Here is a 57,671-nt window from a genome sequence, read left to right on the forward strand (position 1 = left end):
CAGGGCGGCCGGGCCGCCGAGCGCGGCGAGCAGGGCGCGGACGCCCTCGCCCTCCCACCGCAGGACGGCCGGGTAGGTGCTCTGCACGTAGCCGACGGTGCGGGACAGGTCGAGGTCGCCGGGGGACACGTCTCGGCTGTGCGCGTAGACGTCCACCCCGTGCACGGGCTCCCCGGTCCAGGCCGCCAGGCCGCCGACCAGGCAGCCGAGGGCGAAGTCGTGCGGGGCGACGCCTGCGGCGGGGAGGCGGTGGAGCACCTGGCCGGTGAGGTCCCGGGGCAGCCGGGAGCGGTGGGTGCGCAGCGTGGGCAGCGGCGCGGCGCCTTCCGTATCGGGCCGGAGCGCGGCGAACTCCCCTGTTCCGGCGGCCCATTCGGCGGCGTCCTGCCGGGCCTGCCGGGAGCGCACCCAGTCCCGCAGCGCGGTGCCGACGGCGCGCGGTCCCGTCGCGGCGGCTTCCGGCCGGCCGCCGCCCAGCAGTAGTTCGAGGTCGTCGACGAGCAGGCCCATCGACACTCCGTCGAGGACGAAGTGGTGGACCGTCAGCAGCAGTCTGGCCCCGTTCTCCGTGCCGTCGACGTACAGCAGCTGAAGGACCCGGCCGTCTGCGAGCGACATTGAGGTCTGCGCCTCGGCCAGCGCCTCCTCCAGCCGGGCGGCGCGCTCGCTGGGCGGGACGGGGGACAGGTCGATGACACGGACGGCCTCCGAGGGGTCGGTCTCCCGCAGCTCGGCCGTGCCGTCCGCGCGGAGCGCCGTGCGCAGCGCGGGGTGGCGTCGTAGGAGGGCACCGGCCACCCGGGCGAGTTGGTGCGCGGACACGCCTGAGTCGGTGGTGAACAGCGCGTTCAGGCAGAAGTGGTCGCGGGCCGGCAGATCGCCGTCGCCCAGCCAGCGGTGCTGGGCGGGCAGCAGGTCGAGCGGGCCGGCGGTCTCCTCCTCGACGGCGTCCGGCGCGCGGCGGCCCTGCGCCCGGGAGACGGCGGCGCGGGCGGTGCGACCGGCGAGCAGGTCGCCGGGGGTCATGGAGATGCCCCGTGCCCGCATCCGCCCGCAGACGCGCAGGGCCATGAGGGAGTCGCCGCCCAGGGCGAGGAAGTCGTCGTCGGGGCCGAGTTCCGGCGCGAGCAGCAGTTCGCGGAGCAGGGCGACCACCGTGTCCAGCGGTGACCGCGTCTCGTCGTCGCGCTCGTGCGTCGCCCCGGCGCCCAGGACCGCCGCCGCTGCCTCGGCCGCCGCGCGGCGGTCGGTCTTGCCGGAGGTGGTGAGGGGTATCCGGTCGAGTACGGCGATGCGGCCCGGCACCAGGTAGGCGGGGACCCGCTCCCGCAGGTGCTCCCGGACGGCCCGGGGGTCGGGGCCGTCCCCGTCACGTGCCACGGCGGCCGCGAGCACGTTCCCACCGGCGCCGTCGTCCAGGGTGAACGAGACGGCGGAGGTGATCCCGGGGGCCGCGAGCAGGTGGCGGTCGACCTCGTCGAGTTCGATGCGGTGGCCGCGTACCTTCACCTGGTTGTCGGCGCGCCCCAGGAATTCGAGGCCGCCGCTCTCCCGCCGCACCACCATGTCGCCGGTGCGGTACATCCGCGCGCCGGGCGCCGCCGCGTACGGATCGGGCAGGAAGCGCTCCCGCGTCCGCGCCGCGTCGTTCAGGTAGCCCAGGGCCAGCGGCTCGCCGCCGATCCACAGTTCGCCCGGTGTGCCGTCGGCGACGGGCCGCCGGTCCTCGTCCAGCACCCGTGCCACCCGGTCGCCGACCGGTGTCCCGATGGGCAGCCCGGCCGTGCCGGGCACCTCGTCGCCGGGGGCGAGCACCAGGGCGGTCGCGGTGACCACGGTCTCTGTGGGGCCGTACCCGTTCACCAGCACGGTGTGCGCGAGGGGGGTACGGCGGTGGGCGTGGGCATCGGCGGTCGTGGCGTTCTCGCCGCCGATGACCACCGTGCGGACCCCGGCGAAGGACGGCTCCCGCTCGCCGTCGAGCTCCGCGCAGAGCATCCGCCAGTAGACGGTGGGGAGTTGCAGGACCGTCACCCCCAGTTCCCCGACGGCCGAGGCGAGCCGCACGGTGTCGGGGACGCCGCCTGTGCCGTGGAAGGCGAGGGTTCCGCCCGCGGCGAGGGTCGGCCAGATCTCCTCCTGGGCGACATCGAATCCGAGGCTCGCGAACTGGAGCACGGTGCTGTGCGGCCCGAGCGCGAACAGGTCCACGGACGCGTCGGCATGGCGCGCCAGCGCCCCGTGCCCGACCAGGACTCCCTTGGGCGCTCCGGTGGACCCGGAGGTGTAGATGACGTAGGCGCCGTGTTCGTCGTCCGCGCTGTGCGGCCGGGCGGCCTCCACCGGGCGGGCGGCCTCCACCGGGTCCCCGGCGGACGGCGGGAGCGCCGTGCTGTCGTCGAGGACCAAGGCGGCGCCGCTGTCGCGGAGCACGTACGCGAGGCGTTCCTCGGGGGTCGCCGTGTCGACGGGTACGAACGCGGCACCGGCGAGCCAGGTCCCGAGCATGGCGACGACCGCGTCCGGACCCGAGGGCAGCCGGACGAGGACGCTGTCGCCACGCCGTACGCCGCGGCCCGCGAGGGCGAGTGCGGCCTGCTCGGCGCGATGCCACAGCTGGGCGTAGGTCACGGTGTCCGTCGGGGTCCGCAGGGCGACGCCGGAGGGGCGGCCGGCCGCGTGGCCGCGGATCAGGTCCACGACGGAGGGGTTCCGGGTCATGCGTTCCCGCCCTCCTGCGTCGTGCCGGGGCCGCCGGGGTCGAGGACGAGCCGTGCGTGGGCCAGCAGCCCGTTGTCGTACATCCGGTGCCGCTGCACGACGATCGTGAGGTCGGCGGTGGCGAGGTCGGCCACCAGGTCCTGTCCGGCGGGCACGGCCCGGCCGCGTGCGGAGAACGTGGTGACGTACGGGTCGTGGAACATCACGTCGGCCCCCGCTCCGAGCAGTTCGAGGGCGAGCGGCTCGGCAGGCGAGTGGCGGATGTCGGCGACGTCCGGCTTGTAGGTGACGCCCAGCAGGAGCACCTTGGCCCCGCGGACGTTGATCCCGTTCGCCGTCAGCAGCTCCTGCGCCCGGGAGGCGACCCAGACGGGAATCGAGTCGTTGATCCGCTGCGCCTGCTCGGCCATCCGGAACGGCACCCCGGCCTGGGTCGCGCGGTGCACGAGGTAGAGCGGGTCGACCGGAATGCAGTGGCCCCCGACACCCGCGCCGGGACGGAACGGGGTGAAGCCGAAGGGCTTGGTCGCGGCGGCCTCGATGGTCTCCCAGACGTCGACACCCAGCCGGTGGCAGATCTGCGCGAACTCGTTGACCAGGGCCAGGTTCACCTGGCGGTAGGTGTTCTCCAGGATCTTGGCGGCCTCGGCCTCACGGCTGGAGCGGGTGACGTGCACCCGCTCGGTCAGCCCCGCGTAGAACGCGGCGGCGCGGGCACCGCACGCCGAGGTCAGCCCGCCGACCACCTTGGGCGTGTTGTGGAAGCCGTACCGGGTGTTGCCCGGGTCCACCCGCTCCGGCGAGAAGGCCAGGTGGAAGTCGCTGCCGGCGGTCAGGCCGGACTCCTCCAGGATGTCGCGGATGACGCCGTCGGTGGTCCCGGGGTAGGTGGTGGACTCGATGATCACCAGCTGTCCGGGACTCAGGTGCTGGCGGACCGTGCGCACCGCGCAGAGCAGGGGCTCCAGGTCCGGCACGCCGTGGGTGTCCACCGGCGTGGGAACGCACAGGGCGACGACGGAGCACTCGCTCAGGAACGCGGGGTCCGTGGTGGCGTCGAGCAGCGGCGCCACGGCGTCCAGTTCGGCCCGGGTCACCGTGTCGACGGGCGGTCGGCCGATGTTGACCTGAGCCACCAGGAAGTCGCTCAGGTCCAGGCCGCGGGTGCGGTGCCCGCCCGCGGCGGCGGCCACGGCGAGCGGCAGGCCCGCGTAGCCGATGCCCACGACGGCGACATCGACGGTGCGGTCGGGGTGTGCGGCCAGGGCGGGGCCGTTCGTGAGGACCGGCTCTGGTGGACCGGGTGGTGCGGCGGCGATGACGTCCATCGGGCTCTCCTGTGCGCGGACTGGGCAAAGTGGGCGGGTGGCGAGGGGCGCCCCTACCACCAGCCGTTGTCGCCCTGGGGCCGGTCCACGACGGTCGTTCCGGCGGCCGGCGCCGCCGCCGAGGCGTGGGCCGTTCCCGCCGCGGTGAGGAGGGAGGTACAGGTGAGGAGGGAGGTACAGACGAAGGCGGTACAGAGGAAGGCGCGGAATCGTGCAGGCATAGCTGTCCCCCGGTGTGTCTGGCGAGTGCGGAATCCGGCGGAGAGAAGGGCGGTCGCAACCGCTCGTCGCCGGCAGAATCCATGCTGCTGCCGCGCCTGTTCACGGGGCAAGACATTGCGTGCGGCGGCCATCAGCCATGGCGACAGGGCGCCACACCCCGCCCCTGTCTCAGAATGTGAGAATCTCCCGTAAGGGGTGTCCCCGCCTTCCGTAGGGGGGTGCGGCGCCGCGGCCGGACTCCGCAGGGGGGTGGCGGCCGACCGCCGGAAGGCCCGCGACTCCGCCCCGTTCTTCTCGGGGGGCCGGTCTCAGTCCAGCAGCCCGAGCTCCGCGACACGCAGGGCCACCTGGAAGCGCGTGTGCACTCCCAGCCGGTTCGTGAGGCCGGTCATGTACCGGCTCAACGTCCGGGAGGAGATGCCCAGATGACGGGCGATCGCCTCGTCCTTGACGCCGTCGGCGAGCATGCGCAGCACGATGAGGTCCTGGGAGTCGAGTTCCTCCCCGAGGGCGGCCGCCGGGGCCGCGGGACGCAGCGGCGTGGAGGTGTGCCAGCAGTAGTCGTACAGCGCGTGCAGGGACCTGGCCAGCGCCTGGCCGTGGATGGCGGAGGCTCCCTCGCCGGGGTCCTGCGGGTTGATCGGGAGCACCGCGAGGTCGTCGTCGAAGAGGATCATCCGCAACGGCAGGTAGTCCGCCGTGCGTGCCTCGCGCCCGATCCGTTCCGCGTCGGTCAGATACGCCGCCATGTAGGGGACCTCGGCCGTCCGTCGCGAGTAGAGCGTCTCCACCCGGATGCCCCGGCTCTCCATCTCCTTGTCCCGCAGCAGCATGGCGTCCACGAGTTCCTCCGGCGGCGGCCCGCCGGGGTGCATCGACCTCATGCGCACGTTGCAGGTGCTGCCCGCGTCCTCCAGGAAGGCGTTCACCAGCTCCGGCGTCGGCAGGGTCTCGATCTCGACGGACTCCCGCCGCTCGTCGTGCAGGCGCGGGTAGCCGCCGATCAGCGAGGCGACCGCGCCCCTGATCCTGGCCAGGTGCTGAAGGTGTGCCTCGGTCTGGCGTTCCTCGGCGGAGAACAGCCGGGTCAGCGCGGCCTCAGGGGTGACGGTCACGTAGCCGCAGGGGGCCGACCACGAGGGCACCAGCAGGCCGACGGCGCAGAGCGCGTCGCAGGCCTGATCCGCCTCGGCGAGGGAGCAGCGGGCCTCGGCCGCCATCTGTTCGAGCGACCAGCCGGGGTTCCGGTGGATCAGCCCGTAGAAGCGCTGGCGTACCCGTTCGGTCAGCTCGTTCACTCGTCCCCCTCGGTTTCGGCTCCGCCCCCCTCCGTCGTGGCGGGACGTCGCGGCCTCCCCGTGGGCCGCCGAGAGGGGACAGAGCTGACCCATAGGTACCACTCACCCCTTCGGGGGGTCGATCCTCCTGGGGGCCGATCCTCGTGCGCGGTGGAGTCGCGGGAATGGATGCCGCCTTGCGGGATGTTCACCATTCAACTAAATTGAACGCAGAACAGTCCCCGGAGGTGGCTCCCATGCCCGCAGTAACCGTCGAAAACCCGCTGACCCTGCCCAAGGTCGCCGCCTCGGCCGATGCCGTGGCCCGTCCCGTGCTCGCCGTGACCACGGCGCCCAGCGGGTTCGAGGGCGAGGGGTTCCCCGTGCGCCGCGCCTTCGCGGGGATCAACTACAAGTACCTCGACCCGTTCATCATGATGGACCAGATGGGTGAGGTGGAGTACGCGGCCGGCGAGCCGAAGGGCACGCCCTGGCACCCGCACCGCGGCTTCGAGACCGTCACCTACCTGATCGACGGCACCTTCGTGCACCAGGACTCCAACGGTGGCGGCGGCACCATCCAGAACGGCGACACCCAGTGGATGACCGCCGGGTCCGGGCTGCTCCACATCGAGGCCCCGCCGGAGTCGCTCGTCACGTCGGGCGGCCTCTTCCACGGCCTCCAGCTCTGGGTGAACCTGCCCAAGGCCGACAAGATGATGGCCCCGCGCTACCAGGACATCCGTGGCGGCCAGGTGCAGCTGCTCGCCTCCCCCGACGGGGGCGCGCTGCTCCGGGTGATCGCGGGCGAGCTCGACGGCCACGAGGGCCCCGGTGCCACGCACACCCCCATCACGATGATCCACGCCACCGTGCGCCCCGGCGCCGAGGTGACCCTGCCGTGGCGCGAGGACTTCAACGGCCTCGCCTACGTCCTGGCCGGCCGAGGCACCGTTGGCCAGGACCGCAGGCCCGTCCACATGGGCCAGACCGCCGTCTTCGGCGCCGGCTCCTCGCTGACCGTCCGCGCGGACGAGCAGCAGGACGGCAACGCCCCGGAGCTGGAGGTCGTCCTGCTCGGCGGGCGTCCCATCCGGGAGCCGATGGCGCACTACGGGCCGTTCGTGATGAACAGCCAGGCCGAACTGAAGCAGGCCTTCGAGGACTTCCAGGCCGGCCGCCTCGGCACCGTGCCCGCCGTCCACGGGATGTGAGCCGCACCGCCGCCGTATGACGGTTCGTCACTCGTACGGCGGCGCGGGCGGGACACCGCACCCGGGGCGTGATCGGGTGGGAGGGTGCAGAACCGGAAGCCCCTCCTGCCCATCGGCGCCCGGCGGCTGGCCGCCTGGTGCGGTGTCGTCCTGCTGGTCACCGGCGTCGCCGCGGTGGCCATCTGGCTGTGCGTCGCGCTCAAGACCGCCGTCACCCCCGTCCTGCTCGCGCTGCTCGGTACGGCGCTGCTCGGCCCCGTCCACCGAAGGCTGACCGCGCACGGGGTGAACCGTTCGGTGGCGGCCGGGATCACCTGCGCCCTGCTCGTCGCGGTGGTCGGCGGCGCCGGGTACATCGTCGTCGCCGCGCTCATCGACACCGGTGACCAGATCGTCCAGTCACTGAAGGACGCCGGCCAGTGGGTCGTCGACCACTTCGGTGTCACCGGCAACACGAATGTGGACGACCTGGCCACCAGCGGCAAGAAGCTCGTCGAGAAGTTCGGCGCGAGCGCCGCGGGCGGGCTGCTGAGCGGCCTCAGCCTGGTCGGTTCGCTCATCGCCACCAGCGTGCTCGCCCTGCTGCTGACCTTCTTCTTCCTGCGCGACTCCGACCGGGCCGCGAACCTCGCGCACTCCATCGCCCCGCGCGGCGCCGGTGACCTGGTCGAGGCGATGGGCCGGCGCGCGTTCGAGGCCGTCGAGGGCTTCATGCGCGGTACGACGCTCATCGCGCTCATCGACGCCGTCTGCATCACGGTCGGCCTGCTGATCCTGCGCGTGCCCGGCGCGGTGGGGCTGGGCGCGCTGGTGCTGGTCGGCGCCTACATCCCGTATCTGGGGGCGTTCATCTCGGGCGCCGTCGCGGTCCTGGTGGCGCTCGCGGACCGGGGCTTCGTGATCGCGCTCTGGGCGCTCGGGGTGGTGCTCGCCGTGCAGGTGCTGGAGGGCCACATCCTGCAGCCGATGATCCAGAGCCGCACGGTCCAGATGCACCCCGCCATGATCATGGTCGCGCTGACGGCGGGCGCGAGCGTGGCGGGCCTGCTGGGGATGCTCCTCGCGGTCCCGGTGTGCGCGGCGGCCTTCGGCATCCTCGGCGAACTGCGCAGGGACCTCGGGCCCCCGGCGGACCCGGACGCCGGCGCGCCGGACACCCCGCCCGGCGTACCGCCCCCCGGCCCGGCCACCGCCTGAGGACGGGCGCCACGCCCCGGCTCAGGGATCCGCCTCCGGCTCCGGCGCGGGCGGCTCCACCAGCGCCACGGGCTCCACCGGTTCCACCAGCTCCGCGGGCTCCGCCGACTCGTAGAGCTCGAACCAGATCGACTTGCCCTCGCCCCGGGGATCGACCCCCCACGCGTCGGCGAGCATCTCCATCAGGACCAGGCCCCGCCCGCTGGACGCCATCTCGCCGGGCCGCCGCTTGTGCGGCAGCTCGTCGCTGCCGTCGGCCACCTCCACGCGCAGCCGCCGCTCCCCGTGCTCGCCGCTGGCCTGCGCGACCATCAGCGCGTCGCCGTCCGTGTGGACCAGCACGTTCGTGGCCATCTCGGAGATCATCAGCACCGCGGAGTCGACCTGCTCCGGATCGGCCCAGTCGTGCAGCATCTCGCGCACCTGCTGCCGGGCCGCCGCGATCCGTTCCGGCTCGGCCTGGGCGATGGTCATCGCGGTCCGCCGGGGCGGGGTCAGCCGGGTCGCCGGGCTCTCGCGGCGCAGCAGCAGTACCGCGACGTCGTCCTCGCGGCGGTCCACGAGCGGGCCCGTCGTGTAGTGCGAGCCCGGCCCGTGCACCGCCTCCACCAGGGCGTCCGCGAGCTTCTCCAGGTCACTGGTGTGCCGCTCCAGGATCGGCCGGAGCCGGACCCAGCCGGTGGCCAGGTCGTGCCCGCCGGTCTCGATCAGCCCGTCCGTGCAGAGCATGATCGTTTCTCCGGGCTCCAGGGTGAACCTGGTCGTCGGGTAGTCCGTGTCCGACTCGATGCCCAGCGGGAGCCCGCCCGCGGTCTGCCGGATGAACGCGGTCCCGTCGGGCGTCATCACCACGGGGTCGGGGTGCCCGGCCCGCGCGATGTCCAGGGTGCCGGTGGCCGGGTCCGCCTCCGCGTACAGGCAGGTCGCGAAGCGCGGTCCAGTGTGCTCCGCGTCCTCGTGGGCGTCGGTGAGCCCGGAGAGGAAGCGCGAGGCCCGCGAGAGCACCGCGTCCGGGCGGTGCCCCTCGGAGGCGTACGCGCGCAGCGCGATCCGCAGCTGGCCCATCAGCCCGGCGGCCCGTACGTCATGGCCCTGGACGTCACCGATGACGAGGGCGACCCGGCCGTTGGGCAGCGGGATCATGTCGTACCAGTCGCCGCCGACCTGGAGCCCGCCCCCGGTCGGCACATAGCGGGCGGCCACCGTCATCCCCGGGATGCTGGGCAGCAGGGAGGGCATCATCGTGCGCTGGAGCCCCTGCGACAGCTCCCGCTCGGTCTCGGCGATCCCGGCGCGGGCCAGCGCCTGCGCGAGCATCCGGGCCACCGTCGTCAGCACCGACCGCTCGTCCGGCGAGAACGACACCGGATGCCGGAACCCCGCCATCCAGGCGCCCATCGTGCGGCCCGCCACGATCAGCGGCAGGAAGGCCCAGGAGCGGCGCCCGAACCGCCGGGCCAGCGGCCAGGTGGCCGGGTAGCGGTGGTAGTAGTCCTCGGGGCTGGGGAGGTAGATCGCCCGCCCCGTCCGTACGACCTCGGCGGCCGGGTAGTCGGTCTCCAGCGGCATGTCGTCGAACGGTCCCTCGTCACCGGCGTGCTGCCCGTGGTGCCCGACGATCGTCAGCCGCTCGCCCTCGACGCCGAAGACGGCCAGCCCCTCGGGCGAGAACCCGGGCATGGAGAGCGAGTAGGCGACCCGCAGCACCTCCGCCGTCGACCGGGCCTCGGCCAGCGCGCGCCCCGCGTCCAGCAGGAACGCCTCCCGCGACCGCCGCCAGTCGCCGGTGATCCGGTTCTGCGCCCCGGCGGCTCCCGGCTCCGGCTCGGCCACCTCCTGGAGGGTGCCGACCAGCACGTAGTCCGCCTCGCTGCCATCGGCGGGCGGCAGCGGCCGCGAACGGCTCCGCACGGTGCGCAGCACCCGCCCGCGCTCGTCCACGACCCGCAGCCGGGCCTCGGCCAGCGTGCCCTCGGTGACGGCCAGGTTGACCACCCCGTAGATCTCGTTCCAGTCGACGGGATGGAAGCGGGAGCGCACCTCCGACTCGCGCAGGAGGCCCGGTTCGGAGGGCAGCTCCAGCAGCCGGGCCGCCTCGGCGTCGAGCCAGACGGTCCCGGCGGCGTTGTCCCAGCGCCAAAGACCGGTCGCGGTCGCGGCCAGGACTTCCTCGGTGCGCATTGCCCCACTTTAAGAAGATGTAGCCCTCAAACGCCACCGGCGGTCCAGGCACCCGCGCCGCTGACGATCCCGGCCGGGGGCCATGGCAATGAAACGGTCCGGTCGCGGGCGGTAGCCTGGGGTGGCTGTATCCGCCCCCAACCGCGAAGACTGGATGAACGACGATGCATCGGTACAGGTCCCACACCTGCGGCGAGCTCCGCGCCTCTGACGTCGGCACCGACGTCCGGCTGAGCGGCTGGCTGCACAATCGCCGAGACCTGGGTGGCATCCTCTTCATCGATCTGCGCGACCACTACGGTCTGGTGCAGCTCGTCGCCCGCCCCGGCACCCCCGGCAACGACGCCCTGGCGAAGCTCACCAAGGAGACCGTCGTCCGGATCGACGGCAAGGTCTCCGCCCGCGGCGCCGACAACGTCAACCCGGAGCTCCCGACCGGCGAGATCGAGATCGAGGTCACCGCGGTGGAGGTGCTGGGCGAGGCCGCCCCGCTGCCCTTCACGATCAACGCCGAGGACGGCGTCAACGAGGAGCGGCGCCTGGAGTACCGCTTCCTCGACCTGCGCCGCGAGCGCATGCACCGCAACATCATGCTGCGCTCCTCCGTGATCGCCTCGATCCGCTCCAAGATGGTGGCCCTCGGCTTCAACGAGATGGCGACGCCGATCCTCACCGCGACCTCCCCCGAGGGCGCGCGTGACTTCGTGGTCCCGTCCCGGCTGAACCCCGGCAAGTTCTACGCGCTGCCGCAGGCCCCGCAGCAGTTCAAGCAGCTGCTGATGATCTCCGGCTTCGACCGCTACTTCCAGATCGCGCCCTGCTTCCGCGACGAGGACGCCCGCGCGGACCGTTCGCCCGGCGAGTTCTACCAGCTCGACGTCGAGATGTCCTTCGTCGAGCAGGAGGACGTCTTCCGCCCGATCGAGAAGCTGATGACCGAGCTCTTCGAGGAGTTCGGCAACGGCCGCCACGTCACCTCGCCGTTCCCGCGCATCCCGTTCCGCGAGTCGATGCTGAAGTACGGCAACGACAAGCCGGACCTGCGCGCCAAGCTGGAGCTCGTCGACATCTCCGACGTCTTCGCGGACTCGGAGTTCAAGGCCTTCGCCGGCAAGCACGTCCGCGCGCTGCCGGTGCCGGACACCGCGGGCCAGTCCCGGAAGTTCTTCGACGGCCTCGGTGACTACGCCGTCGAGCACGGCGCCAAGGGCCTCGCCTGGGTGCGCGTCGGCGAGGACGGCAAGCTGGCGGGCCCGATCGCCAAGTTCCTCACCGAGACGGACGTCAAGACCCTCACCGAGCGGCTCTCCCTCGTCCCCGGCCACGCCGTGTTCTTCGGCGCCGGCGAGTTCGACGAGGTCTCCAAGATCATGTCGGTCGTCCGCGTCGAGGCCGCCAAGCGCGCCGGGCACTTCGAGGACGGCGTCTTCCGGTTCTGCTGGATCGTCGACTTCCCGATGTACGAGAAGGACGAGGACACCGGGAAGATCGACTTCTCGCACAACCCCTTCTCGATGCCCCAGGGCGGTCTGCGGGACCTGGAGGAGAAGGACCCGCTGGACATCCTCGCCTGGCAGTACGACATCGTCTGCAACGGCATCGAGCTGTCCTCCGGCGCCATCCGTAACCACGAGCCCGAGCTGATGATCAAGGCCTTCGAGATCGCCGGCTACGACCGCGAGACCGTGGAGCACGAGTTCGCCGGCATGCTCAAGGCCTTCCGCCTCGGCGCCCCGCCGCACGGTGGCATCGCCCCGGGTGTCGACCGCATCGTGATGCTGCTGGCCGACGAGCCCAACATCCGCGAGACGATCGCCTTCCCGCTGAACGGCAACGCCCAGGACCTGATGATGGGCGCGCCCACGGTGCTGGACGAGACCCGGCTGCGCGAGCTGAACATCCAGCTCCGCAAGCCGGTCGCCTCCGCGAAGGACGCCACAGAGAAGTAGCCCGCCCAGCTGTACCGGGTTTCACGTGAAACAGCCCCTGGCCACCCGGCCGGGGGCTGTTCCGCGTCCCGGCCGCGCCGACGTGCGATCCGATGCGCGCGGGGTCCGCCGGCATGCGTGTGCCACAGCTGCGCGCGTGCGAGTACACGGGCCGAAGGCGTGCGAGGACAAGGGCTGCGCGCATACAAGTACACGAATCACCTGGACGGGTACAGCCGGATGGCCCCGCAGCCGGATTGGCCGGGCCCGGCTGCGGCAAAGACTGCCTGGGCCGACATCGGCACGGCGCACCCCCGCCGCGCCGCACAGCCCCGCGGCTTCGCCACCGACTGCTCAGGAGCCCCTCCGTGCCCGTGCCCCGTTCGAGCGTTCCTCTGCGGCTCCCGTACGTCGTGTGCGCCGTGCTCACCCTCCTGCTGGCCGGGTGCGCCACGGACGGCATCGCCGGCAGGAGCGAGATCGGCACCCTGACGAAGACCACGGGCGCCCCGGGCCCGCCGGGAGCGGCTGCGTCCGTCGCCCCGCCCGTACCGCCGCCGGCCCCGCCGCGCGAGATCCCCGGGCTCGGGCCGCGGACCAGGGCGGCGATCCCCGCCGGTACCCGCCAGGCGTTCGTCGTCACCGGCGAGTCCGCGGACTCCAACCGCTCCACCGCCGTGCTCTACACCCGCGACGGCCCCACCGCGGACTGGCGGGCGGCCATGGCGCCCTGGCCCGCCCACAACGCCCTGAACGGCTGGACGGGCGAGCACTGGGAGGGCGACCTGCGTTCACCCGTCGGCGTCTTCACGCTGACCGCGGCCGGCGGCCGCCTCGACCCCCCGGCCACGGCGTTCCCGTACGACCTGAGCCCCGACTTCAAGGTGGAGGGCGAGGGCTTCCACGGGGAGCCGCTGGAGGGCTCCTTCGACTACGTCGTCGCCATCGACTACAACCGCCTCCCCGGCACCTCCCCCCTGGACCACACCCGCCCGCTCGGCGCGGAGCGCGGCGGCGGCATCTGGATCCACGTCGACCACGGCGGCCCCACCCAGGGCTGCGTCTCGCTCACCGAGGACCGGATGAAGGAACTGCTGGGCCTCCTCGACCCGGCCGAGGAGCCCGTCGTCGTCATGGGGGACGCCGCGTCCCTGAGCAGCTGAAGTCGCTGCGCGCCGGGTTCGCGGACCGTAATCTGGGGACTGCCCGACCGGTTCTTGAGGAGGCAGGCGTGAGCGTGGTCGACGACAGTGTGCTGACCCAGGAGGTCTTCGAGGACCTGGCCCGTCATGCCATACGCGCGGAGGAAGCGCTGCGTCTGGAGTTCGTGAACGGGAAACTGGGTGTCAAGGCTGTGCCGGACGGGGATCACGGGCGGATCATCGCCTGGCTTACGCAGATGTGCATGCAATCGGATCCGCGTAACTGGCTTTTCGCGGAGCAGGGCCTGCGCATCGAGACATACCGGAGGGGCAACGCCCGTCCGGATGGGGCGCTGGCCCGGCTGGACGCCTTCGTCGGCCAAGGTGAATGGGCGGACCCCGCCGCCGTCCTCATGCTCGTCGAGGTCACCTCGTACGACGACGACACCGACCTCCGTGACCGGGTCGAGAAGCCGCGTGCGTACGCGGAGACCGGTGTCCCCGTGTACCTGCTCATCGACCGCGACAGCTACGAGGTCAAGGTGCACTCCCAGCCCGACGGTGTGCGGTACGAGACGGTGGTGACGGTCCCGTTCGGCAAGACTGTCCGGCTGCCCGACCCGGTGGGCATCGAGCTGGACACCGAACCGCTCAAGAACTGGGTCCGCTGACCGGAGCCGGCTACGCGAGGAGGGGCGGGACCGCCGGTGCGGTCCCGCCCCTCCTCGCGTACGTACGAGCCTCTTACTCGGGCTTCTCCTCCAGGCGCGGGAACAGCACCGCACCCTTCGTCACCGTCGCGCCCGGCGCCAGCCGGCCCCAGTCGGCGGCCTCGCCCATGCGCTGGCCGGAGAGCGCGCCCAGGGACTCCTCGGCGCCCAGGGACTCCCACAGCTTCTGCGAGGTGTCCGGCATGACGGGGTTCAGCAGAACCGCGACACCGCGCAGCGCCTCGGCGGCCGTGTAGAGGATCGTCGCGAGGCGGGCCCGGCCCTCCGGCGACTCGTCCTTGGCGACCCTCCACGGCTCCTGCTCCGTGATGTAGCCGTTGACCTGCTTCACGAAGTCGAAGATCGACAGGATGCCGCCCTGGAAGTCCAGCTCCTCGCCGATCTTCCGGTCTGCCTCGGCGACGGCCTTCGTCAGCCCGTCCCGTACCGCCTGCTCGGGCTCGCCCGCCGCCGTGGCCTCGGGGAGCGCGCCGCCGTAGTACTTGCCGACCATCGCCGCCAGGCGCGAGGCCAGGTTGCCGTAGTCGTTGGCGAGCTCGGAGGTGTAGCGGGCGGTGAAGTCCTCCCAGGAGAACGAGCCGTCGCTGCCGAAGGCGATGGCCCGCAGGAAGTACCAGCGGTACGCGTCCACGCCGAAGTGCGAGGTCAGGTCCTGCGGCTTGATGCCCGTCAGGTTCGACTTCGACATCTTCTCGCCGCCGACCATCAGCCAGCCGTTGGCGACGACCTTGCCGGGCAGCGGCAGCCCCTGTGCCATCAGCATCGCGGGCCAGATCACCGCGTGGAAGCGCAGGATGTCCTTGCCGACCAGGTGCACGTTCGCCGGGAACGTGGCGTCGAACTTCTCCTGGTTGGCGCCGTAGCCGACCGCCGTCGCGTAGTTGAGCAGCGCGTCGACCCACACGTAGATGACGTGCTTGTCGTCCCACGGGACCGGGACGCCCCAGTCGAAGGTCGAGCGCGAGATCGACAGGTCCTGGAGACCCTGCTTCACGAAGTTCACGACTTCGTTGCGGGCCGACTCGGGCTGGATGAACCCGGGGTTGGCCGCGTAGAACTCAAGCAGCTTCGGGCCGTACTGGCTCAGCTTGAAGAAGTAGTTCTCCTCCTTGAGGATCTCCACCGGCTTCTTGTGGATCGGGCACAGCTTCGTGCCGTCCTCCGCCTCGATGAGGTCGCCGGGGAGCTTGTACTCCTCGCAGCCCACGCAGTAAGGGCCCTCGTACCCGCCCTTGTAGATCTCGTCCTTGTCGTACAGGTCCTGCACGAACTCCTGCACCCGGTCGGTGTGCCGCTTCTCCGTCGTACGGATGAAGTCGTCGTTCCCGATGCCGAGGTGCTCCCAGAGGGGCTTCCAGGACTCCTCGACGAGCTTGTCGCACCACGCCTGGGGCGTGACGTTGTTCGCGTCGGCCGTGCGCATGATCTTCTGACCGTGCTCGTCCGTGCCGGTGAGGTACCACACCTTCTCGCCGCGCTGGCGGTGCCAGCGGGTGAGCACGTCGCCTGCGACGGTCGTGTAGGCGTGGCCCAGGTGAGGAGCGTCGTTGACGTAGTAAATGGGGGTCGAGACGTAGAAGCTCTTCACGTCCTCGCCCCCCTGCTTCTCTGATCCAGTGGCCGCCATGGTCGAAATCCTAACGGTCCGTGGGAGATCCACTCGCACCGATATATCCGGCGCCGGGCGGGGGCGGCCCCGTGGAGAGCTTTGCGAAACATCGCTTCCCGTAGCAAAGACGCATCCTGGGATGGAGTGGACACGCATGCACGAGGCAGAGGACATCACGATGCGGGTACTGGTCGCCGAGGACGAGGAGATCCTGGCTGAGCTGGTCGCCACCGGGCTGCGCCGGGCGGGGTTCGCCGTCGACACGGTCTACAGCGGTGACGCCGCCCAGGCCTACCTGGGACTGCACGACTACGACGTCGTCGTCCTGGACCGCGACCTGCCCCGGGTGCACGGCGACGACGTGGCCCGCGGACTCGTGGCCTCCGGCTCCCGCACCAGGATCCTGATGCTCACCGCCGCCGGGTCCATGGAGGACCGCGTCTCCGGGCTCGACCTGGGCGCGGACGACTACCTGGGCAAGCCCTTCGAATTCCCCGAGCTGGTGTCCCGGGTACGCGCGCTGCGGCGGCGCAGCGCCCGCCCCGTGCCGCCGCAGCTGGTGCGGTACGGGATCCGGCTCGACACCGTCCGGCGGTCCGCGACCCGGGACGGGCGGGAGCTGGACCTCTCGCCGAAGGAGTTCACCGTGCTCCAGCTGCTCCTGGAGGCGGACGGCGGGACGGTCAGCGCGGAGGAGCTGCTGGAGCGGGCCTGGGACGCCAACGCCGACCCCTTCACCGGGGCCGTCCGCGTCTGCATGAGCAAGCTGCGCGGCAAGCTCGGTGAACCGGCCGTGATCCGCACCGTGCAGGGTGTCGGGTACGCCCTGTGAAGCATCCGGCCCGGGTGCCGCACTCCACGATCAGGACCCGGATCGCACTCGTGTACGGCGGGGTCTTCCTGGTGCTCGGCACCGCCCTGCTCGCCACCGTCAACCTGGCCTCCCGCGCCGGTACGGACTCGCAGGCCCGCTCCATCGCCCGCACGGCCGCCGTCGTCCAGCCCGGCTACGCGGTGAACGGCCCCCTCATCACCCGCCGGCGCCTCGGTCCGCCGACCGTCTACGACCTCACCGACCACGTCAGCGACGCGGCCGGCCACCAGCTGCTCATCTGGTCCGCCGCCTCGCTGCTCGTGATGACGGCCTGCGCGGTGGGCGTCGGGTGGTGGACCGCGGGGCGGGTCCTGCGGCCCGTCCACGCCATGACCGCGAAGGCGCGCCGGCTCTCCGAGCACACGCTGCACGAGCGGATCGCCTCCAGCGGCCCCGACGACGAGCTGAAGGAGCTGGGCGACACCCTCGACGCGCTGCTCGCCCGGCTGGAGAGGGCCTTCGACAGCCAGCGGCGGTTCATCGCCAACGCCTCGCACGAGCTGCGGACCCCACTGGCCACCCAGCGCGCGGCGATCCAGGTCGGCCTGGACGACCCGACGCCGGACGACCTCGTACGGACCCGGCAGACGCTCCTGGACAACAACCGGCGCAGCGAGCGGCTCATCGAGGGACTGCTGGTGCTGGCGCGCAGCGAGCGCGGGCTCGCCGAGGGCGAGCGGGAACACGTGGACCTGGCCGGGGTGGTGGCCGAGGAGGCGGGCCGGCACCCGGGGGTGACCGTGGACGCGGCCCCGTGCGCGGTGCGGGGCAACCGGATGCTGCTGGCCCAGCTGGTGGCGAACCTGCTGGCCAACGCGGTGACGTACAACGTGCCCGGCGGGACGGTGGAGGTGTCGCTGGCCACCGTGGGAGAACGCGGGGTGCTCCGGGTGTGCAACACCGGGCCGGTGGTGGACGAGGCCGACATCCCCGGCCTGTTCGAGCCGTTCCGGCGGGGCGAGGGCAAGGACCGGATGGGGCCCGGCTCAGGGCTCGGGCTCTCCATCGTGCGGTCCATAGCGGTGGCGCACGGCGGTACGGTCACGGCGGTGCCGGGCCCGGAGGGCGGCCTCGCCGTGACCGTACGTCTGCCGGTCGCTCAGGCGCCCGCGGCGACCCACGCGGGCAGTGCGGCGAGCACCTCGCGGTAGAACGCGGCGTCCCCGACCTCGCGCGGGGCGGGGCCCGCGTGGAAGAAGCCGGCGTTCGGGGCATCCAGCTTCCGCAGGAAGTCGAAGCCCTTCGAGTCCTGCTCGCCGAACGCGACGAACTGGAAGAACAGCGGCAGCCGTGCCGCGTCCGCCAGCGCCTGGCGGGCGGCCTGCTTGGCGTCCGGCGGCCCGTCCGTCTGGAAGATCACCAGCGACGGACCGGTGGACCCGGACTTCTCGTAGTGCGCGACGACCTCTTCGACGGCGCGGTGGTAGTTGGTCCGGCCGAGCCGGCCGAGGCCCGCGTTCAGCTCGTCGATCCGGCCCTCGTGGCCGGACAGCTCGACCGTGCCGGTGCCGTCGATGTCCGTCGAGAAGAAGACGACCTGGACGGTGGCGCTCTCGTCCAGGTGCGCGGCGAGGGCGAGGGTGCGGTCGCCCAGGTGCTGGGCGCTGCCGTCCTTGTAGAACGGCCGCATGGAGCCGGAGCGGTCCAGGACCAGGTAGACGGTGGCGCGCAGACCGGTCAGCCCGTGCGCCTTCAGCCCGGCCTGGGCGGCCTTGTACGGGGCGACGAGCTCGGGCGCGCGGGACTTGACCCGGGCGAGCGAGAGCGCGGGCTTGCCGTCGGCGGGGGCGGGAGCGGCCTCCGCGGCGACGGGCTCTGCGGTGACCGGCTCGGGGGCGGGTACGGGGGCCGGCTCGGGGGTGGCCTCTGCGGTGACCGGTGCCGGTGCCGGCACGGCGGCGATTTCCGCTTCCGGTTCCGGGTCCATGTCGATGGTGATCGGCTCGGGCGCGGTCTCGGCGGCGACCGGCTCGGGGGCGGGCGCGGCGACCGGTGCGGGGGTCTCGGCCGGGGCCTCGACGGGCTCCGGGGCCTCGACGGGCTCCGGGGCCACGACAGCCGCCGCCTCCTCGGCCGGCTCGGGCTTCGGCTCCGCCTTCGGTTCCGGCTTCGGTTCCGCTTCGGGCTTTGCCTCCGCGGCCTTCGTCCGGGGCCCGGAGCCCTGCGGCGGAACCGTGGGGGTGGCCTTGGGGGTGGGGGCGGCGGCCTTGTCGAAGGCGGCTGCCACCAGGTCCGTCGCCAGGTCGTCCTTGTCCTTGGCGGACCGGGAGGAGGCGGAGGAGGCCGGGGCCGGGACGGATGCCTTGGCGGCCGGGGCGGGTTCGGGCTCCGACTCGGCCTGCGCGGCCGGTTCGTCCACCGCCACCGGTGCCGGCTCCGTGGACCGGGTGCGCTCGCCCTGGGGCGGGACCGTGGCCGTCGTCGGGCCGTCCTGCTCCGTGGCGTCACGGCCGAACACCTTGCGCAGCATGCTCCGAATGCCCATGGGCGAGGCCTTTCACGTGAGTTGGGTGCGATGAATGTCCGTACTGCGGGAATTGATCCCTGGCCAGGGCGGATACGTAAGGTTAGCGGCCGGATCCGGCCGTTCGGTGGCGCGGCCCGCCTGAGGGACAACCGAGCCGAAACCGATCCCGGACCGAGTCCTGCAACTGTGCGGTGGTGGTCTGATGTACGTCATTCACATGTATTTCTGTAGTGCCGAGTTGCCTGGTTGACGGACATGTCCGGGGCCGTGCGCAACGGGAGGCAATAGAGTCGGAAGCATGGTTTCCGGTGAGGCGCCGCAGGCGGCGGGCAGCGTTCGGGTCGACGTCTGGATCTGGTCGGTCCGGCTGACGAAGACACGGGCGCAGGCAGCCGCCGCCTGTCGCGCGGGTCATGTGAGGGTGGCGGGCGAGCGGGCCAAGCCGGCCCAGGCGTTGCGCGTCGGCGACGAGGTGCGGATGCGGCACGCGGGCCGGGACCGGGTGGTGGTCGTCTCGAAGATCGTGAAGAAGCGGGTCGGGCCGCCGGTGGCCGCTGAGTGCTTCGTCGACAACAGCCCGCCCCCGCCGCCGCGCGAGGCCGCGATCCAGGTTCCGGTGCGGGACCGGGGGGCGGGGCGGCCGACGAAGCGGGACCGGCGCGAGATGGACCGGTTGCGGGGGGACGGGCCGCCCGCGGAGTGACCTGGTCCGGTACGGCGCCAGGAGCGCGGTACCGGGTACGGGTCAGGGCTGCGGGGACGCGATCGCCCTGGCCGCCGCCACCTCCTGGCGCAGTGGGGCCAGTACGCCCTCGTCGTCGCCCGGGAGTTCGGCGCGCACCTCTGTCAGGACCTCGCTCGCCCTGATGCCGGCCGCGAGTTCGAGGAGCTGCCGGCGCACCTCGGCCACCTCGGCCGGTTCCGGTTCCGGGGCGCCGTGGTTGACGCGTACCCGGGCGGCGGTCGTCGCGTCCACGATGCGTTCCACCGCGACGACCAGCGGCCACCACGCGGCGGCCCGCGGCCCGGTCGGCGGCGGTTCCGTCAGGGCGCGCTGGAACTCCGAGCGCACGGACGACAGATCGCGGTAGATGCGGCGGCGGGCCCGGACCCGTTCCGCCCGGTCGCCCGGGGACTCCGGTTCGAAGGCGTACGCCACGTAGTCCGCGATGTCCGTCACCGCGTCGGCCAGCCGGTGGCCGATCCGGGTGTGCCAGCTCTCCGGCCACAGCAGGTATCCGGCCACCAGCACGATGCCGCAGCCGATCAGGCTGTCCAGGAAGCGCGGCCAGACCAGGTGCACGCCCTGGTGGTTGAGCAGATCGGACAGGAGCAGGATGACCGGCGTGACGGCCGCCGTCTGGAAGGCGTAACCCTTCGCGGTGAACGCCGGGATCAGCGCGGCGAGGACCATCATCACCGGCACGTCCCACCAGCCGATCGGCACCTCGGCGAGCACCGGCGCCGCGATGACGAGGCCCGCCGCCGTGCCCACGGAGCGCAGCACCGCGCGGGAGAACACCGAGCCGAAGTCGGGCTTGAGGACGAAGGTGACGGTGAGCGCAACCCAGTAGGAGCGCGGCACGTCGAACAGCGAGGTCAGCGACTGGGCCAGCCCGATGCAGAGCGCGAGGCGCAGCCCGTACCGCCAGGAGGGGCCGGAGAGCAGGACGTTGCGCGTGGCGCGCCGGATCCGTACACCGAGCGCGGCCGGGCGGCCGAGCCGGTCGTCGACGTTGTACGGATCGGGATCGGCCTTGTGGACGACGGCGGCGGCGTGCCGCAGGGCGGCGTCCACGGCCAGCGTCGCGGGTGACTCCGGTGCGGGCAGGGCGGGTTCGCCGCCGCCCGTGCGGCTCTCCTCGATGTCGTCGGCCAGGGACCGTACCGCCGCCGGGATCTCGGGCGGCAGCGGTCGCCGCCGCAGGTGCACCGCCGGGGCGGCCTCCACGAGCGGGATGACGACGTTGAGCTGGGACAGCAGCCGGACCATGGCGCCGCTGCGGCCGTGGTAGCGGGCGCGCCGGGCCAGGATCAGGTCGTAGGAAGTGTTGAGGGAGTGGGTGACGGCCTGCCGCTTCTCCTCGTACTCGTCGGTGCCGGCGGCGGCGAGCAGGTCCGCGACCGCGCAGTACGTGCCGGCGACCGAGACCCGTTCCGCCAGCTTCCGCCGCAGCGGCCAGGCCAGCAGGGTCAGTACGAGGACGAAGAGTCCGCCGAGCGTCAGCAGCAGCGGCGCCACCCACCAGGGGTCCGGCATCGGAAGCCCGGCGCCCACCACCGAGTTGAGCAGGAGCAGCAGCCCGGACACGGAGGCCACGGCGCCGATCGTCGACATCATCCCGGAGACGAGCCCGATGACCGTCAGCACGGCGACGGCCGCCCAGCCGGTCCCGAACACGAGCGTGCCGACCATGATGCCGAGCGCGCCGAACAGCTGCGGCACGGCGATGTTGAGGATGCGCATCCGGTACGCGTCGGCGGTGTCGCCGATCACGCCGGAGAGCGCGCCCATCGAGACGAGCGCCCCGTACACCGGCCGGTCGACGGCGAACCCGACGGCCAGCGGCGCGGCCAGGGCGACGGAGGCGCGGGCGACGGCGGCCCAGGGGACGGGGGTGGGCTGCGGGCGCAGACCGTACCTCAGCCAGACGGGAGGCATCCCCCGCCGCGGCGCTGCCGCGGAGCCGGTTGCGGCCAATGCGTCCCCCTGTGGTGTGCGGCGGTCAGCTTCGGTATCCCTCGACCTCGTCGGCCGGGCGGACCCGCGCCTGTGACGGGTCCTCCCCGAACTCGCTCAGTGCGCGGCGCTGCCTCAGCAGGTCCCAGCACTGGTCGAGCCGGACCTCCACCGTACGCAGTCGCTCCTGCTCGTCGGCGGTGAGGCCCGGGTCGCGGGCGCCCCGGTCGCGCAGGCTCCGCTCCTCCGCGACGAGTCCGTCGATGCCGCCGATGATGTCGTGCTCCTGCTTGTCCATGATGTTCTCTCCGTCTCGATGGTGGCGGTTGCCGTGTGTTGCCGGGGCTGCGGTTCAGCGGTGGCCGTGGTGGCGCAGCACGATGACGGTCTTGCCCCGGGCCCCGCCCGTGCGGTTGCGGTCCAGGGCCTGCGGGGCCTTTTCCAGGGGGAGTTCGATGTCGATGGGCACGCGGAGCACTCCTTGCGTCGCACCCGCCGCCAGGACGTCCAGCAGTACGGGGCTCGGGTCGAGCGCGAAGTCGATGCCGCACACGCCGTCGGGGAGCGCGGCCCCGCCCGCGACGCCCCGGGTGCTGAGCGCGACCCCGCCGGCCCGGACCGACGCGGCGTGGGCGGCGAACGCCGTCGGGGAGTCGGACACCAGGTCGGCCAGCGCGTCGATGCCGTCCGGGCAGACCGCGCGTATCGCGTCGGCCGCCGGGCCCGCCGTGGTGTCGATCGTGGCGGCGGCGCCCAACGAGCCCATCCTGGACCGCTCGTCACCGCGCACCGCCGCGACGACGCGCACGTCACGGGCTTTGGCGAGCTGGGTCAGACAGCTCCCGACGCCGCCCGCCGCGCCGATGACCAGCAGGCTCTCGTGGCCGCGCAGCACCGCCGCCTCCAGGATCTGCGCCGCCGCCATCCCGGCCGACGGCAGCGCGGCGGCGGTCCGGGCGTCCAGGCCGAGCGGGACGAGGGTGATCGCGGCGTCCTGCGGGACGCAGACGTAGTCGCAGTACGTACCGGCGCCGACCGTCGGCCCGGTCCGGCCGAAGACCTTGTCACCGACCCGGAAGCGGTTGTCGCCGCTGCCGATCATGTCGACCCGGCCCGCGAAGTCCACGCCGACGACCAGCGGGAACACGTGCGGGACCTGCCCCTCCAGGGAGCCGTCGGCCGTCTGCCAGTCGGAGGGGTTGAGGGAGGCGTACTCGATCCGCACCCGTACCTCACCGGCCGCCGGTTCCGGCTTGGGGAGCTCCACCAGTGCGGGGTCGGCCCGGAACGCGCCGACGGCGATGGCTCGCATACGGAAGACCTCCCAGTCGCCCCCGGCAGTGCACGCAATCCACTCTTCCCCGGCCCGCCCGCGCCCGCACGTCGGCGATCAGCGCGTCCGTCGCGGCGTCATACGCCGGGCGCCACCGGTGCCGGCGGCGGCAGCACCCTGCGGGTCCAGATCCGCGCCGCGACCGCGCACACCGCCAGGGCCAGCCCCGTGCCGAAGACGATCCACACCGTCGTGCGCAGGGACGCCGTCAGCGCGTCGTAGACCGCCGCAGCCCCGTCCGTCTCGTTGCCCGGCACCTCGGCCAGCACCCGGTTGCGGGCGTAGGCCAGCGCCCCGCGCAGCAGCAGCGCGCCGACCGCGAAGCCGGCCCCGGCGACGGCGGTGGCGGACAGCGCGGCGAGCGCGGAGCCCCGGCGGCCGGGCCCGCCCCGCACCCAGGCCAGGACCACGGCGAGCAGCGCGAACACCAGGGTGCCGACGGCGGGCCAGATGCTCGCGGCGCGCAGCCACCGGAAGCTCTGCCGAAGCTGGTCGGCCCGGTCGGCGGAGACGATCTGGATGTCCGTGTGCTCGATGGGGATGCGGTCGGCGAACGGCACCCCGTTGTCCAGCAGGTTCTGTTTCACCTGTTCCGTCACGGGCGCCAGGTCGATGGTGACGCTCTCGCCGCTCCCGCCGTCCAGCGCGGCGGTGACGGCCTCGTGGGCGGTGCGGTTGGCGGCGTTCCAGGCCGCCTGGAAGGCGTCGGTGGTGGTGAAGGACTTCACGGCCTGGTGCAGGAAGCCGCGCACGGTGTCCCCGAGCGGACCGACGTCGATCTGCTTCATCGCCTCGTCGGTGATCAGGTCGGCCACGGTGTTCTGCACATCGGGGTCGGAGGCGAGCGGCGCGACGGCGGCGACGTAACGGTCGGTGTCGTCGATCTCCAGATCGACCCAGGCGGAGAGCGCGCTCAGCGGCACCAGGACGGCGAGCAGCACCAGCAGTACCGCCGAGAGCGCCGTCGAGAAGTAGGTCCGCACCCCACCAGGGAATCCCGGATGCGCCGGGAACGCTCGGGCCGTGAGCCATTCGAGTTGCCGGGAGCCGCGACCAGGTGTGCTCTGGAGGGACACGGAGGGGGAGAGCGGAAGGAGCTTCCCGTCATGGCCGCACACGCTTCGGTGCAGGCGCGCGGAACGCGCGCACGGGCACAGAGCCACTCCACCCTCAGCTGGGCACTGCCCGTCACCTTCGGGGTGATCCTCGGCTGGTACGCGACGTCCATCGTCCGGGGCGGCGGTGTGCTCACCGGCGGGCAGCTCGCCCTCGGCCTGATCTCCGGCGCCGTTCTCGCGGCCCTCTGCTTCGGCCTGGGCCGGATGCAGAAGCGGCTGCCGGTCGAACTGCGGGCGACGGCCTACGGCGCCCTGTTCGGCGGCTCGGTCGGCTTCCTCTACAGCCTCTCCGGCAAGAGCGTGCTCGCGGCCTCGGTGCTGGGCCTGCTGACCGGTGCGGGCATGCTGATCGCCGCGTTCTACACCTTCTACACGCACGAGAAGTGAGCGTCCCACCGCCTCCGGCCCACCGGCTCCGGCTCCCCGTCAGCGATCCTTGACCTTCTCCGCGGGGGAAGGCCAAGGATCGGCGTGCCGGGCGGGCACCGCCCGGCACGAGGAGGCACGAGGTGACGGACACGGGGCACGCACCGACACCGGCGCGGTGCGCTGTGACGGCACGGTGCGGGCCCGCACGGTCGCGGTGACCGGGCGGGCCCGTACCCGTTCCGTGCCTGGCGTCAGGCGCGCACCACGGTCACCGGGCACGCGGCGTGCTGGGTGACGTGGAGGCTGACCGAGCCGAGCAGGGTGGCCTTGAAGCCGCTGTACCCGCGTGCGCCGACCACCAGCAGGTTCGCGCCCTCGGCCCGGTCCAGCAGGGACTGCGCCGGGTTGCCGATCACCACGACCTTGCTGATCGCGGCGGCCCCCACGGCGCCGAGTGCCTCCTCCAGCGCCTCGGTGAGCGAGACGGTGGCCATGGCCTGTGGGTCGAAGTCCTCCGGCAGGCCCGGCATCATGGACGCCCAGCTGGTGGCGGGGTACTCCCAGCTGTTGACGGCCTCGACCGTGTCACCGGTCAGCTCCGCCTGGCGTACGGCCCAGTGCAGTGCCTTGATCGACGACTCGGAGCCGTCAACGCCCACCACGATCCTGCCCATCTCTGCCTCCAGCTCGGTTCGGCTCGATTGCGCGGGTGCGGCGTACGGAGTCCGCGCATCCGCAGGTCCTGCGGATGTCCCGCGACGCACCCTCCCGCCCAACTCTAGTCAAACCGGACGAAACCACAGCGCGTGGGTCGGTCAGGCCTGCCGGAGACCGGCGAGCTGCTGCTCGAACGGGACGACCTCGTCGTCCGGGCCGGGGGCCCGGGACGCCCCGGAGACGGCCCGGCCGCCGGTGACCGCGCTCGCCAGTTCGCCGCCCGCGCGACGGATCCGGGCCGGCAGGCCGTCGGTGTACTCGTCGCCGGACGCGCCCCAGTCCTCCGAGGCGGCGTACACCGACGTCGGCAGCGTGACGGCTCGCAGATAGGCGAAGAGCGGACGCATGGCGTGCTCAAGGACCAGCGAGTGCCGGGCGGTGCCGCCGGTCGCGGCGACGACGACGGGCTTCCCGGTCAGCGCGGTGTTCTCGACGAGGTCGAAGAACGACTTGAACAGTCCGCTGTAGGAGGCGGTGAAGACCGGGCTGACGGCGATCAGCCCGTCCGACTCCGTCACCGCGCCGATCGCTTCCTCCAGCGTGGCCGAGGGAAATCCGGTGACCAGGTGGTTGGCGATGTCGACGGCCAGGTCACGCAGCTCGATCAGCCGGACGTCGACCGGGCGGTCCTGCTCGGCCTCCAGCCGTTCCCGGGCGGCGCCGGCCAGCCGCTCGGCCAGCAGCCGGGTCGAGGACGGGCTGCTCAGCCCGGCCGACACGGCGACGATCCTCAGGGGTTCGGTGGCGAACACGGTGTCAGCTCTCCTTCGTGCCGGCGGCGACGACGGCGGGGTGCAGTGGCGCGGACTCGGGGACCCCGGCCGGCCGCAGGGCGGCGAACTCCTTGCGCAGCACGGGTACGACCTCCTCGCCGAGGATGTCGAGCTGCTCCAGGACGGTCTTGAGCGGAAGCCCCGCGTGGTCCATCAGGAACAGCTGGCGCTGGTAGTCACCGACGGTGTCCCGGAAGGACAGCGTCCGCTCGATGACCTCCTGCGGGGAACCCACGGTCAGCGGCGTCTGCTGGGTGAAGTCCTCCATCGAGGGGCCGTGTCCGTAGACCGGCGCGTTGTCGAAGTACGGACGGAACTCCCGTACCGCGTCCTGCGAGTTCTTCCGCATGAACACCTGGCCGCCGAGGCCCACGATGGCCTGCTCGGCGGTGCCGTGCCCGTAGTGGGCGTAGCGCTGCCGGTAGAGGTTCACCATCTTCGCCGTGTGCTCGATGGGCCAGAAGATGTTGTTGTGGAAGAAGCCGTCGCCGTAGTACGCGGCCTGCTCGGCGATCTCCGGGGAGCGGATCGAGCCGTGCCAGACGAACGGCGGTACGCCGTCCAGCGGGCGCGGGGTCGCGGTGAAGGACTGCAGCGGGGTACGGAACTTGCCCTCCCAGTCGACGACGTCCTCGCGCCACAGCTTGTGCAGCAGGGCGTAGTTCTCGATGGCGAGCGGCATGCCCTGGCGGATGTCCTTGCCGAACCAGGGGTAGACCGGTCCGGTGTTGCCCCGGCCCATCATCAGGTCGACGCGGCCGTCGGCGAGGTGCTGGAGCGTGGCGTAGTCCTCGGCGATCTTCACCGGGTCGTTGGTGGTGATCAGCGTCGTGGACGTGGAGAGGATCAGCTTCTCGGTGCGGGCGGCGATGAAGCCGAGGGTGGTGGTGGGCGAGGACGGGACGAACGGCGGGTTGTGGTGCTCACCGGTCGCGAAGACGTCGAGGCCGACCTCCTCGGCCTTCTGCGCGATGGCGATCGTGTTCTTGATCCGCTCGTGCTCGCTCGGCGTCCGGCCGGTCGTGGGGTCGGTGGTGACGTCCCCGACGGTGAAGATCCCGAACTGCATGGCGCCCGCCTCCAAGATTGTTGAACGTTGAACTATGTGAACACACCCTACAACGGAGTGCCCCGCCTCCCTATTCCACGGCATCGCACGGCCGCCGGCCATCGCACACGGACGGTCGCGAAGAGCTACGAGCGGCTGCGGACAGTTCCGCTCAGCGCACTGCCGGTATCAGGACCGCTCGCCGTCGCCCGCGACATGCTGCGGGTCCCCGCCGAGCAGGTGCTCCCTGCCCCACGCCCCGAGCGGGGCCAGTGCGGCGTTCAGGGACGTGCCGAGCGGGGTGAGGCCGTACGTGACGCGGCGGACGGCTCCCTCGAAGGCCTCCTCGCGGAAGACGATGCCCGCCGTCTCCAGCTCCCGCAGGTGTGAGGCGAGGACCTTCTCGGTGACGCCGGGAAGCGCGCGCCGCAGCTCACCGAAGCGGCTGGGTTCGACGTCCAGCGCCCACAGGATGAGCACCTTCCACTTGCCGCCGACCACGTCGATCGCCGCGTCGATTCCGCACACGTAACTGTCTCGCCGGGTCACCCGCAGAGTTTAAGGGCTGTCCCGTAATCCCTGGCGGGCGCTCGACGACAGCTACGGCACCTCGCTGCGTTGTCGAAACGCCCGAATACATCCAGTATGCGGACGCTCCTCCGCCTTGCGATGCACCGCATCTGACGCCGAGCGCTGATCCACCAGGGATTACGGGACAGCCCTTAGGGTAACCACCCACAAAATAGTGCGTACTTGATCGTCTTCCGGGCGGATACGAGCCTGGTGGGCATGGACCACGACACCTCTTCCCGATCTTCCCGAACGCCTGTCACCCTCCTCGGCCTCGGTGACATGGGCACGGCTCTCGCCCACGCCTGGCTGGCCGCCGGGCACCCGCTGACCGTCTGGAACCGCACCCCGGCGAAGGCCGGGGCCCTGGTCCGCGAGGGCGCCCGCACCGCGCCCACACCGGCCGCCGCGATCGCCTCGGCCACCGGCCCCGTGGTGCTCTGCCTGCTGGACGACGCCTCCGTGACCGAGGTCCTGGACGGCGCCGGCCTCGGCGGCAAGGACCTCGTCAACCTGACCACCGGCACTCCGGAACAGGCCCGGGACCTGGCCCGCCGCTCCGAGGCGCGCGGCGCCCGCTTCCTGGACGGCGGAATCATGGCCGTACCCCCGATGATCGGCCGCCCGGAGACCGGCGGATACGTCTTCTACAGCGGCGACCGGGAGCTGTTCGAGCGCCACCGCGAAACGCTGGAGGCCCCCGCCGGGGCCAGGTTCACCGGCACCGACCCCGGCCACGCGGCCCTGCACGATGTGGCCCTGCTCAGCGCGATGACCGGCATGTTCGCTGGCATCGCGCACGCCTTCGCCCTGGTGGACGACGAGAAGGACCTCGACCGGACCGCGTTCGCCGCCCTGCTCACGGACTGGCTGCGCGCCATGGCCGGCTCGGCGCAGGGGATGGCCGCCCAGCTGGAGAGCGGCGACTACACGGAAGGCGTCGTCTCCAACCTGGCCATGATGGCGGCGGGCAACGACACGCTCCTGGCTGCGGCGGCCGACCAGTCGGTCGACCCCCGCCTGCTCACCCCGTACATGGACCTGATGCGCCGCCGTGTGACCCAGGGCCACGGCGCCGAGGGCCTCGCGGGGACGGTCGGGCTGCTGCGGGGGGTGTGAGGGGTGTGAGGGGGCGGGCCCGCCGGGTCCCTGTCCGCGCCTCCTGCGCCGGAAGGCCAGTGGGACGTCCGCTTCGCCGATGCGGCGGCAGCCAAGGGCTGGGAGAGTCTGGGCCGGCAGGCCCGCAGCAACACGTATCGACGGGCCCGGCCCGCATGATGAGCCGCCGCACCGGGCCCGTGCGCGCTACGATCGCGCCATGACCTCCGTACCGTGCCGGAACTGGTGGCGCTCCTTCTAGGGGCGGCCACCTCTTCTGCGCGGGACCAGGGCCGTTCGACATGGACGGCCCTTTTTCTCTGCCCCTTTCCGGTACGGGTTCCTCGTCCGGCGGGCCGTCCTCCACGCACACACCGACGCGAGGAGAGACCACTCATGACCACGACCACGCCCACACCTGCGGCCTTCGCCGATGCCGCCCCGGCCGGGACCCTGGAGGCCCGGATCCGGCGCCACCCGGAGCGGTTCCGGGTGATGACCGGGGACCGGCCCACCGGGGCGCTCCACCTCGGGCACTACTTCGGCACGCTCCACAACCGGGTGCGGCTCCAGGACCTCGGGGTCGAGGTGTTCGTGCTCGTCGCGGACTACCAGGCACTGACCGACCGGGACGTGGTCGAGCGGCTCGGGGCGACGGTGGAGGGGCTGCTGCTGGACTACCTGGCCGTCGGCATCGACCCGGAACGTGCGGTGATCTTCAACCACAGCGCCGTGCCCGCGCTCAACCAGCTGCTGCTGCCGTTCCTGAGCCTGGTCTCCGTCGCGGAGCTGGGCCGCAACCCCACGGTCAAGGACGAGATCGCGCACTCCCGGCAGGCCGCCGTCAGCGGGCTGATGTACACCTACCCCGTCCACCAGGCCGCCGACATCCTGTTCTGCAAGGGCAATCTGGTGCCCGTCGGCCAGGACCAGCTGCCCCACCTCGAAATGACCCGGACCGTCGCCAGACGGTTCAACGAGCGGTACGAACAGGTCTTCCCGGAACCCGAGGCACTGCTCTCCGCCACACCGCTGCTGCTCGGCACCGACGGCACCAAGATGAGCAAGAGCCGAGGCAACTCCATCGCGCTCGGCGCCGACGCGGACACGACGGCCCGCCTGATCAAGGGCGCGCGGACGGACGCCGAACGCCACATCACCTACGACCCCGAGGGGCGGCCCGCGGTGTCCGGCCTCGTGCTGCTGGCCGCCCTCTGCCTCGACCGCGACCCCCACGCGGTGGCCGAGGAGATCGGCGGCGGCGGCGCGGCCGCACTGAAGCGGACCGTGACCGAAGCGGTCAACGCCCGGCTGGCCCCGATGCGGGCCCGACGGGCCGAGTACGCACGGGAGATGGGGTACGTACGGGCCGTGCTGCGGGCCGGCAACGAACGCGCCAACGCCATCGCCGACGCGACGCTGGGACAGGTGCGGGAGGCGATGGGTGGTCCGGTCTAGGGCCTGTCGTCAAACTGCCGTCCGCCGGGGGGCCGGCACGGGACCCGAGGGCTCCGGCCTTTCGCCCCCGCGGCCCCCCGCCGCTCGGGCCGGGCCGGCGTTCCCCGCGAAGAGAAGCCCGCAGCAGTTCAGCGGGGCGTCAACGAGCTACGCCTGCGCAGGAGTTCGGCCAGCCCGCGCCGGGTGGCGGCGATGACCACGCGGTCGGTGGGCTGGAGTACGTAACCCGGGTGCAGGTTCCACACCAGGCCGCCGGGGCGGTCCCCGGCACCGGGGCCCGTTCCCGGCGTGCCCAGGTCCGGGCGGCGGTCGGCGGGCGGGGCGACGTCCAGGGCCAGGACCCGCCAGGCGCCGGACCGGAACGCCTGCTCCACCGTCCGGCCCTCCAGCTGCGGGTGCCCGGCCACCTCGACCGAGGCGAACAGCATCACCTTCCGCTCGACCGGCACCGCGCCCAGGATCTGCCGGCCCATCATGGCGACCGCGAAGGAGGGCGCGGCCAGGTGGGAGACCGAGCGGGAGCGGGTCAGTGCCTGCGGGTGGGCCGTGCGCAGGGTGCGGTAGACGGCGGTGGCGAACTCGTCGTCGAACAGCCGCAGCGTCACCCGCAGGTTCGGCTTGACCGAGCGGGCGTACAGCGCGGCCTCCAGGTTGGTGGTGTCGACGCTGGTCAGGGCGAGCAGGGCGCGGGCACGCCGGATCTTCGCCGCCTCCAGCACGCCCTCCTGCGTGACGTCCCCGATGACGACGGGCACGTGCAGCCGCCGGGCCACCGGGATGCCGCGCGCGTCCGGGTCGTCCTCCACGCACACCACGGGTATGCCGAGTTCGTGCAGCTGGACCAGGACGCGGGTGCCGATCTTCCCCAGGCCGAGCAGCACCACGTGCCCGGACAGGCCGCGCGGCGGGCGGCGCAGCGAGGAGGCGGTGCGCAGCGAGCCGAAGGCCTCCAGCACCCCGGCCACCAGCAGGGGCAGGAGCATCAGCCCGGCGACGCCGGAGAGGATCTGGATGATCTGGCGGGCGGTGGGGTCACCGATGGCCGGGTCGCCCATCGCGAACAGGTCGAGCAGGGTCAGGTACGCGGCGTGCAGCGGCTTGTCCCCGGTGGTGAACGTGGAGGCGACTGCCAGGCCGAGGACGGCCAGCCCGACGCCCAGCGCGGACCAGCGCAGCCGGCGGGAGAAGAACTGGCTCAGCGGTGCGCTGCGGCCGCCCATCCGGCGGGTCCGGGCGTTCGCGCCGTCGCGGCTCACGGCCTCCAGGACGATGGTGCCGCGCCCGGTCGCCGCCGCCACCTCGGCCTGGTCGGGGAGCAGCCGGGGGCCCTCCTCGCCGCTGCTGTCGGAGCCCTCGGTGCCCGCCGGGTCGTGGGTGGTGGAGGAGAGCAGGGCCAGGGTGCACAGGCCCGGGTCGGCGACCTGGCCGTCGCGGGGCGGGGTGCGTTCGGCGGCCCGCAGGAGCAGGCCCTCCGCCTGGATCACCTTGCTGGATCCGGCGAGCGCGGTCGCCGCGAGGGCGGGGGCGGCGGTGTCGGCGTCGGACAGGACGGTGGTGGACGCGTCCAGCGCGGTGTGGTCGAGCCCCGGCGACGCGACGGCGGCCGCCTGGTCGAGCAGGGCCTCCAGGTGCTGGCCGAGCTTGCGGTTGTAGAGCCGGATCACCAGCCGGACCCGCGGGTTGAGCCGGCGGGCGGTCAGCGCGGCCCGGATGTTGCGCTCGTCGTCGTCGTAGACGAGGGCCAGCGCGGCGGCCGTGTCGACACCGGCCTCCTCCAGCGCCTCGTCGGACGGCTCGTGCGCCTGGAGGATGCGTACCGCCTCCACACCGGCGTTGGTGTCGCTGTCGGTGTTGCCGCCGCCGTTGGCACCGCCGTTGCGGTTCATCGCCGAGGACATCCGGCCGAACAGGGCCGCCGCCCGCCCGCGCCCGGTCAGCGGCAGTTCGGGCCGCCTCGGGTCGGGTCCCGGCGGCAGGACGAGGGTGACCCGCTCCCCGTACACGTAGCGCAGTTCCACGGCGAGCCGCTGGGCGAGCGCGTCGTCACCGCAGACGACCATGTGACCTGAGAACGGTGGGCGTTGGGGCTGCTGTGGGAGTGGGGGCACATGACCCAGCATGCCTGTTCCCTTCTGTCGTCGCCGCTGTCACCGGTCGCCGGGTTCCCCGGACGGCGGACGGGCGAGGAGGCGGCGGGGGTCCGTCGCCCGGCCGATCGCCGTCTCCACCGCCGCGATCCGGTCCGCGAGCAGGCCGAGCGCGGCCACCGCACGGGTCACCGGGTCGCCGTCGGGGCCGCCGAGCGCCTGGCTGCGGACGTATCCGGCGGTGACGGCGGACCAGCGGGCGGCCTGCTCCGGGCCGAGGGTGCCGCGCAGCGCGGCGAGCTTCAGCAGGGCGGCCTCGGCGCCGGTGGTGAGCGTCTGGGCCTCGCCCGCGTAGTGGTCGTCGATGACGTCGGACAGCTCGGCGTCGTTCATCACGGGCACGATCCGCTCCGCGATCCGGTTCATGTTGCGGTACGAGCCCTGCAGCCGGAACGGCGGTTCGGTGCGCGTCGCGTCCGTCTGCGCCGCCGAGGCGATGTAGGCGGCGTTGACGGCGAGCACGGTGTCCCGGGCGGTGAGCAGATGGCGCAGCACGGCCACGATCCGTTCCGTCTCGGCGGGCGCGTACGGGTGCTGCAAGCGGCTCGCGGCCGCTGACGGCTCCGTGCCGGCGGCCAGCCGGAGCAGCAGCGCGAGGTCCTCGCGGGAGCGTCCGGCGAGCGGGGCCAGTACCGGGTTCGCGGTCAGCGCGTTCTCCACGAAGCTCAGCGCGAAGACGTCGTCGCGGCCGCTCAGCACCTCGCCGAGGTTCCACACGTCGGCCCGGTTGGCGAGCATGTCGGGGATCCGGAACTGCTCGCCGGACTCGGTGTACGGGTTGCCCGCCATGCATACCGCGAACCGCTTGCCCCGCAGGTCGTAGCTGCGTGGCTCGCCGTCGCGCACGCCCTCGATCCGGCGGGTGGCGTCGCAGAGCGGGATGAACTTCTGCAGCAGTTCCGGTGAGGTGTGCTGGATGTCGTCGAGGTAGAGGAGCGTGTTGTTGCCCGCCTCAAGCGCGAAGTTGATCTTCTCGATCTCCTGGCGCGCGGTCGCGCTGCGCGCCTGCGCGGGGTCCAGCGAGGTCACGTCGTGGCCCAGGCTCGGTCCGCTGATCTTGACGAGGACCAGGCCGAGCCGGTCGGCCACGTACTCCATCAGCGTCGTCTTGCCGTAGCCGGGCGGGGAGACGAGCAGCAGCAGGCCCTGCGAGTCGGTGCGCCGGTCGGCGCCGGCGGTGCCGAGCTGCTTGGCGAGGCTGTCGCCGATCAGCGGCAGGTACACCTCGTCGAGCAGCCGGTTGCGGACGAACGCCGACATCACGCGCGGGCGGTGGTCGTCCAGCCGCAGCCGGGCGCGCTCGGCTGCGGCCAGCGCGGTCCGCCGCCGCTGGTAGGCCCGGAAACCGGGAACGGTGACCTCGCGGAACTCGTCCGTACGGGAGAGGAGTTCGTCGATCCGGACCGGCAGCCGGCCCCGGTCGATGCGCGGGTGTACGCCGAGGAGCCCGTCCACGGTCGCGGTGAGCGGCGCCTCGCCCTCGTACCGGCGGACGGCCGGTTCCGGGCAGAGCTCCACGGCGACGGCTTCCGCGAGATCGTCCGCGTCCAGCTCCGCGCCGTCGGCCCGGGAGTAGGCGGCGAGCCAGCCCTCGACGAGCTGGCGGCGGGCGGGCAGCTCGTCCCCGAGGGCCGCGAGGTCCTCGTCGTACGCCGAAGTGCCCGTCGTACGGCGGAACTTGTCGAGGAAGGTGCGGACCGACGCGCTGGTCACGAACCCCTGGGGGTCGCTCGTCAGCTCCTCGAAGAGGTACGAGGCGACCGCCCGCGCACCCTCGCCCCCGATGGCGCCCGCCCACTCCTCCTGGAGCGCGGCGACGGCCGGGGCGAGCCCGAAGGTGGCGCGGGCGCGGGCCAGCGAACGGGCCCGCAGCGTCCAGGAGGTCCGCCGCGCCCCGTCCGCCCCGTGCGCCCAGAACAGCTGGGCGGCGGCCCGGACGGCGGGCGGGAAGCGCAGCAGCCCGGCCCCGGCGCGCAGCCGCAGCAGCACGGTCAGGATGGCGGTGGCGTCCTCGTCGTGGACCCCGCGCTGATAGCCCTCGTCGTAGGCGCCGGCCGCCGATGTCCGCACGAGCGCGGCGAGTTCGGGCGCGTCCAGCGAGCTCAGCCGGTCCGCTCCGTGCTCGGCCAGCAGCCGGGCGGCCAGGTGCTCACCCCGGTACACGGACCGGGACTCGGACGGCAGCTGCTGGTCCCAGTACGGGCGGGTCTCGGCGAACGCCGGATCGGTGACCGGCATCCGGTAGTCCGTGCCGGTGACGGCGAACGCGAGCCCGTCGCCCTGGGGCACCAGCGTCAGGTCGAACGGCTGGGTGTTCACCGCGAACCGGTGGCGGCCGAGGCGGACGGTCGCCCCGCCGTCCGCGTACAGCTCGCTGCGGTCGCGCAGTGCCCGGCCGGCCTCCTGGCGGGCCGCGAGGAGCTGCCCGTCCAGCTCCTCGGCCCGTACGGTGTCGCCGAGTTCACGCAGTTCGGCGGCGGTACGGCGGACCTTGTCGACCATCGGGTCGGAGGCGAAGTAGGTGTGGACGGCGTCCGTGTCGGGCAGCGCGGCGCTGCGGCGGGAGACCGTCTCCAGCACCCGGGCGGCGGACTGGGCGAGCCGTTCGGTGCGGCGGGCGACCGCGTCCTGAAGGGTCTGCCTGCGGGCCGAGAACGCCTCGTACACCTCCGTGCGCCGCTCGGCCAGCGCGGTCAGGAAGTCGTCGGACTCGGTGAACCGTGCCTCCAGGTTCTCCAGCTGGAGCAGCAGCCGCGCGAGCTGCTCGTCGCAGGCGTCCGGGGTCGAAGCGGCGGCCAGCGCGCCTGTCACCGCCTGCCCCAGCAGGGCGAACTCGGCGGCGAACTCGGCCCGGCCCTCGTGGTCCAGGAGCTCGCGGCGGCGGGCGTCCAGGACGGCCCGGACCCGGTTGACCCCGCCGAGCACCTCCGCGATCCGCTCCAGGATCGAGGTGCGGACCACGCCGTCGCCGATGTCCAGCCCGGCGACGACGTCGGTGACCGTGCCGAGCCCGTCCGTCATCTCCGTCAGCCGGGTGCCGAGCGCGGCGGCGTCCGTCACGGTGGCGGCCGAGGACGCCTCGCCGGTGAGCCGGGCGAGGTCCGAGTGGTAACCGGCGAAGGCGTCCTCGCCGGCCAGGAACGCGACCGCGCGCCGCCCCGCCGCCGCGAGGTCGTCGGCGGTGGCGGCGGTCAGCTCCTCGATCCGCCCGGTGTCCGCGTACCGCATCTCGCTCAGCGTGGCCAGATGGCCGTGCGCACCGCGGAGTTCGGTGAGCCGGGCCACCCACTCGGCGGCGGACTGCGGGGCCTCGCCGCGCACCCGGCGCACCAGGGCGGTGATGCGCTCCGCGCTCGCGTCGAGTGCGTCGGCGGCCTGCCGGGTCAGTTCCTGGACGCCCTCGAACTCCGCGATGACCTGCCGCGCGGTGTCGTGGAGCGCCGTCAACGGCTCAGCCAGCGAACCGAGTTCGGGGTCGCTCAGCCAGTGGTAGCGGTCGGTGGCGCGGGTGCAGTCGGCCAGCAGCCGGGCGTAGACCGCGCCGGTCGGGGTGGTGCCTTCGGCGCTGTGCGCGAGGGCGAGGCAGTCGGAGATCCCGCGCACCAGGTCGGCGTTGCCGATCCGGGCCAGCGGGCCGGTGCCGGCGGGGCGCGACGCCGCGTAGGTGTCGCAGACGTACGGGGTCTGCCAGCGCTGCAGGGGGTGGACCCGGGCCGGTCCGGCGTCGGGGCCCTCGACCGGGTCCCGCAGGAGTACGAGCGTCCCGTCGTCGAGCAGGGCGTGGCCCCGGCCCTGAAGTGGCGTCTCCACCTCCTGGCGGATCACGTTGTAGGACAGCAGCAGGCTGCGGCCGTCCTCCCGGGAGCGGAACGCGTACAGCACGTCCTCGCCGTTGGGGGAGCGGACGGCCCCTTCGAAGACCGGCCCGGTCAGCGGCTGCGCGATGTCGAAGGTCTTGGCCGCGCCTGTGGTCAGGTAAAAGCCGCCGGGGAAGATGATCCCCTGGTCCTCGGGGAGCCGGTGGCAGGACGGGCCGATGCCGTCCAGCCGCAGCACGGTGCCGAGGAGCGAGTTGAACACCAGGTGGCGGGCGGCCTCCTCCTTGTACGGCCGGATCCGGAGCAGCACCAGCGGGCCCAGCTCCGCGTACTCGACCTCGGCGTCGGCGAGCGACTGGAGCGGTTCGGTGACCGGCTCCCGGTAGATCCCGTCCGGGGTGTCCGTGTCGTTGACGGTCTTGACGGTGAGGCTGCCGCCGAGGGTGTCGACGTACAGCCGGGCCTCGCCGCCGTCGCCCGTCGCGCCGATCGCGATGTGCGGGTGCCGGCCCGCGACGTGGGCCTCGCGGCCGGCCGGGGTCCAGGTGAAGTCGTGCGACGGCGGGAAGACGTGGTCGCGCTCGCCCCGGGCGTCGAGGAACGCGCCGGGCGAGCCGTCGGCGTCGAGCGCCCAGCGCAGGACGCGGATGTCCTCGGCGCTCTCGCCGGTCCGGAACACCGCGAGGAGCCGGCCGTCGGTACGGCGCAGCCGCAGCAGCCGGGCGTCACGGTAGTAGCGGTGCAGCCCGTCGAACTCGCGGACGAACGCCTCGTCGGTGAGCAGCGGATCGGTGCCGGGGGCCAGCTCGGCGTCGTACAGCGCGAGTACGTCGTCGACGGCGGGCTCGTCGCGCCGGCCGGGACCGCGTTCGAAGCCGAACAGCAGGTGGCCGCCGACCGCGACGAGGTCGCGGGGGGTGGAGGGCTGCCCGGTACGGATCTGCTCGGCGCCGAGCAGCCGCAGCCCGGTGGAGCCGAACTCCTCGGTGCGGCGGGAGTTGAGCGCCTCGGCGCGGCGGGTGAGCTCCGCGGCCTGGCCGGCGAGCCGCCGCCGCAGCACGTCGTAGGCCCCGGCCTCCACGGGGCCGCCCGGGGGCGGCGGGGTTCCGGTGTCCATGCGGTGCGGCTCCTTACGGGGTGGGCGGATGTACGGCACGGCGCCCGGGGCGCGGGCGTTGTCCTCAATCGCCGGACGGGCTCGAACTGCCCTGACGGGGCTTGAACTGCCCTGACGGGCTTGAACTGGGCGGGGGACAGGAGCCATATCCAGCCCGTCCGGCGATTGAGGACGGACGGTGCCCGGGTGGGCGGTCACTGGACGGGCCGGGTTCGTCCCAGCCCGTCCGGCGATTGAGGACAGGGCCTCGCTCCGGTGGTGCGGCTACGCCACCGGCGTACCGTTGCGGGCGGCGGGGCCCGGGATCCGGACATCGCCCAGGCTCATGTCCGCGAGCCCCAGCTCCCGCGCGTGGTCCAGGAGCCGGCGGACCTGCTCCGCCCCCGCGCCCCCGCCCCCCGGCGCCGCCATCATCCGCATCAGCAGCGCCGACACCGTCAGGTTCTGCACATCGCCCGAGGACACCGAGCCCAGCACCTTCGTCAGGTCGTCCGTGAACGAGGACGTGCCGTTCAGCCACGGCCCCGCGAGCGCCTTCGCCGTGTCCGAGTTGCCGACGAAGCCGTCGAGGCTCTTGCCCATGGAGATGGACGAGACCAGCCGGTCGAAGAAGACCGACTCCCCGCCGACGATGTCGATGTCCGCGTTCTCCAGCCCGGCCGACACGATCGTCGCCTGCGCCTCCGCGACCTGCCGCTGCACGTCGAGACCGGCGAGCCGGATCTCCTTCTCCGCCGCCAGCCGCAGCCGGTACTCCTCGTGGCCGCGCGACGCGTCGTCCAGCGCCGCCATCGCGGCCGCCTTGTCTGTGAGCCCCGCCGCCTCGGCCTTCAGCTTCTCGCCGATCATCGCCGCGTCCGCCGTCGCCTGGGCCTGCGTACCCTCCGCCGCGGCCAGCGCCTTGAGCCGCGCGCCCTCCGCCTCGGCCCTGAGCCGGGCGGACGTGGCCTCGGCCTCGGCCAGGCCCGTCTTCTCGATGACCTCGGCGGCCGCGTCCCGTACCTGCACGTCCGCGAGACCGGCCGCAGCCGACTCCGCCTGGACACCCTCGGCCATCCGCAGCTTCGCGCGGGCGTCCAGATCCGCGGTCTTCAGCCGGGCCTCCGCGAGCGTGAGCTGCTCGGCGGCCCGGTGGGTGGCGGCGGCCTCGGCGGCCTCCGCCGCCTTGATGTCCTTGACCAGCTGCTCCTGCGCCTCCGCCTCGGCGGCGATGATGACGGACTTGCGGGTGCGCTCGGACTCCTCGACCGACCGCAGCGTCTTGATCGACTCCTCCTGCTCGGCGACCGTACGGTCCACCGCGATCCGCTCCCGGATCACGTCCGCGACGTCGCGGCGCTCGGCCTCGACCTCCTTCGTCGCGGCGATCCGGTTCAGCTCGGTCTGCCGCTCGCGCCCGATGACCTCGATCATCCGGTCCTTCTCGATGCGCTCGTTCTCCACCGCGATGACGCGCTCGCGGTTCTTCTGCGCGACCGCGATCTCCCGCGCCTGGTTCTCCCGCTGGATGCCGAGCTGCTCCTCGGTCCGGATGAACGCGCCCTGTGCGCCGAGGCGTTCCTCCTCCTGGACCCGGGCGGTCACCGCCTCCTCGCGGGCCCGCAGCGTCTCGACCTCGCGGCGCTGCTTGATCTCGGCCTCGGCCTGCCGGCGCTCCAGCTCCAGGATGGTCTCCCGGGCGTCCACGTCCTGCCGGGTGATCTCCTTCTGCTCGGTGCGCTGGTACTCGTTGGTGCGCACGTGCTCGATCGCGGTGAGCTCGGTGATCTTCCGGATGCCCTGCGCGTCGAGGATGTTGGCGCCGTCGAGCTGCGTCATCGGCGTCTGCTCGAGGAAGTCGATCGCGGCGTCGTCGAGGTGGTAGCCGTTCAGATCGGTGCCGATGACGCGGATGATCCGGTCCCGGAACTCCTCGCGCTTGGTGTACAGGTCGACGAAGTCCAGCTGCTTGCCGACGGTCTTGAGCGCCTCGGAGAACTTCGCGGCGAAGAACTCCTGGATCGCGACCTTGTCGCTGGCCCGCTCCGTCCCGATGGCCTGGGCGACCTTGATGACGTCCTCGACGGTCTTGTTGACCCTTACGAAGAACGTGATGTGGATGTCGGCGCGGATGTTGTCCTGGCAGATCAGGCCCTCGCGCCCGGTGCGCCGGATCTCGATGGTCTTCACCGAGATGTCCATCGACTCGGCCTTGTGCAGCACCGGCAGGACGACGGCACCGGTGAAGGTCACGTCGACCTTTTTGGTCTTGGAGATGATCAGGGCCTTGCCCTGCTCGACCTTGCGGAAGAGCCGGGTGACGATCAGCAGCAGGGCGATCGCGATGAGCAGGACCACGGCGATGAGCAGGCCGAGGCCCAAGGAGATGGCTTCCATGACAGTCCTTGGCGGCTGGTGGTGCGGAAAATGAGAGGTGGGCGGGGCACGGCCCGGCACCCCGGCGAACGGGGCGGGCGGGCAGCGCGGACATGACGGGCGGCACGTACGCGCACCACGTTCATGCGGCGGGCACGGGCAGCGGGGCCGGGGCCGCGCGGGCGCGGCGGAGGCGTACGGCTCAGCCGGTGTGGCCGGGGGCCGTGCGCCGGCGCGTGGGCAGCGGTTTCGGTGGCCCCGGGTCGAGCGCCTTGTCGTACGGCGAGACCCAGAAGAACTCGCCCGCGTCGTCGTACGCGTACAGCAGCCCCGAACTCCCCGAGGTCAGCTCCGCGTCGGCGGGCCGCAACTGCCGCACCTGGACGATCGCGGTGGACCCGTCGGCCGCGGCGACCTCGGCCTGGCCGAAGTCCGGGCCGACCGAGCCGGTGCGGACCGTGCAGACCCGGCCCAGGAAGTCCTGGCGCGATGGCGGTGGCTGGTCCGGGAAGAAGCGGCGGAAGTGGTGCACGAGCACCCGCACCACCGCCCAGGCGATCAGCAGCGCGCCGACGAGGATGCCGAGCGCGAGCGCGGCCCGGGTGGTGCCGGTGAACGTGCTGCGGTGCAGCAGGACCGAACCGGTCAGGGAGGTGAACCAGGCGACGGTCACCATGACGGAGACCGAGACGGTGACCGGCACCCCGCCGACCCCCGCGAGATCGGCGTCCAGGTCGGCGTCGAAGGAGTGGTGGTCGGCCGCCCCGGCGAGTACGAGCAGCCAGAAGGCGATCACGACGACGAGCGCCGCGGCGAAGAGAACGGCCGGGAAGGACAACGTCGCCGTCAGGAACTCACTCATCGGTTCCACCCCCTGCCGTCCCGCCGGCAGGACTTGCCGGCGTCTGCGCGCGGTCCGGCGCCGGCCCAGGTGCTGCGGTACCGCCGTGAGCGGTACCGCAGCAGCCGGGTGGTCCCCCGTCCCCCGTCGCACCCCCGTGTTTCCCCCGTGGTCCCCCGGTTGGTGCTGACCGGATCGTGCCATCCGGTGACCGGCCGTCGCATTGCCGGAGTACGGCAATCTTTCTCTGTCCTTGATGCCGGGCACCGGCACTGGGCCGTATGCGTTGGGTAAATGTCAGCAACGAGTCAGAACTGGAGGCGGGCGCGTGCCTGAGCCGGAGATTCCCGATACCTTTCTGTACGGCTATGCCCAGATCCTGGGCGATGTGGCCGTCACCGGGAGGCGGCTCACCCGGGAGGAGCTGGAGATCCGCCGGGCCCTGGGCAGGCAGGCCGCCGAGGCCGGGCACCAGTTGCGCGCCCTGGTCCGGATGCATCTGGCCGAGACCCGTACCGCGTGGCCGTCCGCCGTCCCCGGCGCCACGGCGGCCGCGGTCGGGGCCGTCGCGGAGAGCGTGCTGGCAGCGGCGGAGCAGGCGGTCGACGCGTTCGCCGAGGGCTTCGAGCGGGCCCAGCGGCTCACCGTGCGGCGGGAGGAGGCGGCCCGCCGGGAGTTCATCGACGACCTGCTGTACGGGCGCAGCGACCTGGGGCGGCTCGCGGAGCGGGCCACGCGCTTCGGGCTGCGGCTCTCGCGCGCCCACGCGGTGGCGGTGGCGGCGGGCCCGGACGCGTACACCGAGACGGACACCGTGCCGAGGCACGTGGAGTCGGCGCTGCTGGCCCGGTTCGGCGGCCGGAAGATCCTCATCACGACGAAGGACGGCCGGCTGATCTGCATCGCGCCCGGCAGCCAGCCCGACGTCCTCAGGTACTTCGCCAAGCAGGCGCACGCCGCGACGGACGGCGGCCGGGTCGCCATCGGCCGTGCGCACCGGGGTCCGGGCGGCGTGGTCCAGTCGTACGACGAGGCGCTCGACGCGCTCGATCTCGCGGACCGGATGGGTCTGGACGATCCGGTGCTGTACTCCGCCGATCTGCTGGTCTACCCGGTGCTGACCCGGGACCGGCAGGCGATGTCCGATCTGGTGCGCAGCGAGCTGGGGCCGCTCCAGGAGGCGCGGGGCGGGGCGGAACCCCTGCTCAAGACGTTGTCCGTGTACTTCGAATCGGGCTGCGTCGCGGCCGAGACGGCCCGCCGGCTGGCGCTGAGCGTGCGCGCCCTCACCTACCGGCTGGAGCGGATCCACCAGCTGACCGGCTCCGACCCGTCCGATCCGATGCACCGCTACACGCTGCAGACGGCGGTGATCGGCGCCCGGCTGCTGGACTGGCCCGCGAAGGAGGTGTGAGCGCCGCCCTGCCCCGTCGCCCTGCCCCGCGCTCCGGTCGCCCCCCGTCGGCCGCCCGCGGCCCGCCCGCCGGAGGCTCCTTCCTCAGCTCCGGCGCCCGCCGCTCCTCTCCCTGCCGGTTCCCGGCAGAACGGGACCCGGCGAACTCTCCGCCTCCCTGCGGACGGCCCCCGGCGACGCTCCCCGCATGCGGACGGGCCGACCTCCCCTTAGCGTGATCATTCGGGGGATTCCGGCGGTGTGCGCAACGAGGGAGATCCGCACCATGGCCCGACACGCACGTCAGCCACGGGAACCTGCCGAGAACGCGGAGGGGCGCGGCTCGTCCCACCGGTGGTGGGTGCTGGGAGTGATCGGGCTCGCCCAGCTGATGGTGGTGCTCGACGCGACCATCGTGAACATCGCGCTGCCCTCCGCCCAGCAGGACCTCGGCTTCAGCGACGGCAACCGGCAGTGGATCGTGACGGCGTACGCCCTCGCCTTCGGCTCGCTGCTGCTGCTCGGCGGCCGGATCGCGGACCTGGTCGGCCGCCGGTTGGTGTTCCTGACCGGACTGGTCGGCTTCGCGGTGGCCTCCGCGATCGGCGGCGCCGCCCCGAGCTTCGAGGTCCTGGTGCTGGCCCGCGCCCTCCAGGGCATGTTCGGCGCACTGCTGGCCCCGGCCGCGCTCTCCCTGCTCACCACGACGTTCACCGTTCCGAAGGAGCGGGCGAAGGCCTTCGGTATCTACGGGGCCATCGCGGGCGCGGGCGGCGCGGTGGGGCTGCTGCTCGGCGGAATCCTCACGGAGTACCTGGACTGGCGCTGGTGCCTGTACGTGAACCTGCTGTTCGCGTCCGTCGCCTTCGTCGGCGGCTGGCGGCTGCTCACCGGGGGCAGGCCCGCCGACCGCCCGAAGCTCGACATCCCGGGGACCGTGCTGGTCTCGGCGGGCCTCTTCTGCATCGTGTTCGGCTTCTCCAGGGCCGAGACGCATCCGTGGAGTTCACCGGACGTCTGGGTCTTCCTGGCGGCCGGTGTGGTACTCGTCGCGGCGTTCGCGTGGTGGCAGACCAGGGCCGCGCACCCGCTGCTGCCGATGCGGGTGGTGCTCGACCGGGACCGGGGCGCGTCGTTCCTCGCCATGTTCATCTCCGGCGGCGGACTGTTCGGGGTGTTCCTGTTCCTCACGTACTTCCTGCAGAAGAGCCTGTTCTACTCGCCGGTCAGTACCGGTCTGGCGTTCCTGCCGATGATCGCCGTCATGATCCTGACGTCCGTGACGACGACGAACGTCCTGGTGCCGAGGTTCGGCGCCAAGCCGATCGTGCCCCTCGGCATGGCCATCGCGGCGGGCGGCATGGTGTGGCTCACCACCCTGGACCTGAACAGCACCTATGCCGCCCATGTGCTGCCTCCGCTGCTCTGTCTGGGGCTCGGACTGGGCTCGATCTTCGCGACGGCGATGAACCTGGCCACCGCCGGGGTCTCCGCCCGGGACGCCGGGGTGGCCTCCGCGATGGTCAACACCAGCCAGCAGGTGGGCGGCTCCATCGGTACGGCGCTGCTGAACACCCTCGCCACCAGCGCGGCCACCAACTACCTGGTCGGCCGCCGCCCGACCCCGGCCGCGATCGCCCAGTCCCAGCTGGAGAGCTACTCCACCGCGTACTGGTGGTCCGCGGGCTTCTTCGTCGTCGGCTTCCTGGTCACGGTGATCCTCTACCGCCGGGGCGCACCGCACCCCCACCCGGTGGAGGAACCCGAACCCGCACGGGCCTGATCCCGGGCACCGGCCCTCAGCGGTCGCCGTCGCGGGCCTTCCGGGCGCCCTCGGTGAGGCGTACGAAGGGGATGGCCTCGCCGACGACCCGGTAGCCCTCCGCGCTGCCGTCGACCGTGAACCCCATGTACGCGCACAGCCGCCGGGCGGTCCGGGGGTGCCGGGGCGCGTACCGCTCCATCAGCTCGCCGCCCTCCGCGGCGAGCAACTCGTCCGCCGTCACCGCGTGGAACCGGCGGCCGATCTGCACGGTGGCCTGCGGCGTACGTTGCAGGTTGCGGTACCAGTCGGCGCCGGGCCCGAATCCGGACGCCACGGTCCAGCTCCGGCGGCCGTCCACCGTCGCGGACTCGACGACCTCCACGACGGTCCGGCGCGGCTGCCCCGAGGTGCGCCCGGTGTGGACGAGCAGCAGCAGCCGTCCCCGGAACAGGGGGCCGAGCCCGGCCCGGAACATATGGACCGGGAGGCGGGCCGCGGTGCGCCGCCAGCCGGTCAGCGGTGCCGGGCGCCGGGGGTCGGACGAAGCTGCGGATTGATCTGTCACTGTGCAAACGTTGCACAATCCAAAGATGTACGCCACCGTCACAGGCCGTGGATCGGGTCCCGGCACGACACCTTTCGGTCACGGCGCGGCCCGGGTTCGAGTACCACAGGCGGGCGCGGTACAAAGGGGCATGGCCGCGCGCGAACAGGCATCTGGGAAACGACCGTCCGCCCCGGGCAGGGACGACGTCGACGCGGTGACGCGGGCGGTGCTGACCGCGTCGAGACTGCTGGTCGCCGTCTCCGCCCGGTCGCTGGCGGCGGTCGAGGACCGGGTGACGCTGCCGCAGTTCCGGCTGCTGGTGGTCCTGGCCACCCACGGGGACGCCAAGCTGGTCTCGCTGGCCGAGCGGCTGGGCGTCAATCCGTCGACCGCGATGCGCATGCTGGACCGGCTGATCGTCGCCGGTCTGGCCGAGCGGCAGGTCAACCCGGCCAACCGCAGGGAGACCGCACTGCGGGTCACGCCGGAGGGGCTCCAGCTGGTCGAGGACGTCACGGCCGGCCGCCGCCACGAGATCGCCGCGATCGTCGAACGCCTCGCGCCGGAGCAGCGGTCCGCGCTGATCGATGCGCTGACGGCGTTCACCGCGGCGGGCGGCGAGCCGGCCGTTCCGGGGGGCGGCGCGGACGCGTACCCGCTGGGGTGGCTGCCCGACCTCCCCGCCACCCAGGACGGCTGACCGTCACGCTCAGTCGGTCGGAGCCAGCTCCTCCTGCGGCGCGGGAACCCGCGCGGCAGGAACGGTGCCGCTGCCGCTGCCGCTGCCGTTGCCAGCTGACGGGGCGGGCTTCTCCTCGTCGTTCCCGCGCCACTCCTGGAACTTCGCCACGATCGGCTGCGTCCAGCGTGCGGTGAGCGGGCCGACGATGACCAGGATCAGGACGTACGCGGTGGCGATGGGGCCGATGCGCGGCTCGGTCGCCACGGCCAGACCGGCGATGACGATGGAGAACTCGCCACGCGCGACGAGCGTGCCGCCGGCCCGCCAGCGCCCGCGCGACCCGATACCGGCCCGCCGGGCCGCGTACCAGCCGGTGGCGATCTTGGTGAAGACGGTGACGACGGCCAGCAGCGCGGCCGGGAGCAGCACCGGGGGGATCTCCGCAGGATTGGTGGAGAGCCCGAAGAACACGAAGAAGACGGCGGCGAACAGGTCCCGCAACGGGGTCAGCAGCTTGCGCGCCCCCTCCGCGACCTCCCCGGAGAGCGCGATGCCGACGAGGAACGCCCCGACGGCCGCGGACACCTGCAACTGCTGGGCGACCCCGGCGACCAGGACGGTCAGCCCCAGCACGACCAGGAGCAGCATCTCCGGATTGTCGGAGGACACCGCCCGGCTGATGAGCCGGCCGTGCCGCAGTGCGAGATAGAGGACGAACCCGACGGTGCCGAGCGCGACGAGCAGCGCGATGCTGCCGCCGGCGAAGCCGACCCCCGCGAGCATCGCGGTGAGCAGCGGCAGATAGACGGCCATCGACAGGTCCTCGATGACGAGCACCCCGAGGATGACGGGCGTCTCCCGGTTGCCGAGCCGCCCCAGATCCGCGAGCACCTTGGCGATCACCCCGGACGACGAGATCCAGGTGACCCCGGCGAGCGCCACCGCCCCCACGGGCCCCCACCCGAGCAGCAGCGCGGCGACGGCCCCCGGAGTCGCGTTGAGCACGAAGTCCACGGCCCCGGACGGATATTGCGTCTTCAGACTGGTGACGAGCTCACTGGCGCTGTATTCGAGCCCCAGCAGGAGCAGCAGCAGGATGACGCCGATCTCGGCGCCGACGGCGGTGAACTCCTCACTGGCCCCGAGCGGCAGCAGCCCGCCCTCGCCGAACGCGAGTCCGGCGAGCAGATAGAGGGGGATCGGCGAGAGTCCTATTCGCCCGGCGAACCGCCCGATGATGCCAAGCCCCAGAATGACGGAGCCGAGCTCCACCAGCAGTGCGGTCGTGTCGTGCACGGTCAGCCCTCCGCAATGATCTCGGAGAGCGTGTCCACGCCCTCGCGCGTACCGACGACGACAAGCGTGTCGCCGATGGCCAGCCGGAAGTCCGGCCCCGGTGACGGATGCGCACTGTGCGTCCGCAACACCGCCACGATGGACGCCCCGGTCCGCGTCCGGGCCCGCGTGTCCCCGAGCAACCGCCCGCCGTACGGCGACCGCGTCCCGAGCGGTATGTGCTCGGTGACCAGATCGATCCCGTCGGTCCGCACGGCGTCGATCGGCGCGGCATCGATGAGGTGCGCGAGCCCGGTGGCCTCCTGTGGAGTCAGGGGTACGGAGAGCCGGCACGAATCAGGATCGTCCTGGTCGTAGAACCCGATGAACCGTCGCCCGTCGTGGTGCACGACGACGGAGATGTGCTGCCCCGACTCGGTGGTGTAGTCATACTGCACTCCGACTCCGGGCAGCGTGGTGCGGTGGGTTCCCATGGCTTCCTCCCGAGGAGTGCGACGCTTACGAAACGCACTTGGTGATCTCTTTAGTCCCGCATTACCCTAACCGGACCTTCGATGGGGCCTTCGGGTTTGCGTTACGCCCGTGAGCGGGCGGCTCGCTGGGTGATGATTGCGCTGTGGCGGCGGCTTGCGCCGTGGGGCGGCCGGCTCGCTCGGGTCCCTTGCGTTTGCGGGCGGGCGGTGCGGCGGGGGTGCGGCTTGCTGGGTTCGGGCGGTGAGAGTGCGGACCCGGGTCAGCGATGGCCGATTTGCTCGTATATGCCGGACTTCACGAAGCTGCTTCAGAATGGCAGGATGCGCCCAGAGAACCCGAGGTCAAGCAGTCTGCTCCCCGCGCGTGCGGGGATGAACCCACCAACTCGAACAACGCCTACGCCGTGGACATCTGCTCCCCGCGCGTGCGGGGATGAACCCCGTCCCCCGGCGGCGTCTCCGGCGTCACCGGCCTGCTCCCCGCGCGTGCGGGGATGAACCCCAACAGGTCCGACCGGGGTTGACGTGTACTCACTGCTCCCCGCGCGTGCGGGGATGAACCCGGCGTCGGGACCGGCGTCGGGACCGGCCTCAACTGCTCCCCGCGCGTGCGGGGATGAACCCGACGGCCGCGACGGTGGCGACAGCGGCGGCCCCTGCTCCCCGCGCGTGCGGGGATGAACCCTCGCCTTCCAGGGTGTCGATGACCCGTGCGGGCTGCTCCCCGCGCGTGCGGGGATGAACCTGACGTGCTCGGCCCGCTGATCCACCTGTTCAACTGCTCCCCGCGCGTGCGGGGATGAACCCCGGCCACACCAACTACGACGAGATCGCACACTCTGCTCCCCGCGCGTGCGGGGATGAACCCCCGCCCACGCCGACGTGGCCGCCCAAGCCGAACTGCTCCCCGCGCGTGCGGGGATGAACCCGCCCGGAGCACGTCAGTGCGTCGGCGCGAGCGCTGCTCCCCGCGCGTGCGGGGATGAACCCCCGCAGCTCACGGCATGTAACGCCACAGAGCTCTGCTCCCCGCGCGTGCGGGGATGAACCCGGGTCGGTGGGATGCGGGTCTCTGATCCAGCGCTGCTCCCCGCGCGTGCGGGGATGAACCCTACGTCAGCCTGCACCCACGTGCCGGCGGTGCCTGCTCCCCGCGCGTGCGGGGATGAACCCGTGCGGTGCGGCCGAGGACGGCAAGATTTGCACTGCTCCCCGCGCGTGCGGGGATGAACCCCGGAAATGGGCGGGCGGGGAGCTCCTGCTGCCCTGCTCCCCGCGCGTGCGGGGATGAACCCGACCTGCCGTTCATCGTGGGCGACGCACAATCCTGCTCCCCGCGCGTGCGGGGATGAACCCTCGATCTGCACCGTGTCGGTGTTCACCCAGGCCTGCTCCCCGCGCGTGCGGGGATGAACCCGGCAAGGCTCACAGCATTGACCACGACCACGCCTGCTCCCCGCGCGTGCCGGGATGAACCCGGGGCGCCCCATGCGCTCCACCGTGATGGGGCCTGCTCCCCGCGCGTGCGGGGATGAACCCGCCTCGGCGAGGGCGTCGAGGACGGTCTCGGCCTGCTTCCCGCGCGTGCGGGGATGAACCCGCCTTGGTCACCTGGAGCGTCCAGGCGTCCTCCTGCTCCCCGCGCGTGCGGGGATGAACCCCTCAAGATCCTGTCCGCCGGACGACTCCAGGTCTGCTCCCCGCGCGTGCGGGGATGAACCCCCGGCCAGGGTGCGGGCAGTACCGCGCTTGGTCTGCTCCCCGCGCGTGCGGGGATGAACCCATCCCTCCCTACCCTCTCTCCCCTCCCGACCCCTGCTCCCCGCGCGTGCGGGGATGAACCCAAGGCTCTGGGGCAGGTCGGACGGGCCGGTGGCTGCTCCCCGCGCGTGCGGGGATGAACCCATCACCGTCACCGCCAGCGGCGGAGTGTAGGACTGCTCCCCGCGCGTGCGGGGATGGACCCTGCCCCGGCTGGGAGTGGCCACAGCCGGAGCCCTGCTCGCCGCGCGTACTGGGATGGCCCCTAGCCGACCTCGTTCGGGAGTGCACGCCCGCACCCGGGCCGCTGCCGGGCTGGGGTACGGGCGGGAGATCAGCGAGCCGGGCGCTGCGGGTACGACTGCGGATGCGTCCGCGACCTGGCGCACAGCACCCTGTGGACGTTGACCGTGGCCCCGGCGCCTGAAGCCCTGTCGATGTAGATGTGCTCGGCCTCGTCCGGCCGCATCAGCTGGTCGCAGCGGTCGCAGATCACCGGGCCTCCTGGGGGGTGGCGACGAGGCGGCAGCGGGCGACCTCTTCGTACTCGGTGTGGAGCGGCTCGGCTCGGACTCCTCGCCGCAGCCCGGGGTGAGGCAGCGGATCAGGATGACGGTCTGCGGTGCCTCTCCCCGAGGAGCACCGATCGTCCACTCCACGAACCGCATCACCGACCGGGGGGTCATCGGCGGATCTCCCGCCGGGCGGCCATGGGGCAGGGTGATCCGGCGCGGCAGGCGGCGCACTGGGCGGTGTGCCCGAGGAACACGCGGTACGCGCCATCAGCGCCGGCGGGGCGGTGGCGGGGACATTCGCAGTCAGGGAACGCGGCGCGGGGGTCCACTGTCGTGACCGGAACGACCTCGGTCTCCTGCCGTAAGACGCGGGTGTTCCCCGCCCTGTCCACCTCGTACACCTTGAGCGTCATTCCCATGGGGTGCCCCAGCCGTCGGTTGTCATCGCTTCACCAGCATCGCCTGGTGGGGCTAACTACGGGATGACCAGAGGGGGTTACCGAGGTGGTAATACGCTCGTTGCTCCTCCAGCAAGGCGCCTGCGCATGCATAGGATCGCAACGGAAGTCACCATGGATGCCACCACCCCCGGCCTGCTCACCCCGGACGTGCTCGACAGAGCTGACGTTCGGGCGGCGCTCATTGAGCACGACTTCGCAGCCGTCTTCACCTTGATCAAGAAATGGGGCGGCCTCTCCCAGAACCGCATAGCGTCCGCCTGCCAGTTCACCCCTGGCAAGGTATCCACGATCATCAGCGGGGCCCAACGCGTCACCAGCTTTGACGTCGTCTGCCGAATCGCTGACGGCCTCCGCATTCCGGGCATCCTGCTCGGGCTCGCACCGCGGCCTTGGGAGGGCGATCACTCTTCAGCACAGCACGAACAGCCAGACGCTCCAGGTGAACGGCCAGACACAGACGAAATCCCGTGGCGGGCCGACGCCACTGTGGACCTGGCCACCCACCTCACCAGGAGTGATCTCGTGATGGACAGAAGGGCCCTCACTCGCGCCCTCGCCGGTGCCGCTGTAACCGGCGCCGCGCTCCTCGACAGCCTCGAAGGCTGGCTTGTGCCGGCTGCCATCGTGCCCGAGCAGCGCCGTCCCGGTCGACTCGGCATGAGTGATGTCGCTGAGCTGGAGACCACCGCACGGGCCTTCCGGCAGTGGGACCACCAGTACGGCGGCGGACTCCGGAGGAAGGCAGTGCTCGGCCAGCTCGCCGAGGTCTCCGGCGCCCTCGACGAGCACCAGGCACCCGCTGTTGCGGACCGGCTGTACCACGTGATGGCCCAGTTGGCCGGCACCGCCGCGACGATGGCATGGGACTCCGGTCTGCAACGGCGGGCCCAGGACTACCACCGCCTCGCGCTCCGCGCCGCGCACGCCGGAGGTGACGTCATCTTCGGGGCCAACGTGCTCGCCGGAATGGCCCGCCAGATGCTCTACCGCGACCGGGCCGATGACGCGCTCCAGCTCATCCACCTTGCCCAGGAAGGCGCCCGCGACGTCATGGGGCCCCGAGTCCGTGCCATGCTCCACACGCGAGAGGCGTGGGCATACGCAACCCAGGGCAGACACGTGGGGTTCCAGCGGGCGACGGCCCGAGCAGCCGAGGCGCTGGCAGCAGCAGGCAGCGACGAAGAGCCTTACTGGATTGCGTACTTCGACGAGGCAGAGCTCGCGGGGGTCACCGGGGGACGGCTTCTCGACCTCGCCCGCACCGACCCGCGCCGCCACGCAGCCCAGGCAGCCGCCGAGATCCGGACCGCCCTGGCGTGCCGCGGCCAGGAGGCCGGGCGTTCCCACGCGCTCGACCGTATCGGCCTGGCGGAATGCCAGTTTCTCGCTGGCGATATCCGGGCGGCCGCCGCTGAGGCAACCCTCGCGGTGCAGGCCGCGCGAGGGACGCAGTCGGGGCGTGTCCGTGCGCAGCTCGGGCAGTTGTACCCCTACACCGTGGGGCACAGCGCCTCACGTCCGGTGCGGGAGGCGCGCGATAGTATCCGCGACCTGCTGTCGAGCTGAGGGGCGGGCGCATGACGACATTGGCCGTGACCGGGCATATGGACCTGACAGACGAGAGTGTGCCCCTCGTGCGCGAGGCTCTTCGTAGTCTGCTGGCCGGCTACAGCGAGGACCTGATTGGGGTCTCCTGCATTGCAGCGGGATCGGACAGCATCTTCGCCGAAGAGGTTACTGCCGCGGGCGGGCGTTTGGTGGTCGTGGTCCCCTCTCAGGACTACCGCGCCCGGAAGGTCAAGCCAGAGCACGCGGCAGTCTTCGATCACCTGGTCGAGACCGCCGTCGAGGTGTTTACGCTGCCGCATGAGACTGCCGGTCGCAGTGCTTACGAGGCGGCCAACGCCGAACTCTTGCAGCGTGCCGATCGTCTCGTCGCCGTCTGGGACGGCCTTCCTCCTTCGGGGAAGGGCGGGGGCACAGCGGACACGGTGCAGGACGCCCGAGCAGCTGGAGTGCCAGTAGATGTGGTGTGGCCGGATGGAGCGGCACGACGGGGCTGACCCCGGACACGACCAAGCGCTCCCCGCCACTGGCCGAAGCCGGAAGCGGGGGCTGCTCCCCGCGAGTGCGGGGATGAGCCCGACGCGCGCAGTGCCCGCTGGTGGCCGCTCGACTGCTCCCCGCGCATGCGGGGATGAACCCGAGAAGTATGGCCCCGGATCGGTAGTCCTTGGTCGCTCCCCGCACCTGCTGGGATGCCCCACGACGTCGAGTGGGGAGAGTCAGGTCGGCGCCTGCTCCCCGCACCTGCGGGGGCAAGCCCGAAATGGCCCCCGGCCCCGGTCCTGCCTCCGCGAACAAGCCGCTCCCCTGAGCTGCTGACGCGCACAAGGACAACTAGCGGCTCTATACCTTAAACCCCCTGCGAATGAGGTGAGTTCACGAGATAAAGAAGATTAGATGACACTGTTGTGTTCAATGTCCCCATGTCCCACGTAAACCGGATACGCCCCCTCCCCAGCTCGGCGTTGACCGCGCCCGCTCGTACCGTGTGGGCCAAGCACGACCGTCCCACTGAAGGCTGGTTGCCTCTCTGGCAGCACATGTCCGACAGCGCTGCCATCGCCGGTCTTCTCTGGGACGAGTGGGTTCCCCGCCTCATCCGGCAGCAGATCGTTGAGGCGGTCCCGCACCCGGACGACGCCCGTCGCCTCGTCGTCTGGCTCGCGGCCACGCACGACATCGGGAAGGCGACGCCCGCCTTCGCATGCCAGGTCGACGGGCTCGCCGACGGGATGCGCGGGGCCGGGCTGGACATGCCGCACCAGAAGCAGTGGGGGGACGACCGGCGCATGGCGCCGCACGGGCTGGCCGGGCAGTTCCTGATGCAGGAATGGCTGGTGGAGCGGCACGGGTGGACGGTGCGCGCGGCCGGGCAATTCGCGGTGGTGGCCGGTGGGCACCACGGAGTGCCACCCGGGTACGCGCAGATCCACGACCTCGACAGGCACCCCGAGCTGCTGCGCACTCCGGGACCGAGCGAGGCGCTCTGGCGCAGTGTCCAGGACGAGTTGCTCGATGCCTGCGCGGAGGCTTACGGCGTACGCGAACGACTCGACGCCTGGCGCTCGGTGAAGCTGCCGCAGACCGTGCAGGTGCTGCTGACGGCCCTCGTCATCGTCTCCGACTGGATCGCGAGCAACCCCGACCTCTTTCCGTACTTTCCCGAGGACGTGCCCCGTACCCCGGACGAGCGGATTGCCACCGCCTGGCGCGGACTTGACCTGCCCGGTCCGTGGGAGCCCGCTGAGCCGGAAGGGACACCGGCCGAGTTGTACGCATCGCGGTTCGACCTGCCGTCCGGGTCCGCGATCCGGCCGGTGCAGGAGGCCGCCGTACGGCTCGCGCGTGCTCTTCCCGAGCCGGGGCTGATGGTGATCGAGGCACCCATGGGGGAGGGCAAGACCGAGGCCGCCCTCGCCGCGGTGGAGATATTCGCGGCCCGCAGCGGGGCCGGCGGATGCTTCGTCGCCCTGCCGACCCGGGCGACGGGCAATGCCATGTTCCCGCGCCTCCTGAAGTGGCTGGACCACCTGCCGGGCGCCGAGCGCCACTCGGTCTTCCTCGCGCACGCCAAAGCCGCGCTGAACGATGAGTACGTGGGGCTGATGCGCGCCGGTGGAGGAGGTGGCGTCCGGGCCGTGGATGTGGACGGGCCGGACGGTGCCCGGCGGGCATCGAGGGACGCCAGGCCGGGTGCGGCCGAGCTGATAGCCCACCAGTGGCTGCGAGGCCGCAAGAAGGGAATGCTCTCGTCGTTCGCGGTCGGGACGATCGACCAACTCCTGTTCGCCGGGCTCAAGAGCCGCCATCTGGCCCTGCGCCATCTCGCACTGGCGGGCAAGGTCGTCGTGATTGACGAAGCCCACGCTTCCGATGCCTACATGAACGTCTATCTGGAGCGGGTGCTGTCCTGGCTGGGCAGTTACAGGGTGCCGGTCGTCGTGCTGTCCGCGACTCTGCCCGCCGCCACGCGTCGGGCTCTGATCCGGGCATACACGGGTGACACCTCTCCGGAGGGAACCCCCGACAACGCCAGCGCCGCGCAGGGATATCCGCTGCTGACAGCCGTCGCGCCGGGCAGCGCGCCACTGACCGAGTGCCCGCCGGCCGCTGCAGACCGGAGCACGGACGTCGTACTCGAACCGCTCGACGACGACGTGTCCGTGCTCGGCGACACCTTGGCCGACGCGCTGTCCGGCGGCGGCTGCGCCCTCGTCGTACGGAACACCGTCGACCGGGTGCTGGAGACGGCAGAGCGGCTGCGCTCCCGATTCGGCGGCACGGCGGACGTCACGGTCGCACACTCCCGCTTCATGGATCTGGACCGAGCCGCACTGGACGCGAGGCTCCTGAGGCTCTTCGGTCCGAACGGTGACCGTCCGCGCGGGCCGAGACCGCACATCGTCGTGGCGAGCCAGGTCGCGGAGCAGTCCCTTGACGTCGACTTCGACCTCCTGGTCACCGACCTCTGCCCCGTGGACCTCATGCTCCAGCGGATGGGGCGCCTGCACCGGCACCAGCGGGGACCCGGCCAGAACCAACGGCCGCCGTCCCTGCGCCGGGCCCGGTGCCTGGTCACGGGTGTCCACTGGAACGGCACACCGCCCGAACCGGTACGGGGCTCGGAGCGGGTGTACGGACGGCACACCCTGCTGCGGTCCCTCGCCGTGCTCCGCCCGTACCTGCACGCGCCGGGCAGCACGCTGAGCCTTCCGGGGGACATCCTCCAGCTCGTCCAGACGGCTTACGGAGAGCAGCCGGTCGGCCCGGCGAGCTGGGCGGAGGCGATGGCCGCCGCCGATCTGGAGCACCGGACCCGCCGTGCGGAGCAGCAGACCGAGGCGGAGGTCTACCGGCTGGACCGGGTCCGTAAGCCGGGCCGTCCGGTGATCGGCTGGATCGACGCGGGTGTGGGCGACGCCGACGATTCCCGGGCCGGCCGCGCGCAGGTCAGGGACAGCGAGGAGAGCCTTGAGGTGCTCGTCGTCCAGCGGCAGCCGGACGGTTCGCTGACCACGGTTCCCTGGCTCGACCGGGGGCGCGGGGGGCTGGCGCTGCCTACCGACGCGATTCCGCCGGAGAGAGCGGCAAGAGCCCTCGCCGCGAGCTCTATGCGGTTGCCGTTCCACTTCTCGAAGCCCTGGGTCCTGGACCGGGCGATCGACGAGCTGGAGGAACTGCTGATCCCGGCCTGGCAGGCGAAGGAGTGCCGGTGGCTGGCCGGGGAGCTGATTCTTGAGCTCGACGAGCACTGTCAGACCCAACTGGCAGGCTATGAAATCGAGTACAGCCACTCGGATGGACTCAGGGTGGGGCGCCCCGGCGCCCTCGACGTAAGGCTGGTGGAGCACGTGCCGTCGTTCGATCTGGTGTCACGCCCGTGGCTGCCGGTCCAGCGGGTCGACGGCACGACTGCCGAGCTGTCCTTGCTGGACGTGTTCGCCCAGGCAAGCAGTGTGCTGAGGCTGGTCGGTGACGTGCCGACGCAGGAATTCGCCCTGTTCAGACTCCTGTTGGCGATCCTGCACGATGCCGTGGACGGGCCGGACGACGTCGAGGACTGGGCGGAGCTCTGGGAGAGCGAGGACGCCTTCGAGGCCGTACCTGCCTACCTGGAACGGCATCGTGCACGCTTCGACCTGCTCCATCCGCAACAGCCCTTCTTCCAGGTCGCCGGGTTGCACACGGAGAAGGACGAAGTCTTCTCCCTGAACCGCATCGTGGCGGACGTCCCCAACGGCGACCCCTTCTTCAGCATGCGCATGCCCGAGGCGGAGCGCCTCGGTTTCGCCGAGGCCGCCAGATGGCTGGTCCACACCCACGCCTTCGACACATCGGGCATCAAGTCCGGAATGGCGGGCGACGAACGGGTCAAGGGCGGAAAGGTCTACCCGCAGGGAGTCGGCTGGGCGGGCAATCTGGGCGGGGTGATGGCGGAGGGGTCGAACCTGCGTGAATCGCTGCTCCTCAACCTCGTCGCCGCGGACCACGCCACCTTGAGATTCCGGGACGACGACACTCCGGCCTGGCGCCGTGAACCCTGCGGACCGGGCGCTGAGTCGCGCCTGAACCTGGCCTCCCGGCCCTCCGGTCCCCGGGATCTCTACACCTGGCAGACGCGAAGGGTGCGTCTGCACCACGACGAGACCGGTGTGTACGGCGTCGTGCTCGGCTACGGGGACCCCATCGTGCCGAGGAACAAGCAGCTGCTGGAGCCCATGACGGGGTGGCGGCGCAGCGAGGCGCAGGAGAAGAAGCACGGACTGGCGCAGGTCTACATGCCCCGCGAGCACGACCCCGCACGCGGTGCCTGGCGCGGGCTGGCCGGCCTTCTCCAGAACGTGCCGGGGAAGGGCGGCGCGCAGAGCGGAGAGCCGGCGGCCTTTCTCCGGCCGGGTGTTCTCACGTGGATGGCGCAACTGGTCGGCGAGCGAGCCCTGCCGCGAGGTTTTCTCTTCCGGGCACGCATCGTCGGTGCGCAGTACGGCACCCAGCAGTCGGTGGTCGACGAGTTGGTCGACGACGGGGTCACCATGCCCGTCATCCTTCTGCACGCCCAGGACCAGCGGTACGGGAACGCGGCCATCGACGCCGTGGGGGACGCGGACCTCGCGGTGAGAGCACTGGGCGACCTCGCGGCCGACCTCGCCCGAGCGGCCGGTTCCGACCACGACGCGCACCGGGATGCCGCACGGGACCGGGGGTACGGCGAGCTGGACGGCCCCTACAGGCTCTGGCTGAGGCGGCTCGGGGAGAGCGACGACCCGGCGCGCGAGCGTGAGGCATGGCAGAGGCGGGTGGACCGGATCATCAGGGATCTGGGCGACGATCTGCTGGATTCCGTGACCACCGCCGCGTGGGAGGGCCGAGTGCTGGACCTGGGCAAGGGCCCGCAGTGGTTCGACGACACGAACGCCGACAAATGGTTCCGGATCCGGTTGGCCAAGGCACTGCCCAAGGCTCTTCCGATCCCGGCGCCGCGGCGTGCCACATCGCAAGTGCCGCTTGAAGTAAAGGATTTGGTGGAGGAGACGTCGTGAGCGCAGACCAGCGAGGGAGCAGCGCGTCGACCGACGCCCCTGCCCCCGCACGGACAGAACCCCTGTCCGCCGCAGCCCTCATCAACGAGACGGTGCACTCTCATGTCTCGCGCCTGCAGCGGGGATACCGAGAGGATCACCCGCAGTCCGTCGCCACCGTGGCGCGCATCAGGCGGGGTGCCGGGAAACCGGCCGGCGAGATCCCTGACCTCTGGGGCCTCATCGGGGCCGAAGCGCTGTACGTACGAGGGTGGCGCGAGGAGGACGCGGAGCGCGCCGAGAGCGCGGTTCACATGGCCGTCACCCTGTGGGCGCTGCATCAACAAGGCCACCACACAGCGGACATGCACATCAAGGACGGTCCCGGCCTCGGCAAGGCCGTCCGGCGGCTGATGCCGGACGCGGCGATCGACGAGCCGATCCGTAAGCGGTTCGTACGCGCCGGCACAGCGACGTCCATCGACGCCCTGGCCACACGGCTGCGCGAACTCGTCGTGCTGATGCGCCGCGACGACATCGCCATGGACTACGGGAAGCTCGCCTCCCAGCTGTACGTCTGGCAGCGGCCGGGAGGCCGGGCCGAGGTGCATCGCGCCTGGGGTCGGAGCTTCCACTCGCACGGTCCGGTCAAGCCCGAGGAAGACGCTCCGTAACGCGCTCGGGAAACCCCGCATCATCGCCCCTGCCTGCCGGGTGCTCCACCACCGGATCACCCGCACGACCGACAAGGACCCTTCGTGAGCCGCACCATTCTTGACGTGCACATCCTCCAGACCGTTCCGCCCAGCAACCTCAACCGGGATGACACCGGGGCGCCGAAATCCGCGGTGTACGGGGGAGTCAGGCGTTCCCGTGTCTCCAGCCAGGCATGGAAGCGGGCCACCCGGACGGCGTTCAGGGACCTCCTCGACCCCGGCGAACTGGGTGTGCGCACCCGGAAGGTGGCCGACGCGCTGGCCGAGCGGATCATCGCCCAGGACGTGACACTGAGCGACCAGAGGGAGAAGGTGCTCGCCTTCGCCGCGGAGACAATCGTCGTGGCGACCGGCACCAAGGTCGAAGCACCCAAGCGCAAGTCGAATGCGGCGAAGGAAGCGGCCAAGGGCGGGGAGGAAGGCCCGGAGCCAGCCCCGGAGTCGTCTTACCTGCTGTTCTTGAGTGCCCGTCAGATCGACGCCCTCGCGGGCCTCGCGGTCGAAGGGCTGCGGTCGGGAGAGCAGGTCAAGGAGTTCTTCAAGAACAAGGAGAGGAAGGCCAGGGCCAGGGCTCTCGCCAACAGCAGCCACTCCGTCGACATCGCGCTCTTCGGGCGCATGGTCGCGGACACCACCGATATCAA

The 57,671-nt window shown here is 72.1% G+C and carries 42 protein-coding genes and 1 CRISPR repeat array (2 of these 43 running past the window's edge); of the genes, 19 read left to right on the forward strand and 23 right to left on the reverse strand.

What is annotated here, in order from left to right; translation table 11 throughout:
* The 4 genes from EDD93_RS10965 to EDD93_RS10975 all read right to left on the reverse strand — a co-directional run.
* Window positions 1-2,721, reverse strand: partial view of a non-ribosomal peptide synthetase gene (locus EDD93_RS10965; RefSeq protein WP_123524969.1) — the 5' portion only. Its footprint begins 408 nt before the window's first position; the window shows 2,721 of its 3,129 coding nt (coding positions 1-2,721); its start codon is at window positions 2,719-2,721; its stop codon lies off the left edge, out of view.
* Complete coding sequence (locus tag EDD93_RS10970) at window positions 2,718-4,049, reverse strand: nucleotide sugar dehydrogenase (protein ID WP_123524970.1); 1,332 nt, start codon at window positions 4,047-4,049, stop codon at window positions 2,718-2,720. The genes EDD93_RS10965 and EDD93_RS10970 overlap by 4 nt, the downstream gene beginning before the upstream one ends.
* A gap of 53 nt (window positions 4,050-4,102) precedes the next feature.
* Entirely contained in the window at window positions 4,103-4,270 is a 168-nt protein-coding gene (locus tag EDD93_RS39565; protein WP_185092270.1) for a hypothetical protein, read from the reverse strand.
* Window positions 4,271-4,579: 309 nt separating this feature from the next.
* Entirely contained in the window at window positions 4,580-5,569 is a 990-nt protein-coding gene (locus EDD93_RS10975; RefSeq protein ID WP_185092271.1) for a LuxR C-terminal-related transcriptional regulator, read from the reverse strand.
* A gap of 236 nt (window positions 5,570-5,805) precedes the next feature.
* On the opposite strand from EDD93_RS10975, the gene EDD93_RS10980 reads away from it, so the two are divergent.
* Window positions 5,806-6,762, forward strand: a complete 957-nt coding sequence (locus EDD93_RS10980; protein WP_123524972.1) for a pirin family protein — start codon at window positions 5,806-5,808, stop codon at window positions 6,760-6,762.
* 84 nt (window positions 6,763-6,846) lie between these two features.
* A complete protein-coding gene (locus tag EDD93_RS10985) occupies window positions 6,847-7,959 on the forward strand; it encodes an AI-2E family transporter (protein WP_123524973.1) in 1,113 nt (370 codons plus the stop codon).
* 21 nt (window positions 7,960-7,980) lie between these two features.
* Here EDD93_RS10985 and EDD93_RS10990 read toward each other — a convergent pair whose 3' ends face one another.
* Window positions 7,981-10,140, reverse strand: a complete 2,160-nt coding sequence (locus EDD93_RS10990; protein WP_123524974.1) for a SpoIIE family protein phosphatase — start codon at window positions 10,138-10,140, stop codon at window positions 7,981-7,983.
* A 164-nt stretch (window positions 10,141-10,304) separates the two neighbouring features.
* On the opposite strand from EDD93_RS10990, the gene aspS reads away from it, so the two are divergent.
* The 3 genes from aspS to EDD93_RS11005 all read left to right on the forward strand — a co-directional run bounded on the left by aspS (window position 10,305) and on the right by EDD93_RS11005 (window position 13,881).
* On the forward strand, window positions 10,305-12,089 hold the full coding sequence (gene aspS, locus EDD93_RS10995; RefSeq protein ID WP_123524975.1) for an aspartate--tRNA ligase: 1,785 nt from the start codon (window positions 10,305-10,307) through the stop codon (window positions 12,087-12,089).
* Window positions 12,090-12,436: 347 nt separating this feature from the next.
* Entirely contained in the window at window positions 12,437-13,231 is a 795-nt protein-coding gene (locus EDD93_RS11000) for a L,D-transpeptidase family protein (protein ID WP_123524976.1), read from the forward strand.
* Window positions 13,232-13,299: 68 nt separating this feature from the next.
* On the forward strand, window positions 13,300-13,881 hold the full coding sequence (locus EDD93_RS11005; RefSeq protein WP_398903302.1) for a Uma2 family endonuclease: 582 nt from the start codon (window positions 13,300-13,302) through the stop codon (window positions 13,879-13,881).
* A 73-nt stretch (window positions 13,882-13,954) separates the two neighbouring features.
* Here EDD93_RS11005 and metG read toward each other — a convergent pair whose 3' ends face one another.
* Complete coding sequence (gene metG / locus EDD93_RS11010; RefSeq protein ID WP_123524977.1) at window positions 13,955-15,568, reverse strand: methionine--tRNA ligase; 1,614 nt, start codon at window positions 15,566-15,568, stop codon at window positions 13,955-13,957.
* A 160-nt stretch (window positions 15,569-15,728) separates the two neighbouring features.
* On the opposite strand from metG, the gene EDD93_RS11015 reads away from it, so the two are divergent.
* Entirely contained in the window at window positions 15,729-16,382 is a 654-nt protein-coding gene (locus EDD93_RS11015; RefSeq protein ID WP_185092480.1) for a response regulator transcription factor, read from the forward strand.
* Window positions 16,379-17,575, forward strand: a complete 1,197-nt coding sequence (locus EDD93_RS11020; RefSeq protein ID WP_123524979.1) for a cell wall metabolism sensor histidine kinase WalK — start codon at window positions 16,379-16,381, stop codon at window positions 17,573-17,575. The genes EDD93_RS11015 and EDD93_RS11020 overlap by 4 nt, the downstream gene beginning before the upstream one ends.
* Here the strand turns inward: EDD93_RS11020 and EDD93_RS11025 are convergent.
* Complete coding sequence (locus EDD93_RS11025; protein WP_260255688.1) at window positions 17,524-18,909, reverse strand: VWA domain-containing protein; 1,386 nt, start codon at window positions 18,907-18,909, stop codon at window positions 17,524-17,526. The two genes, EDD93_RS11020 and EDD93_RS11025, sit on opposite strands and share 52 nt — an antisense overlap.
* Before the next feature lie 280 nt (window positions 18,910-19,189).
* Here EDD93_RS11025 and EDD93_RS11030 point away from each other — a divergent pair, with 280 nt between their 5' ends.
* On the forward strand, window positions 19,190-19,594 hold the full coding sequence (locus EDD93_RS11030) for an RNA-binding S4 domain-containing protein (protein WP_123524981.1): 405 nt from the start codon (window positions 19,190-19,192) through the stop codon (window positions 19,592-19,594).
* Window positions 19,595-19,636: 42 nt separating this feature from the next.
* Here EDD93_RS11030 and EDD93_RS11035 read toward each other — a convergent pair whose 3' ends face one another.
* The 4 genes from EDD93_RS11035 to EDD93_RS11050 all read right to left on the reverse strand — a co-directional run bounded on the left by EDD93_RS11035 (window position 19,637) and on the right by EDD93_RS11050 (window position 23,887).
* Window positions 19,637-21,553, reverse strand: a complete 1,917-nt coding sequence (locus tag EDD93_RS11035; protein WP_123527695.1) for an FUSC family protein — start codon at window positions 21,551-21,553, stop codon at window positions 19,637-19,639.
* Between the two features lie 64 nt (window positions 21,554-21,617).
* Window positions 21,618-21,869, reverse strand: coding sequence for a DUF2630 family protein (locus EDD93_RS11040; RefSeq protein WP_123524982.1), 252 nt, complete (start codon window positions 21,867-21,869; stop codon window positions 21,618-21,620).
* Window positions 21,870-21,923: 54 nt separating this feature from the next.
* Window positions 21,924-22,883: an NADP-dependent oxidoreductase gene (locus tag EDD93_RS11045; protein WP_123524983.1), complete on the reverse strand. Its 960-nt coding sequence runs from the start codon at window positions 22,881-22,883 to the stop codon at window positions 21,924-21,926.
* A gap of 98 nt (window positions 22,884-22,981) precedes the next feature.
* Window positions 22,982-23,887, reverse strand: a complete 906-nt coding sequence (locus EDD93_RS11050) for a hypothetical protein (protein ID WP_123524984.1) — start codon at window positions 23,885-23,887, stop codon at window positions 22,982-22,984.
* Window positions 23,888-24,010: 123 nt separating this feature from the next.
* On the opposite strand from EDD93_RS11050, the gene EDD93_RS11055 reads away from it, so the two are divergent.
* Window positions 24,011-24,409 carry a hypothetical protein gene (locus EDD93_RS11055; protein WP_123524985.1) on the forward strand — a complete coding sequence of 133 codons (399 nt, stop codon included), beginning with the start codon at window positions 24,011-24,013 and terminating at the stop codon, window positions 24,407-24,409.
* A 233-nt stretch (window positions 24,410-24,642) separates the two neighbouring features.
* Here EDD93_RS11055 and EDD93_RS11060 read toward each other — a convergent pair whose 3' ends face one another.
* The 4 genes from EDD93_RS11060 to EDD93_RS11075 all read right to left on the reverse strand — a co-directional run bounded on the left by EDD93_RS11060 (window position 24,643) and on the right by EDD93_RS11075 (window position 27,478).
* Window positions 24,643-25,065 carry a universal stress protein gene (locus EDD93_RS11060; protein WP_123524986.1) on the reverse strand — a complete coding sequence of 141 codons (423 nt, stop codon included), beginning with the start codon at window positions 25,063-25,065 and terminating at the stop codon, window positions 24,643-24,645.
* A 141-nt stretch (window positions 25,066-25,206) separates the two neighbouring features.
* Window positions 25,207-25,860 carry an FMN reductase gene (locus EDD93_RS11065; protein WP_123524987.1) on the reverse strand — a complete coding sequence of 218 codons (654 nt, stop codon included), beginning with the start codon at window positions 25,858-25,860 and terminating at the stop codon, window positions 25,207-25,209.
* 4 nt (window positions 25,861-25,864) lie between these two features.
* The gene (locus EDD93_RS11070) at window positions 25,865-26,950 is read right to left on the reverse strand and encodes an LLM class flavin-dependent oxidoreductase (protein ID WP_123524988.1); all 1,086 of its coding nucleotides are present in this window, start codon (window positions 26,948-26,950) and stop codon (window positions 25,865-25,867) included.
* Between the two features lie 168 nt (window positions 26,951-27,118).
* Window positions 27,119-27,478 carry a helix-turn-helix domain-containing protein gene (locus EDD93_RS11075; protein WP_123524989.1) on the reverse strand — a complete coding sequence of 120 codons (360 nt, stop codon included), beginning with the start codon at window positions 27,476-27,478 and terminating at the stop codon, window positions 27,119-27,121.
* 240 nt (window positions 27,479-27,718) lie between these two features.
* On the opposite strand from EDD93_RS11075, the gene EDD93_RS11080 reads away from it, so the two are divergent.
* Window positions 27,719-28,618 carry an NAD(P)-dependent oxidoreductase gene (locus tag EDD93_RS11080; protein ID WP_123527696.1) on the forward strand — a complete coding sequence of 300 codons (900 nt, stop codon included), beginning with the start codon at window positions 27,719-27,721 and terminating at the stop codon, window positions 28,616-28,618.
* A 375-nt stretch (window positions 28,619-28,993) separates the two neighbouring features.
* Window positions 28,994-30,055, forward strand: coding sequence for a tryptophan--tRNA ligase (gene trpS / locus EDD93_RS11085; protein ID WP_123524990.1), 1,062 nt, complete (start codon window positions 28,994-28,996; stop codon window positions 30,053-30,055).
* Window positions 30,056-30,183: 128 nt separating this feature from the next.
* On the opposite strand, the gene EDD93_RS11090 is transcribed toward trpS, so the two are convergent.
* The 4 genes from EDD93_RS11090 to EDD93_RS11105 all read right to left on the reverse strand — a co-directional run bounded on the left by EDD93_RS11090 (window position 30,184) and on the right by EDD93_RS11105 (window position 40,354).
* Complete coding sequence (locus tag EDD93_RS11090) at window positions 30,184-32,175, reverse strand: NAD(P)-binding protein (protein WP_123524991.1); 1,992 nt, start codon at window positions 32,173-32,175, stop codon at window positions 30,184-30,186.
* Window positions 32,176-32,202: 27 nt separating this feature from the next.
* Entirely contained in the window at window positions 32,203-37,137 is a 4,935-nt protein-coding gene (locus EDD93_RS11095; RefSeq protein WP_123524992.1) for a DNA repair ATPase, read from the reverse strand.
* 264 nt (window positions 37,138-37,401) lie between these two features.
* A complete protein-coding gene (locus EDD93_RS11100) occupies window positions 37,402-39,513 on the reverse strand; it encodes a flotillin family protein (RefSeq protein WP_123524993.1) in 2,112 nt (703 codons plus the stop codon).
* A gap of 181 nt (window positions 39,514-39,694) precedes the next feature.
* Complete coding sequence (locus EDD93_RS11105) at window positions 39,695-40,354, reverse strand: hypothetical protein (protein WP_123524994.1); 660 nt, start codon at window positions 40,352-40,354, stop codon at window positions 39,695-39,697.
* A gap of 307 nt (window positions 40,355-40,661) precedes the next feature.
* Between EDD93_RS11105 and EDD93_RS11110 the strand changes: the two genes are divergently transcribed.
* Both EDD93_RS11110 and EDD93_RS11115 read left to right on the forward strand, forming a co-directional pair.
* Window positions 40,662-41,747, forward strand: a complete 1,086-nt coding sequence (locus EDD93_RS11110) for a CdaR family transcriptional regulator (protein WP_123524995.1) — start codon at window positions 40,662-40,664, stop codon at window positions 41,745-41,747.
* A 265-nt stretch (window positions 41,748-42,012) separates the two neighbouring features.
* Window positions 42,013-43,509 carry an MFS transporter gene (locus EDD93_RS11115; protein WP_123524996.1) on the forward strand — a complete coding sequence of 499 codons (1,497 nt, stop codon included), beginning with the start codon at window positions 42,013-42,015 and terminating at the stop codon, window positions 43,507-43,509.
* Between the two features lie 16 nt (window positions 43,510-43,525).
* Here the strand turns inward: EDD93_RS11115 and EDD93_RS11120 are convergent, their stop codons facing one another.
* Window positions 43,526-44,056, reverse strand: coding sequence for a nitroreductase family deazaflavin-dependent oxidoreductase (locus EDD93_RS11120; RefSeq protein WP_123524997.1), 531 nt, complete (start codon window positions 44,054-44,056; stop codon window positions 43,526-43,528).
* Window positions 44,057-44,186: 130 nt separating this feature from the next.
* Here EDD93_RS11120 and EDD93_RS11125 point away from each other — a divergent pair, with 130 nt between their 5' ends.
* The gene (locus EDD93_RS11125) at window positions 44,187-44,738 is read left to right on the forward strand and encodes a MarR family winged helix-turn-helix transcriptional regulator (RefSeq protein WP_123524998.1); all 552 of its coding nucleotides are present in this window, start codon (window positions 44,187-44,189) and stop codon (window positions 44,736-44,738) included.
* Window positions 44,739-44,747: 9 nt separating this feature from the next.
* On the opposite strand, the gene EDD93_RS11130 is transcribed toward EDD93_RS11125, so the two are convergent.
* From EDD93_RS11130 to EDD93_RS39570, 3 genes are all read right to left on the reverse strand, one after another.
* Window positions 44,748-46,016 carry a cation:proton antiporter gene (locus EDD93_RS11130; protein ID WP_123524999.1) on the reverse strand — a complete coding sequence of 423 codons (1,269 nt, stop codon included), beginning with the start codon at window positions 46,014-46,016 and terminating at the stop codon, window positions 44,748-44,750.
* Window positions 46,017-46,018: 2 nt separating this feature from the next.
* Complete coding sequence (locus EDD93_RS11135) at window positions 46,019-46,489, reverse strand: cation:proton antiporter regulatory subunit (RefSeq protein WP_123525000.1); 471 nt, start codon at window positions 46,487-46,489, stop codon at window positions 46,019-46,021.
* Between the two features lie 351 nt (window positions 46,490-46,840).
* Window positions 46,841-48,516: direct repeats of the CRISPR family, unit length 29 nt; unit sequence CTGCTCCCCGCGCGTGCGGGGATGAACCC.
* Between the two features lie 68 nt (window positions 48,517-48,584).
* Window positions 48,585-48,746: a hypothetical protein gene (locus tag EDD93_RS39570; protein ID WP_185092273.1), complete on the reverse strand. Its 162-nt coding sequence runs from the start codon at window positions 48,744-48,746 to the stop codon at window positions 48,585-48,587.
* 591 nt (window positions 48,747-49,337) lie between these two features.
* Between EDD93_RS39570 and EDD93_RS11145 the strand changes: the two genes are divergently transcribed.
* The 5 genes from EDD93_RS11145 to cas7e form a co-directional block, all read left to right on the forward strand.
* Window positions 49,338-50,792 carry a helix-turn-helix domain-containing protein gene (locus EDD93_RS11145; protein WP_123525002.1) on the forward strand — a complete coding sequence of 485 codons (1,455 nt, stop codon included), beginning with the start codon at window positions 49,338-49,340 and terminating at the stop codon, window positions 50,790-50,792.
* 11 nt (window positions 50,793-50,803) lie between these two features.
* Window positions 50,804-51,289 carry a hypothetical protein gene (locus EDD93_RS11150; RefSeq protein ID WP_123525003.1) on the forward strand — a complete coding sequence of 162 codons (486 nt, stop codon included), beginning with the start codon at window positions 50,804-50,806 and terminating at the stop codon, window positions 51,287-51,289.
* A gap of 426 nt (window positions 51,290-51,715) precedes the next feature.
* On the forward strand, window positions 51,716-56,332 hold the full coding sequence (gene casA, locus EDD93_RS11155) for a type I-E CRISPR-associated protein Cse1/CasA (RefSeq protein ID WP_185092274.1): 4,617 nt from the start codon (window positions 51,716-51,718) through the stop codon (window positions 56,330-56,332).
* A complete protein-coding gene (casB, locus tag EDD93_RS11160) occupies window positions 56,329-56,985 on the forward strand; it encodes a type I-E CRISPR-associated protein Cse2/CasB (protein ID WP_260255689.1) in 657 nt (218 codons plus the stop codon). Before casA ends, casB begins: the two co-directional genes overlap by 4 nt.
* An 84-nt stretch (window positions 56,986-57,069) precedes the next feature.
* Window positions 57,070-57,671 carry the beginning of a type I-E CRISPR-associated protein Cas7/Cse4/CasC gene (gene cas7e / locus EDD93_RS11165; RefSeq protein ID WP_123525005.1) on the forward strand. It continues 619 nt past the right edge of the window, so only the first 602 of its 1,221 coding nucleotides appear in the window; its start codon is at window positions 57,070-57,072; the stop codon falls past the right edge of the window.

Origin of the sequence: Streptomyces sp. 840.1, assembly GCF_003751445.1 — a bacterium.
In the GTDB taxonomy this organism is placed as follows: Bacteria; Actinomycetota; Actinomycetes; order Streptomycetales; family Streptomycetaceae; genus Streptomyces.

Excerpts from the sequence above, each read along its gene's own strand:
- EDD93_RS10990 (WP_123524974.1), bottom strand. The coding sequence starts at position 10,140 with ATGCGCACCGAGGAAGTCCTGGCCGCGACCGCGACCGGTCTTTGGCGC.
- EDD93_RS11070 (WP_123524988.1), bottom strand. The coding sequence starts at position 26,950 with ATGCAGTTCGGGATCTTCACCGTCGGGGACGTCACCACCGACCCCACG.
- EDD93_RS11100 (WP_123524993.1), bottom strand. The coding sequence starts at position 39,513 with ATGGAAGCCATCTCCTTGGGCCTCGGCCTGCTCATCGCCGTGGTCCTG.
- EDD93_RS11025 (WP_260255688.1), bottom strand. The coding sequence starts at position 18,909 with ATGGGCATTCGGAGCATGCTGCGCAAGGTGTTCGGCCGTGACGCCACG.
- EDD93_RS10980 (WP_123524972.1), top strand. The coding sequence starts at position 5,806 with ATGCCCGCAGTAACCGTCGAAAACCCGCTGACCCTGCCCAAGGTCGCC.
- aspS (WP_123524975.1), top strand. The coding sequence starts at position 10,305 with ATGCATCGGTACAGGTCCCACACCTGCGGCGAGCTCCGCGCCTCTGAC.
- metG (WP_123524977.1), bottom strand. The coding sequence starts at position 15,568 with ATGGCGGCCACTGGATCAGAGAAGCAGGGGGGCGAGGACGTGAAGAGC.
- EDD93_RS11080 (WP_123527696.1), top strand. The coding sequence starts at position 27,719 with ATGGACCACGACACCTCTTCCCGATCTTCCCGAACGCCTGTCACCCTC.
- EDD93_RS10970 (WP_123524970.1), bottom strand. The coding sequence starts at position 4,049 with ATGGACGTCATCGCCGCCGCACCACCCGGTCCACCAGAGCCGGTCCTC.
- EDD93_RS11125 (WP_123524998.1), top strand. The coding sequence starts at position 44,187 with ATGGCCGCGCGCGAACAGGCATCTGGGAAACGACCGTCCGCCCCGGGC.
- EDD93_RS11095 (WP_123524992.1), bottom strand. The coding sequence starts at position 37,137 with ATGGACACCGGAACCCCGCCGCCCCCGGGCGGCCCCGTGGAGGCCGGG.
- EDD93_RS11045 (WP_123524983.1), bottom strand. The coding sequence starts at position 22,883 with ATGCGAGCCATCGCCGTCGGCGCGTTCCGGGCCGACCCCGCACTGGTG.
- EDD93_RS11060 (WP_123524986.1), bottom strand. The coding sequence starts at position 25,065 with ATGGGCAGGATCGTGGTGGGCGTTGACGGCTCCGAGTCGTCGATCAAG.
- EDD93_RS11040 (WP_123524982.1), bottom strand. The coding sequence starts at position 21,869 with ATGGACAAGCAGGAGCACGACATCATCGGCGGCATCGACGGACTCGTC.
- EDD93_RS11135 (WP_123525000.1), bottom strand. The coding sequence starts at position 46,489 with ATGGGAACCCACCGCACCACGCTGCCCGGAGTCGGAGTGCAGTATGAC.
- EDD93_RS11150 (WP_123525003.1), top strand. The coding sequence starts at position 50,804 with ATGACGACATTGGCCGTGACCGGGCATATGGACCTGACAGACGAGAGT.
- EDD93_RS11015 (WP_185092480.1), top strand. The coding sequence starts at position 15,729 with ATGCGGGTACTGGTCGCCGAGGACGAGGAGATCCTGGCTGAGCTGGTC.
- casA (WP_185092274.1), top strand. The coding sequence starts at position 51,716 with ATGTCCCACGTAAACCGGATACGCCCCCTCCCCAGCTCGGCGTTGACC.
- EDD93_RS11115 (WP_123524996.1), top strand. The coding sequence starts at position 42,013 with ATGGCCCGACACGCACGTCAGCCACGGGAACCTGCCGAGAACGCGGAG.
- EDD93_RS11090 (WP_123524991.1), bottom strand. The coding sequence starts at position 32,175 with ATGCTGGGTCATGTGCCCCCACTCCCACAGCAGCCCCAACGCCCACCG.
- EDD93_RS11030 (WP_123524981.1), top strand. The coding sequence starts at position 19,190 with ATGGTTTCCGGTGAGGCGCCGCAGGCGGCGGGCAGCGTTCGGGTCGAC.
- EDD93_RS11035 (WP_123527695.1), bottom strand. The coding sequence starts at position 21,553 with ATGCCTCCCGTCTGGCTGAGGTACGGTCTGCGCCCGCAGCCCACCCCC.
- trpS (WP_123524990.1), top strand. The coding sequence starts at position 28,994 with ATGACCACGACCACGCCCACACCTGCGGCCTTCGCCGATGCCGCCCCG.
- EDD93_RS39565 (WP_185092270.1), bottom strand. The coding sequence starts at position 4,270 with ATGCCTGCACGATTCCGCGCCTTCCTCTGTACCGCCTTCGTCTGTACC.
- EDD93_RS11145 (WP_123525002.1), top strand. The coding sequence starts at position 49,338 with ATGGATGCCACCACCCCCGGCCTGCTCACCCCGGACGTGCTCGACAGA.
- EDD93_RS11105 (WP_123524994.1), bottom strand. The coding sequence starts at position 40,354 with ATGAGTGAGTTCCTGACGGCGACGTTGTCCTTCCCGGCCGTTCTCTTC.
- EDD93_RS11055 (WP_123524985.1), top strand. The coding sequence starts at position 24,011 with ATGGCCGCACACGCTTCGGTGCAGGCGCGCGGAACGCGCGCACGGGCA.